Source organism: Staphylococcus sp. 11262D007BW, from assembly GCF_053547815.1.
This window is the reverse complement of the sequence record NZ_JBPWPJ010000001.1, coordinates 922,747-980,417: the sequence shown is the minus strand read 5'-3', so window position 1 is coordinate 980,417 and position 57,671 is coordinate 922,747. Positions and strand designations below refer to the sequence as shown.

General features: G+C 33.2%; 60 protein-coding genes, 1 pseudogene and 1 riboswitch (2 of these 62 only partly in view). Of the genes and pseudogenes, 53 read left to right on the top strand and 8 right to left on the bottom strand.

The window, feature by feature from the left end; genetic code table 11:
* From dnaG to ACEE93_RS04750, 4 genes are all read left to right on the top strand, one after another.
* A protein-coding gene (gene dnaG / locus ACEE93_RS04765; protein ID WP_449155586.1) for a DNA primase crosses the window boundary here: on the top strand, positions 1–1,346 show its 3' portion. The gene continues 439 nt to the left of window position 1, outside the view; only the last 1,346 of its 1,785 coding nucleotides appear in the window; the start codon falls outside the window, past its left edge; it ends in the stop codon at positions 1,344–1,346.
* A gap of 17 nt (positions 1,347–1,363) precedes the next feature.
* Positions 1,364–2,473: an RNA polymerase sigma factor RpoD gene (gene rpoD, locus ACEE93_RS04760; protein ID WP_449156423.1), complete on the top strand. Its 1,110-nt coding sequence runs from the start codon at positions 1,364–1,366 to the stop codon at positions 2,471–2,473.
* Between the two features lie 98 nt (positions 2,474–2,571).
* Positions 2,572–3,252: a tRNA (adenine(22)-N(1))-methyltransferase gene (locus ACEE93_RS04755; RefSeq protein ID WP_449155584.1), complete on the top strand. Its 681-nt coding sequence runs from the start codon at positions 2,572–2,574 to the stop codon at positions 3,250–3,252.
* Entirely contained in the window at positions 3,249–4,340 is a 1,092-nt protein-coding gene (locus ACEE93_RS04750; RefSeq protein WP_449155583.1) for a Nif3-like dinuclear metal center hexameric protein, read from the top strand. The genes ACEE93_RS04755 and ACEE93_RS04750 overlap by 4 nt, the downstream gene beginning before the upstream one ends.
* A gap of 65 nt (positions 4,341–4,405) precedes the next feature.
* On the opposite strand, the gene ACEE93_RS04745 is transcribed toward ACEE93_RS04750, so the two are convergent.
* The gene (locus tag ACEE93_RS04745; RefSeq protein WP_449156422.1) at positions 4,406–5,374 is read right to left on the bottom strand and encodes a 4-hydroxy-3-methylbut-2-enyl diphosphate reductase; all 969 of its coding nucleotides are present in this window, start codon (positions 5,372–5,374) and stop codon (positions 4,406–4,408) included.
* A 217-nt stretch (positions 5,375–5,591) separates the two neighbouring features.
* Here ACEE93_RS04745 and ACEE93_RS04740 point away from each other — a divergent pair, with 217 nt between their 5' ends.
* The 5 genes from ACEE93_RS04740 (at position 5,592) to ACEE93_RS04720 (ending at position 10,267) form a co-directional block, all read left to right on the top strand.
* A complete protein-coding gene (locus ACEE93_RS04740; protein WP_449156421.1) occupies positions 5,592–6,929 on the top strand; it encodes a DEAD/DEAH box helicase in 1,338 nt (445 codons plus the stop codon).
* Between the two features lie 11 nt (positions 6,930–6,940).
* Positions 6,941–7,831, top strand: coding sequence for a deoxyribonuclease IV (locus tag ACEE93_RS04735; protein WP_449155580.1), 891 nt, complete (start codon positions 6,941–6,943; stop codon positions 7,829–7,831).
* Positions 7,832–8,242: 411 nt separating this feature from the next.
* Complete coding sequence (locus ACEE93_RS04730) at positions 8,243–9,013, top strand: metal ABC transporter ATP-binding protein (protein ID WP_449155579.1); 771 nt, start codon at positions 8,243–8,245, stop codon at positions 9,011–9,013.
* Entirely contained in the window at positions 9,010–9,870 is an 861-nt protein-coding gene (locus ACEE93_RS04725; protein ID WP_449155578.1) for a metal ABC transporter permease, read from the top strand. The genes ACEE93_RS04730 and ACEE93_RS04725 overlap by 4 nt, the downstream gene beginning before the upstream one ends.
* Positions 9,860–10,267 (top strand): Fur family transcriptional regulator, encoded by a 408-nt coding sequence (locus ACEE93_RS04720; protein ID WP_449155577.1) that lies wholly within the window; start codon positions 9,860–9,862, stop codon positions 10,265–10,267. The genes ACEE93_RS04725 and ACEE93_RS04720 overlap by 11 nt, the downstream gene beginning before the upstream one ends.
* A gap of 124 nt (positions 10,268–10,391) precedes the next feature.
* On the opposite strand, the gene ispG is transcribed toward ACEE93_RS04720, so the two are convergent.
* On the bottom strand, positions 10,392–11,492 hold the full coding sequence (gene ispG / locus ACEE93_RS04715) for a flavodoxin-dependent (E)-4-hydroxy-3-methylbut-2-enyl-diphosphate synthase (RefSeq protein ID WP_449155576.1): 1,101 nt from the start codon (positions 11,490–11,492) through the stop codon (positions 10,392–10,394).
* A gap of 279 nt (positions 11,493–11,771) precedes the next feature.
* On the opposite strand from ispG, the gene ACEE93_RS04710 reads away from it, so the two are divergent.
* The 23 genes and pseudogenes from ACEE93_RS04710 to gcvPB all read left to right on the top strand — a co-directional run bounded on the left by ACEE93_RS04710 (position 11,772) and on the right by gcvPB (position 32,153).
* Positions 11,772–12,371 (top strand): superoxide dismutase, encoded by a 600-nt coding sequence (locus ACEE93_RS04710; protein WP_449155575.1) that lies wholly within the window; start codon positions 11,772–11,774, stop codon positions 12,369–12,371.
* Positions 12,372–12,620: 249 nt separating this feature from the next.
* Entirely contained in the window at positions 12,621–14,657 is a 2,037-nt protein-coding gene (locus ACEE93_RS04705) for a peptidoglycan D,D-transpeptidase FtsI family protein (RefSeq protein ID WP_449155574.1), read from the top strand.
* Positions 14,658–14,939: 282 nt separating this feature from the next.
* Positions 14,940–15,899 (top strand): PstS family phosphate ABC transporter substrate-binding protein, encoded by a 960-nt coding sequence (locus tag ACEE93_RS04700; RefSeq protein WP_449155573.1) that lies wholly within the window; start codon positions 14,940–14,942, stop codon positions 15,897–15,899.
* Positions 15,900–16,055: 156 nt separating this feature from the next.
* A complete protein-coding gene (gene pstC, locus ACEE93_RS04695) occupies positions 16,056–16,979 on the top strand; it encodes a phosphate ABC transporter permease subunit PstC (RefSeq protein ID WP_449155572.1) in 924 nt (307 codons plus the stop codon).
* Between the two features lies 1 nt (position 16,980).
* On the top strand, positions 16,981–17,862 hold the full coding sequence (pstA, locus tag ACEE93_RS04690; protein ID WP_449155571.1) for a phosphate ABC transporter permease PstA: 882 nt from the start codon (positions 16,981–16,983) through the stop codon (positions 17,860–17,862).
* Positions 17,863–17,887: 25 nt separating this feature from the next.
* Complete coding sequence (gene pstB, locus ACEE93_RS04685; protein ID WP_449155570.1) at positions 17,888–18,748, top strand: phosphate ABC transporter ATP-binding protein PstB; 861 nt, start codon at positions 17,888–17,890, stop codon at positions 18,746–18,748.
* Position 18,749: 1 nt separating this feature from the next.
* Positions 18,750–19,400 carry a phosphate signaling complex protein PhoU gene (phoU, locus tag ACEE93_RS04680; protein ID WP_449155569.1) on the top strand — a complete coding sequence of 217 codons (651 nt, stop codon included), beginning with the start codon at positions 18,750–18,752 and terminating at the stop codon, positions 19,398–19,400.
* A gap of 69 nt (positions 19,401–19,469) precedes the next feature.
* On the top strand, positions 19,470–19,619 hold the full coding sequence (gene rpmG / locus ACEE93_RS04675; RefSeq protein ID WP_449155568.1) for a 50S ribosomal protein L33: 150 nt from the start codon (positions 19,470–19,472) through the stop codon (positions 19,617–19,619).
* 138 nt (positions 19,620–19,757) lie between these two features.
* Positions 19,758–20,297 (top strand): 5-formyltetrahydrofolate cyclo-ligase, encoded by a 540-nt coding sequence (locus ACEE93_RS04670; protein WP_449155567.1) that lies wholly within the window; start codon positions 19,758–19,760, stop codon positions 20,295–20,297.
* Between the two features lie 14 nt (positions 20,298–20,311).
* Positions 20,312–21,751, top strand: coding sequence for a rhomboid family intramembrane serine protease (locus tag ACEE93_RS04665; RefSeq protein WP_449155566.1), 1,440 nt, complete (start codon positions 20,312–20,314; stop codon positions 21,749–21,751).
* A 2-nt stretch (positions 21,752–21,753) separates the two neighbouring features.
* On the top strand, positions 21,754–21,957 hold the full coding sequence (locus ACEE93_RS04660; RefSeq protein WP_449155565.1) for a YqgQ family protein: 204 nt from the start codon (positions 21,754–21,756) through the stop codon (positions 21,955–21,957).
* Positions 21,954–22,934 (top strand): ROK family glucokinase, encoded by a 981-nt coding sequence (locus ACEE93_RS04655; protein WP_449155564.1) that lies wholly within the window; start codon positions 21,954–21,956, stop codon positions 22,932–22,934. The genes ACEE93_RS04660 and ACEE93_RS04655 overlap by 4 nt, the downstream gene beginning before the upstream one ends.
* Before the next feature lie 6 nt (positions 22,935–22,940).
* The gene (locus ACEE93_RS04650; protein ID WP_449155563.1) at positions 22,941–23,252 is read left to right on the top strand and encodes an MTH1187 family thiamine-binding protein; all 312 of its coding nucleotides are present in this window, start codon (positions 22,941–22,943) and stop codon (positions 23,250–23,252) included.
* A 25-nt stretch (positions 23,253–23,277) separates the two neighbouring features.
* Entirely contained in the window at positions 23,278–23,901 is a 624-nt protein-coding gene (locus ACEE93_RS04645; protein ID WP_449155562.1) for an MBL fold metallo-hydrolase, read from the top strand.
* 54 nt (positions 23,902–23,955) lie between these two features.
* A pseudogene (gene comGA, locus ACEE93_RS04640) lies at positions 23,956–24,930 on the top strand (competence type IV pilus ATPase ComGA).
* Positions 24,931–24,970: 40 nt separating this feature from the next.
* Positions 24,971–25,966 (top strand): competence type IV pilus assembly protein ComGB, encoded by a 996-nt coding sequence (gene comGB, locus ACEE93_RS04635; protein WP_449156420.1) that lies wholly within the window; start codon positions 24,971–24,973, stop codon positions 25,964–25,966.
* An 11-nt stretch (positions 25,967–25,977) separates the two neighbouring features.
* Entirely contained in the window at positions 25,978–26,298 is a 321-nt protein-coding gene (comGC, locus tag ACEE93_RS04630) for a competence type IV pilus major pilin ComGC (protein WP_449155560.1), read from the top strand.
* Positions 26,288–26,722 carry a competence type IV pilus minor pilin ComGD gene (comGD, locus tag ACEE93_RS04625; protein WP_449156419.1) on the top strand — a complete coding sequence of 145 codons (435 nt, stop codon included), beginning with the start codon at positions 26,288–26,290 and terminating at the stop codon, positions 26,720–26,722. Before comGC ends, comGD begins: the two co-directional genes overlap by 11 nt.
* Positions 26,723–26,914: 192 nt before the next feature.
* On the top strand, positions 26,915–27,400 hold the full coding sequence (locus ACEE93_RS04620) for a competence type IV pilus minor pilin ComGF (protein ID WP_449155558.1): 486 nt from the start codon (positions 26,915–26,917) through the stop codon (positions 27,398–27,400).
* Positions 27,401–27,561: 161 nt separating this feature from the next.
* Complete coding sequence (locus tag ACEE93_RS04615) at positions 27,562–28,083, top strand: shikimate kinase (RefSeq protein ID WP_449155557.1); 522 nt, start codon at positions 27,562–27,564, stop codon at positions 28,081–28,083.
* Positions 28,070–28,158, top strand: a riboswitch (glycine riboswitch). It overlaps the preceding gene by 14 nt.
* A 78-nt stretch (positions 28,159–28,236) precedes the next feature.
* Positions 28,237–29,328 (top strand): glycine cleavage system aminomethyltransferase GcvT, encoded by a 1,092-nt coding sequence (gcvT, locus tag ACEE93_RS04610; RefSeq protein WP_449156418.1) that lies wholly within the window; start codon positions 28,237–28,239, stop codon positions 29,326–29,328.
* Between the two features lie 13 nt (positions 29,329–29,341).
* Positions 29,342–30,688: an aminomethyl-transferring glycine dehydrogenase subunit GcvPA gene (gcvPA, locus tag ACEE93_RS04605; RefSeq protein WP_449155555.1), complete on the top strand. Its 1,347-nt coding sequence runs from the start codon at positions 29,342–29,344 to the stop codon at positions 30,686–30,688.
* Positions 30,681–32,153: an aminomethyl-transferring glycine dehydrogenase subunit GcvPB gene (gene gcvPB, locus ACEE93_RS04600; RefSeq protein WP_449155554.1), complete on the top strand. Its 1,473-nt coding sequence runs from the start codon at positions 30,681–30,683 to the stop codon at positions 32,151–32,153. The genes gcvPA and gcvPB overlap by 8 nt, the downstream gene beginning before the upstream one ends.
* Positions 32,154–32,275: 122 nt before the next feature.
* Here gcvPB and ACEE93_RS04595 read toward each other — a convergent pair whose 3' ends face one another.
* Positions 32,276–32,662, bottom strand: a complete 387-nt coding sequence (locus ACEE93_RS04595) for a rhodanese-like domain-containing protein (RefSeq protein ID WP_449155553.1) — start codon at positions 32,660–32,662, stop codon at positions 32,276–32,278.
* A gap of 132 nt (positions 32,663–32,794) precedes the next feature.
* Here ACEE93_RS04595 and ACEE93_RS04590 point away from each other — a divergent pair, with 132 nt between their 5' ends.
* The gene (locus tag ACEE93_RS04590) at positions 32,795–33,625 is read left to right on the top strand and encodes a lipoate--protein ligase family protein (RefSeq protein ID WP_449155552.1); all 831 of its coding nucleotides are present in this window, start codon (positions 32,795–32,797) and stop codon (positions 33,623–33,625) included.
* A gap of 59 nt (positions 33,626–33,684) precedes the next feature.
* Here the strand turns inward: ACEE93_RS04590 and ACEE93_RS04585 are convergent, their stop codons facing one another.
* Positions 33,685–33,909: an SA1362 family protein gene (locus ACEE93_RS04585; RefSeq protein ID WP_449155551.1), complete on the bottom strand. Its 225-nt coding sequence runs from the start codon at positions 33,907–33,909 to the stop codon at positions 33,685–33,687.
* 15 nt (positions 33,910–33,924) lie between these two features.
* Complete coding sequence (locus ACEE93_RS04580) at positions 33,925–34,533, bottom strand: hypothetical protein (RefSeq protein WP_449155550.1); 609 nt, start codon at positions 34,531–34,533, stop codon at positions 33,925–33,927.
* 92 nt (positions 34,534–34,625) lie between these two features.
* Here ACEE93_RS04580 and ACEE93_RS04575 point away from each other — a divergent pair, with 92 nt between their 5' ends.
* From ACEE93_RS04575 to ACEE93_RS04490, 18 genes are all read left to right on the top strand, one after another.
* On the top strand, positions 34,626–35,696 hold the full coding sequence (locus ACEE93_RS04575; protein ID WP_449155549.1) for a M24 family metallopeptidase: 1,071 nt from the start codon (positions 34,626–34,628) through the stop codon (positions 35,694–35,696).
* 19 nt (positions 35,697–35,715) lie between these two features.
* Positions 35,716–36,273 (top strand): elongation factor P, encoded by a 558-nt coding sequence (efp, locus tag ACEE93_RS04570; RefSeq protein ID WP_449156417.1) that lies wholly within the window; start codon positions 35,716–35,718, stop codon positions 36,271–36,273.
* A gap of 200 nt (positions 36,274–36,473) precedes the next feature.
* Positions 36,474–36,932: an acetyl-CoA carboxylase biotin carboxyl carrier protein gene (accB, locus tag ACEE93_RS04565; protein WP_449155547.1), complete on the top strand. Its 459-nt coding sequence runs from the start codon at positions 36,474–36,476 to the stop codon at positions 36,930–36,932.
* Position 36,933: 1 nt separating this feature from the next.
* Positions 36,934–38,292 carry an acetyl-CoA carboxylase biotin carboxylase subunit gene (gene accC, locus ACEE93_RS04560; RefSeq protein ID WP_449155546.1) on the top strand — a complete coding sequence of 453 codons (1,359 nt, stop codon included), beginning with the start codon at positions 36,934–36,936 and terminating at the stop codon, positions 38,290–38,292.
* A gap of 17 nt (positions 38,293–38,309) precedes the next feature.
* The gene (locus ACEE93_RS04555; RefSeq protein ID WP_449155545.1) at positions 38,310–38,675 is read left to right on the top strand and encodes an Asp23/Gls24 family envelope stress response protein; all 366 of its coding nucleotides are present in this window, start codon (positions 38,310–38,312) and stop codon (positions 38,673–38,675) included.
* A 29-nt stretch (positions 38,676–38,704) separates the two neighbouring features.
* Entirely contained in the window at positions 38,705–39,097 is a 393-nt protein-coding gene (gene nusB, locus ACEE93_RS04550) for a transcription antitermination factor NusB (RefSeq protein ID WP_449155544.1), read from the top strand.
* 8 nt (positions 39,098–39,105) lie between these two features.
* Entirely contained in the window at positions 39,106–40,446 is a 1,341-nt protein-coding gene (gene xseA / locus ACEE93_RS04545; RefSeq protein WP_449155543.1) for an exodeoxyribonuclease VII large subunit, read from the top strand.
* On the top strand, positions 40,436–40,660 hold the full coding sequence (locus tag ACEE93_RS04540; RefSeq protein WP_449155542.1) for an exodeoxyribonuclease VII small subunit: 225 nt from the start codon (positions 40,436–40,438) through the stop codon (positions 40,658–40,660). The genes xseA and ACEE93_RS04540 overlap by 11 nt, the downstream gene beginning before the upstream one ends.
* Positions 40,641–41,525 carry a polyprenyl synthetase family protein gene (locus ACEE93_RS04535; protein WP_449155541.1) on the top strand — a complete coding sequence of 295 codons (885 nt, stop codon included), beginning with the start codon at positions 40,641–40,643 and terminating at the stop codon, positions 41,523–41,525. The genes ACEE93_RS04540 and ACEE93_RS04535 overlap by 20 nt, the downstream gene beginning before the upstream one ends.
* Positions 41,526–41,591: 66 nt before the next feature.
* Positions 41,592–43,463, top strand: coding sequence for a 1-deoxy-D-xylulose-5-phosphate synthase (gene dxs, locus ACEE93_RS04530; RefSeq protein ID WP_449155540.1), 1,872 nt, complete (start codon positions 41,592–41,594; stop codon positions 43,461–43,463).
* A 205-nt stretch (positions 43,464–43,668) separates the two neighbouring features.
* Positions 43,669–44,121, top strand: coding sequence for a transcriptional regulator AhrC/ArgR (gene ahrC / locus ACEE93_RS04525; protein WP_449155539.1), 453 nt, complete (start codon positions 43,669–43,671; stop codon positions 44,119–44,121).
* 13 nt (positions 44,122–44,134) lie between these two features.
* A complete protein-coding gene (gene recN, locus ACEE93_RS04520; protein WP_449155538.1) occupies positions 44,135–45,811 on the top strand; it encodes a DNA repair protein RecN in 1,677 nt (558 codons plus the stop codon).
* A 212-nt stretch (positions 45,812–46,023) separates the two neighbouring features.
* Entirely contained in the window at positions 46,024–47,445 is a 1,422-nt protein-coding gene (gene lpdA, locus ACEE93_RS04515; protein ID WP_449156416.1) for a dihydrolipoyl dehydrogenase, read from the top strand.
* 16 nt (positions 47,446–47,461) lie between these two features.
* Complete coding sequence (locus ACEE93_RS04510) at positions 47,462–48,460, top strand: thiamine pyrophosphate-dependent dehydrogenase E1 component subunit alpha (RefSeq protein WP_449155536.1); 999 nt, start codon at positions 47,462–47,464, stop codon at positions 48,458–48,460.
* On the top strand, positions 48,453–49,436 hold the full coding sequence (locus tag ACEE93_RS04505) for an alpha-ketoacid dehydrogenase subunit beta (protein WP_449155535.1): 984 nt from the start codon (positions 48,453–48,455) through the stop codon (positions 49,434–49,436). Before ACEE93_RS04510 ends, ACEE93_RS04505 begins: the two co-directional genes overlap by 8 nt.
* Before the next feature lie 12 nt (positions 49,437–49,448).
* Positions 49,449–50,693, top strand: a complete 1,245-nt coding sequence (locus ACEE93_RS04500) for a dihydrolipoamide acetyltransferase family protein (protein WP_449155534.1) — start codon at positions 49,449–49,451, stop codon at positions 50,691–50,693.
* 81 nt (positions 50,694–50,774) lie between these two features.
* On the top strand, positions 50,775–51,212 hold the full coding sequence (gene brxB / locus ACEE93_RS04495; protein WP_449155533.1) for a bacilliredoxin BrxB: 438 nt from the start codon (positions 50,775–50,777) through the stop codon (positions 51,210–51,212).
* Between the two features lie 12 nt (positions 51,213–51,224).
* Positions 51,225–52,220: an aromatic acid exporter family protein gene (locus ACEE93_RS04490; RefSeq protein WP_449156415.1), complete on the top strand. Its 996-nt coding sequence runs from the start codon at positions 51,225–51,227 to the stop codon at positions 52,218–52,220.
* Positions 52,221–52,298: 78 nt separating this feature from the next.
* On the opposite strand, the gene prli42 is transcribed toward ACEE93_RS04490, so the two are convergent.
* Positions 52,299–52,430, bottom strand: a complete 132-nt coding sequence (prli42, locus tag ACEE93_RS04485) for a stressosome-associated protein Prli42 (RefSeq protein WP_449156414.1) — start codon at positions 52,428–52,430, stop codon at positions 52,299–52,301.
* A 241-nt stretch (positions 52,431–52,671) separates the two neighbouring features.
* Between prli42 and ACEE93_RS04480 the strand changes: the two genes are divergently transcribed.
* Positions 52,672–53,784 (top strand): M20/M25/M40 family metallo-hydrolase, encoded by a 1,113-nt coding sequence (locus ACEE93_RS04480; RefSeq protein ID WP_449156413.1) that lies wholly within the window; start codon positions 52,672–52,674, stop codon positions 53,782–53,784.
* A 91-nt stretch (positions 53,785–53,875) separates the two neighbouring features.
* Positions 53,876–55,279 (top strand): NADP-dependent phosphogluconate dehydrogenase, encoded by a 1,404-nt coding sequence (gndA, locus tag ACEE93_RS04475; protein ID WP_449155529.1) that lies wholly within the window; start codon positions 53,876–53,878, stop codon positions 55,277–55,279.
* A gap of 70 nt (positions 55,280–55,349) precedes the next feature.
* On the opposite strand, the gene ACEE93_RS04470 is transcribed toward gndA, so the two are convergent.
* Both ACEE93_RS04470 and zwf read right to left on the bottom strand, forming a co-directional pair.
* On the bottom strand, positions 55,350–56,207 hold the full coding sequence (locus ACEE93_RS04470) for an effector binding domain-containing protein (RefSeq protein ID WP_449155528.1): 858 nt from the start codon (positions 56,205–56,207) through the stop codon (positions 55,350–55,352).
* Between the two features lie 186 nt (positions 56,208–56,393).
* Positions 56,394–57,671, bottom strand: partial view of a glucose-6-phosphate dehydrogenase gene (gene zwf, locus ACEE93_RS04465; RefSeq protein ID WP_449155527.1) — the 3' portion only. 207 nt of this gene lie beyond the right edge of the window; only the last 1,278 of its 1,485 coding nucleotides appear in the window; its start codon lies beyond the right edge, outside the window; the stop codon is at positions 56,394–56,396.

The following is a 57,671-nucleotide window of genomic DNA, read 5'->3' as shown; positions in this document are numbered from 1 at the left end:
CTGATAAGATGATTGAGCAAAGAAAAATTGGTTTTGCTCCAGATTCTTCTCATTTTGCGACAGACTTTATGCAAAAAAAGGGCTTTGATTTACATCTTGGATATGAAGCCGGTATATTATCAAGAAATGAAGTAGAATTTAATTATTATGATCGGTTTAGAAATAGAATTATTTTTCCATTAAATAATGCTCAAGGGAGAGTAGTAGGGTATTCTGGGCGTACCTATACGAATCAAGAACCGAAATATTTAAATTCCCCAGAAACACCTATCTTCCAAAAACGAAAATTATTATACAATCTTGATAATGCTCGTAAAGCTATACGACAAAATGATGAAGTTATTTTGCTTGAAGGGTTTATGGACGTGATTAAAGTCGCTAATTGCGGTGTTCATAATGTGGTCGCCACGATGGGAACACAACTATCCGATGAACATATCACGTATCTCAGAAAATTATGTAGTCATGTTACTTTGTTGTTTGACGGTGATTTTGCCGGTCATGAAGCTACTTTAAAAATTGGCCAAATGCTATTAAAACAGCAATTTAATGTGTTTGTTGTTCAATTACCAAAAGAAATGGATCCTGATGAGTTTATTGAGCAATATGGGGCAGAACAATTCCAAGCATTTTTAAATAAAGATAAAAAGTCTTTTGTATCCTATAAATTAAATTATTACAAAAATGAAATCCAAAATAATGATTTATCTTATGAAAAACATTATAAAAGCTTTCTATCTGATGCATCGTTAATTCAATCTGACATCATTAAAAATAAGGTGTTTAACGATGCTTCTGAATTGTTTAAAGTAAGCGTAGATCGTCTAATTAAAGAAGTAGAACAATTAAATCCTAATATAAAAAAACAATCAAAAAACTATAATCAACCCTCCATTGCATCATATGTGACAAATAAAAATGAAAAAGCAGAATGTGCTCTATTAAAGCATTTTCTTAATGAAAAAGATATTTTCGATAAATTTTATAATGATATTGAAGATACAGACTTTACAAATGAGTATTTTAAACGTATATTTAATATTTTACGAGAGTATTTTTCAGAGCATGAATCATTTTTAATGAGTGATTTTATGTCATATATTGAAGAGGACGATTTAAAGGAAGTATTAATGTTCTTAGATGAATATCCTCTTAATCATGAACCGTTTGAATACGAAATTGAGGATTATATTTCAACTATGACTGAACATCGTCATTCAGACTCAATTGAATCTCTCTATGAAAAATTAAAAGAAGCTACGAGAATTGGAGATATTGAATCCCAAAAATACTATTTAGAAATGATTGTCAATAAAAAAAGACGGAAATTGAAGAGTCAAGATTAATTTCGGGAGGCCTTTTTATGTCAGATAACCAGGTAAAAGTAATAAAAAAAGAAACCATAGATCCGACACTCACATTAGAAGATGTGAAAAAGCAACTTATTGAAAAAGGGAAAAAGGAAGGTCATCTTAGTCACGAGGAAGTTGCTGATAAATTACAAAACTTCGATATGGATTCAGATCAAATGGATGAATTCTTCGATATGATTAATGATAATGACATCCAATTAGTGAATGAAAAGGATAGTAATGATACGGATGATAAATTAAATCCGAATGATTTGAGTGCCCCACCAGGAGTTAAAATCAATGACCCAGTACGTATGTATTTAAAAGAAATTGGGCGTGTAGACTTATTAAGTGCGCAAGAAGAGATTGAATTAGCCAAACGTATTGAACAAGGTGATGAAGTGGCTAAGTCAAGATTAGCAGAAGCTAACTTGCGTCTTGTTGTTAGTATTGCTAAACGTTACGTAGGACGAGGCATGTTATTTTTAGATTTAATCCAAGAAGGTAATATGGGATTAATCAAAGCTGTAGAAAAATTCGACTTTAGTAAAGGATTTAAGTTTTCTACTTACGCAACTTGGTGGATTAGACAAGCGATTACGCGTGCGATAGCTGACCAATCTCGAACAATTCGTATACCAGTGCATATGGTTGAAACGATTAATAAATTAATTCGTGTGCAACGTCAATTACTACAAGATTTAGGGCGCGATCCAGCACCAGAAGAAATCGGTGAAGAAATGGATTTACCACCTGAAAAGGTACGCGAAATTTTAAAAATTGCCCAAGAACCTGTTTCATTAGAAACACCAATTGGTGAAGAAGACGACAGTCATCTTGGTGATTTTATTGAAGACCAAGAAGCTCAAAGTCCGTCAGATCATGCAGCGTATGAATTATTAAAAGAGCAACTTGAAGACGTATTAGATACATTAACTGATCGTGAAGAAAATGTATTACGTTTACGCTTTGGATTAGATGACGGGCGTACACGTACATTAGAAGAAGTAGGCAAGGTTTTCGGTGTGACACGTGAAAGAATCCGTCAAATCGAAGCAAAAGCTTTACGTAAGTTAAGACATCCAAGTAGAAGTAAACGATTAAAAGATTTTATGGACTAAATAAAGGAAGTTAGGACAAACTTGCAAGTAATCGCTTTTTAGGTTTTAAATTGCATGATATGTTGTCCTAACTCTTTTTGCATTATGAGGAGATTACAATGATACCAATTAATAAACGGTTAAAAGAGGTTAGTAAATACATTAAAGGAGAAACGTTGTTAGATGTAGGTTCAGACCATGCTTATCTGCCTATTTATTGTTTAAATCAACAAACCATTCAATCGGCTATTGCCGGTGAAATTATTAAAGGACCATACAACGCTGCGGTTAAAAACGTAGCACTATACAATTATACTGATCAAATTGATGTGCGTTTTGGTAGTGGATTAACGATTTTAAATCCTGATGATTACGTTGATACAGTGGCTATATGTGGTATGGGCGGCCCATTAATTACCAAAATATTAAAAGAAGGTTTTTCTTATTTAAATAATCAACCCCGTTTTGTTTTGCAATCAAACATCCAATCTGAACCGATTCGACAATTTTTACAAGCGCATCATTATCGCATTATTGATGAAACTCTGGTTAAAGATCGTCAACATATTTATGAAATTATTGTAGCTGAACCGGGCGAAATGACTTTATCGCAAAAATCCTTACGTTTTGGTCCGTTTTTAGTACAAAATCAAAATGCATTATTTAGAGAAAAATGGGAAAGAGAATATGATGCATTAGAGGCGATTAGACAGCAGTTGAACCCAACATTTCATAGTGATAGGTATGAAGAAATTAGCAATAAACAATCTGAGATAAAAGAGGTGTTAAGTGAGTTATGAATATAAAACAATTCTTATCAATACTAGATGCCAATGTGCCATTTAATTCTGCAGAATCTTGGGATAATGTTGGTCTGTTAATTGGTGATGAATCAAGCGAAGTTGATGGTGTGTTAACAGCTCTGGATTGTACAGCAGAAGTTGTCGAAGAAGCCATTGATAAAAAATGCAATACAATCGTTGCCCATCATCCGTTAATTTTTAAAGGAGTAAAATCAATCGTTAATGATGGCGCTTATGGAAAAGTATTATATCAACTAATTCAAAATAATATTAATTTAATAGCACTTCATACAAATCTTGACAATCATCCTAATGGTGTCAATGCGATGTTAGCGGATCGAATGGGTCTAAATCATATAGAACTTTTAAATCAAACTAAAGAAACGTATTATAAAGTACAGGTTTATATTCCTAAAGACAATGCTAAGGAATTAAAAGATGCTTTATCTGATCATCAAATTGCGAAAGAAGACGACTATGAATATTGCTTTTTCAATACTCAAGGGGATGGCCAATTTAAACCAGTGGATCACGCGAATCCAACAATTGGTACACTTAATCAGATTGAAACAGTTGAGGAAGTAAAAGTAGAATTTATGATTCATGCTTCTCAAATGAAAGAAGTGACTAAATTGATTCATCAATACCATCCTTATGAAGTACCTGTATTTGATATCATTCCAATGGAGCGCTTATTAAATAGAGGATTAGGGATGATAGGAGATTTGGATGACACATGTTCTGTCGAGGATTTTGTGAAACATGTAAAATCCAATTTGAATATTGACAGTGTTAAATATACTGGATTTAAGGATGCTACGATTAAAAAAGTAGCTATCATCGGAGGCGCTGGTATCGGCTTTGAATATCTTGCTAAACGTATGGGAGCAGATATTTTTATTACTGGAGATATTAAACATCACGAAGCATTAGATGCTAAAACAAACGGCGTTAACTTATTAGATATTAGTCACTATGGTGAGTATGTTGTAAAAGATGGACTTGTTACATTATTGCATGATTGGGTAGGCGATATCGAAGTGTATGCGTCTCAAGTTGATACAGATCCATTTCATTATATGTAAGGATAAAAATAAGCCTAGGAGTATGAACTGTTTCTCCTAGGCTTAAATTTTTATTATTAAGATGATTATTCCATAATTTTTACGGGTTTTGCTTTCTTAATTTTAGGAAGTATTTTTTCTACAGGTACGTTAGATTCTATTTTAAATGTTTCTGGGTTAGATGGATCATAATTTTTTAAGAAATTAATAACCTCTTTTACAATTGGCGTTGGTGTTGAAGCTCCGGCGGTAACAGCAACTGTTTCCACACCTTCAAGCCAAGATAAATCAAGTTGTGTGATATCAGCAATACGATGAGATGTGGTATGAGCGATATCAGTTGAAACTTGCGCCAGACGGTTAGAGTTATTACTTTTTGGATCTCCAACGACAATTAATAAATCAGCTCCATCTGCTTGTTCAGCAACAGCTTCCTGTCTTACTTGTGTCGCCTGACAGATTTCTTTATGTTGTTCAATATGAGGATATTTTTCTTGTAAATCTTCCATTAAATGCATGACATCCCACTGAGACATTGTTGTTTGGTTCGTTACAATGAGTGGATATTGAATTAAATCGTCTGGTAAAGCACTCACGTCATCTTTTGTTTCAACTAAATGAACGACATCGGGTGCTACACCAACTGCGCCTTCTGGTTCTGGATGTCCCTTTTTCCCAATGTAAATGACATGATAACCTTCAGATCTTTTTTGTCTAATAAGTTCATGAGTATTTTCAACATCGGGACAAGTCGCATCAATGCATGTTAATCCTTTTTCTTTAGCACGTTTTTTTACTTGAGGTGAAACCCCATGTGCTGTAAAAATAACTGTTCCTTCATCGATTTGATCTAATATTTCTAATCTATTTGGTCCATCTAAAGTAATGATACCATCAGTTTTGAAAGCATCAGTGACATGTTTATTATGCACAATCATACCTAATATATAAATTGGACGTGGTAAATTGGGGTCTAAAGATGCATTGCGTGCAATAACCATCGCATCTACTACTCCGTAACAATAACCACGAGGTGTTATTTTAATAATTTCCATATATTCACGTACCTCCTTCAATAGCTCATTATATCAATTTGACACAGGCTTTTAAATCAATAAACAACAATTAAAATGTTAAAGAATTTTGTTATAATGAAGGGTAGAAAAAGTGATTTACAACTAAATGATAAGACCCATTTAAATCGAAAATCAGTATTGCATTCCAATTCGAATCCTTTATAATATAGAGATGAATTTTAAGGAGGCCCCAAATATGGCACAACACCCATTTGAACAATATCGTTTTGATTCGGAGATGATTGAAGCAATCAAAGCGCTTAATTTTAAAAAACCAACAGAAATACAACAACGTGTGATTCCAAAAATGATGAAACGGACAAATATTATTGGACAATCACAAACTGGGACTGGTAAATCCCATGCGTTTTTACTACCATTATTTCAACAAATAGATGCTAATATTGAGGAACCTCAAGCAATTATAGTAGCGCCAACGAGAGAACTAGCATCACAACTTCATCAAGCAGCTCTACAATTAAATGAATATAAAAAGAATGTTAAAGTGAGTTTATTTATAGGTGGTACAGATTTTGAAAAAGATGTTCAAAAAACAACTTTTCAACCTCAATTAATCATTGGCACACCAACACGTATTAATGATCTTGCAAAAAAAGGGGCATTGCATGTTCATTTAGCACATTATTTAGTGATTGATGAAGCAGACCTGATGATCGACTTAGGATTAATAGAAGAGGTAGACCAAATCGCAGCAAAACTTGATAAAACAGCAAATATGGCAGTATTTAGCGCTACAATTCCACAATCTTTACATTCATTTTTAAATAAATACTTGGAGCAGCCTGAGTTTATTCAGATTGATCATGCCTCAATGAATAAGAAGAGTATTGAATTTTATCTGGTTCCTACCAAAGGGGTCGATAAAGTTGAAAAAACTAAAAAGCTGATTGATATCCTTAATCCATATTTAGGTATCATCTTTTGTAATAGTCGAGAAAGTGCGAATGATCTTGCAGAGCATTTATTGGAATCGGGCATTCAATTTGGTATGATCCATGGCGGTTTAAGTCCGAGAGAACGTAAACAACAAATGAAACGTATTCGTAATTTAGATTATCAATACGTGATCGCAAGTGATCTTGCTTCTCGTGGTATTGATATTGAAGGCGTGAGTCATGTTATCAATTTTGAAGTACCTAATGACATTAATTTCTTTACACATCGTGTAGGAAGAACAGGTCGAGGAAATTACAAAGGTGTGGCAATTACTTTATTTACACCTGATGAGGAAGGATTAATTCGACAAATAGAAGAAAAAGGTTATCATTTTGATACCGTAGACATCAAAGATGGGGAATTAAAACCTGTCAAATCACATAATTCTAGAAATTTAAGAAAAAAACAGGATGATCACATTACGCAAAAAGTAAAACACAAAGTTAGAAGAAAATCGAAAAATAAAGTGAAACCTGGATATAAAAAGAAATATAAACAAGAAGTTGAACAACTAAAACGTCAAGAAAAACGTCAACATCGCCGTAAACAAAATCGTTTAAACAAAAATAAAAAGTGAGGGAATGAATTATGTTAATCGGATCGCACGTTTCAATGAAAGGTAAAAAAATGCTAGAAGGTTCAGCAGAAGAAGCACACAGTTATGGTGCCTCTACATTTATGATTTATACAGGTGCGCCACAAAATACACGCAGAAAAGCAATAGAAGATTTAAATATAGAAGCAGGACATAAAGCAATGGAAAACTATGGGCTAAGTAATATTGTGGTCCATGCTCCATATATTATTAATATTGCAAATACAAAAAAACCAGAAGTCTTCGAATTAGGTGTCGATTTCTTACAAAATGAAATTGAACGCACAGAAGCAATAGGTGCAAAAGATATTGTGTTACATCCTGGTGCTCATGTTGGTGCTGGTGTAGACAAGGGTATCGACCGTATTATCGAAGGCTTAAATGAAGTCCTCACAAATCAAAATGATGTACGTATTGCTTTAGAAACAATGGCAGGTAAAGGATCAGAAATTGGACGTACATTTGAGGAGTTAGCACGAATTATTGATGGTGTACATCATAACGAGAGATTATCAATATGTATGGATACATGTCATATTCATGATGGCGGCTATGATATTGTGAATGATTTCGATGGCGTATTAAATGAATTTGATAAAATTATCGGTGTGGACCGTATTAAAGTGCTGCATGTGAATGATAGTAAAAATGAAAGAGCTGCACATAAAGATAGACACGAAAATATTGGTTTTGGGCATATTGGATTTGATACTTTAAGCTCTATTGTCCATCATCCTCAATTTAAAGATATTCCTAAAATATTAGAAACACCATATGTAGGGGAAGACAAGAAAAACAAAAAACCACCGTATCAACATGAAATACAATCATTAATTAACAATCAGTTTGATCCAAACATGAAATCAAATATTATGTCTAATTAATTTAAGAAATTAGGGCAACATCGTTTATGTGAGATTAGAAAATAATACATTTAGACAAATGAGGTTGGGATAAAAGCGTTCAGTATTTGAGCAGAAGCGAACGAAGTAAAGAACGACTTGGTTTAGTTAGTCGTTCTTACAAATGTGTCAAAGCACATTTGATCATTTACAATACGTCAAATTTTGGCGAATCGTGAACTTTTTGCCGAAAATCCTGCTTTTAGGACACCGTTAATCGGTTTTTCAGAGCATTATTACTTTATGTCTCAGCCCCTTGCTAATTCCAAGCTATGATGTATTATTTTCAAGCATAATCGTTGATGCTCTTTTTTATTAAAGAAATATCATTCGTAAACATTACTATTTACAATATAAGCCAAGAATTGTATAGTATTGAAATGAGGTGAGTTGATGGCACAGCCAATATTTGAATTAAAAAATATCGACTTTTTTTATAATCATAAAAAAGTACTTGAAAATATAAATATTAAAATTAACAAAGGGGAATTTCTAGCAATTGTTGGTCCCAATGGGGCTGGAAAATCGACCATACTTAAACTGATGTTAGGTCTATTAAATATTCAAAATGGTGAAATTTTAGTTGAAGGGGAAACGTTCAATAAAAAAACATCTTCAGATAAAATTAGCTATGTATCACAAAAAGCAGCATCGGTAACAGCAGGTTTTCCAGCTACTGTTAAAGAAGTAGTCATTAGTGGTTTAACACGTAAAAAAAGTTTATTACGGTGGTTTAATCATAATGATGAAGATAAAGTCGATGCAGTATTAAAACGATTAAATATCCTTAATTTAAAAAATAGAAATATCGCTTCACTATCAGGTGGCCAACAACAACGTGTATTAATTGCGCGCGCACTCGTATCTAATCCTTCTGTCTTAATTTTAGATGAGCCTACAAATGGTATTGATGCAAAACATGTAGGAGAGTTTTATCAGACCTTATCACATCTTAAAAATGAAGGTGTAACCATTATTCTTGTAACACATGATATTGGGGTAGTAGCTGATACTGCAACAAAGGTAGCTTGTTTAAATAAGCATCTTCATTTCCACGGGACAACTACAGAGTTTAAATCTCTAGATGAGGTAGAAATTTCAAAAATTTATGGTCATCCAATTAAATTTGTTGATCATAAACATGATAGGGAATGTTGTTTATGATAGATGCTTTGTTGAATTTTGAATTTATCAGATACTCGTTTATTAGTGGATTATTAATCGGTCTTATTGCGCCGCTTATTGGCACATTTATTGTTGTACGAAGGCTATCATTAATTGCTGATGCGCTGAGTCACGTTACACTTGGTGGCATATCTTTTGGTATGTTTTTAATATCATTTTCACCATTATTTGCTACGCTCAATCCAATTTGGACAGGTATTATTTTTTCGATTATTGGTGCGTTACTCATTGAAAAATTACGTACTTCTTATCAGCATTATCAAGAAATCGCGATTCCTATTATTATGAGCGCTGGTATCGGGTTAAGTGCCATTTTTATTTCTTTAGCAGATGGTTTTAATCAAGAAATTGTGGGATTACTCTTTGGTTCAATTAGTGCTGTTTCGGTAAGTGATCTTATTACAATTATTATTATTGCGGTTTTAGTCATACTATTTATTATGCTTTTCTATAAGGAATTATTTACGTTATCTTTTGATGCTGAGTATAGTAAAGTCATTGGCGTGCCAAAATGGATTCAATTTTTATTTATTGTTGTTGTTGCATTAGTTATTTCTGCTTCAATGCGTGTAATAGGTATTTTATTAGTAAGTGCATTAATTACATTGCCTGTCGCAATTGCGATGCGTTGGACAAAAGGATTTAAACAATTCATCATGATTAGTATTTTAATAGGAGAATTTGCAGTTATCGCAGGTTTAATTACCGCCTTTTATATGGATATTTCTCCAGGCGGTGTCATTGTCGTTATTTTAGTAATTTTGTTATGTCTCACACTTTTCTATCAAAAAATGATGGCAGGAAAGTTCAAAGGAGTCGATAAAAATGAAAACTGATGAAGCCATAAAAATTTTAAAACAAAATGGTCATAAATACACAGATAAACGCAAAGATATGATTAATATTTTTATTAATGAAGATAAGTATATCAATGCTAAAAAAGTACAAAATGAAATGAATGATCATTATCCAGGTATTTCGTTTGATACAATCTACCGCAATCTTCACCTATTTAAGACGTTAGGTATTATAGAAGGCACAGAAATGGACGGAGAGATGAAGTTCCGTATTGCGTGTACGGCACACCATCATCATCATTTTATTTGCAAAGCATGTGGGGATACGAAGGTTATTGAAATGTGTCCAATGCCTGAAATTCAACGTCAATTGCCTAATGTGGATATTGAGACGCATAAATTAGAAGTTTACGGTATTTGTGAAAACTGTAAATAATAAAAAACACCCTCTTAACGACGGTTTGTGATGTGCACCCCATAAAGTTAGATTTTTTAGTCCAACTTTTGGGGTGCACATCATTTGTAAGAAACCTGTTAAGAGGGTGTTTTAATTACTAAAATTATTTTGTTTCTTGTGTTTGATTACTTTCCCATTCTGCAGCAAGTTTATCAATTTCTATTTTTAGTTCGTCTACCATTGTTTCTTCAGGTACTTTTCTAACAGTTTTACCTTTCATAAATAGCAATCCTTCGCCTCGAGCACCAGCAATACCAATGTCTGCTTCACGTGCCTCACCAGGTCCATTAACAGCACAACCTAAAACAGCAACTTTTAATGGTACTTGTAACTTTTCGATATACTCTTCAACTTCATTAGCAATTGAAATTAAATCAATTTCGATACGACCACAAGTAGGGCAAGCAATTAATGTTGCAGCATTACTTGCTAAACCAAATGTTTTAAGTAAAGACTTTGCAACCTTAACTTCTTCTACTGGATCAGCAGATAATGAGATACGGCATGTGTTCCCAATACCTTGAGCTAAAATAGCACCTAATCCAGCTGAAGATTTAACAGTACCATTAAATAAAGTACCACTTTCAGTAATTCCTAAGTGTAATGGATAATCAAATGCTTGAGCAGCTTTTGTATATGCTTCAATAGCAAGATTTACATCACTTGCTTTTAATGAAACGATAATATCATGGAAGTCTAACTCTTCAAGAATTTTGATATGATGTAAAGCACTCTCAACCATACCGTCAGCAGTAGGGTAGCCATATTTTTTTAGAATATGTTTTTCAAGTGAACCTGCATTGACACCGATTCGGATAGGAATACCTTTTTCTTTACATGCTTCTACTACTGCTTCTACTTTTTCACGACGTCCGATATTACCTGGATTAATACGAATTTTATCAGCACCGTTTTCGATCGCGATTAATGCAAGTTTATAATTAAAATGAATATCCACAACTAAAGGAATATTGATTTGTGCTTTTATATCTTTAATTGCGTGTGCGTCTTCTTCGTTCGGACATGCAACACGCACAATCTGACAGCCTGCTTCTTCTAATCTTTTGATTTCAGCAACTGTAGCTTCAACATCATGAGTTTTTGTCGTTGTCATACTTTGGATAACAACTTCATCAGCGCCACCAATTGTTAAATTGCCCACCTTAACGGGACGCGTATTTTTACGATGTGTCATTTCAGCCATGTTATAGACTCCTTTATTACATAATTTATATTGAAAATGCATATTTGACCAACTAATGCTTCAATGATAGTTTTCATTATACAATAAGATCCAATCATAATTCAAAATAATGTGATTTAGCGGTTTATATGTTTAAAAACTTAAAAACGAGATATATAAATAATAGAAATAAAACTTACTGTGGCATATTCAATATTGCTTGTTAAGCATATCTATTGTTTATGCTGACACAAAGTTGTTACAATTAGGATGAATCAAATATTAGGAGGATGATTAATTATGGCTTTTGAATTACCTAAATTACCTTATGAATATGATGCATTAGAACCTTATATTGATAAAGAAACAATGGAACTTCATCACAGCAAGCATCATAACACTTATGTAACAAAATTAAATTCAGCTGTAGAAGGTTCAGATTTAGAAAATAAATCATTAGAAGACCTTATTGCTAATGTTGATAGCTTACCAGAAGATAAGAAAACAGCAGTACGCAATAATGGTGGCGGTCACTTAAACCACTCATTATTCTGGACTTTATTAACTCCTAACTCTGAAGAAAAAGGCGAAGTTGTTGATAAAATCGCTGAAAAATGGGGCTCATTAGATGAATTCAAAAAAGAATTTGCTGATGCAGCTGCAGCTCGTTTTGGTTCAGGTTGGGCTTGGTTAGTTGTTAACAATGGCGAATTAGAAATTGTAACAACACCTAACCAAGATAATCCAATTTCTGAAGGTAAAACACCAATCTTAGGATTAGACGTTTGGGAACATGCTTATTATTTAAAATATCAAAACAAACGTCCTGATTATATCGCAGCATTCTGGAATATCGTAAATTGGGAAAAAGTAGACGAATTATATAAAGCAGCAAAATAATTCAACTTACTTTGCTCAACACACAGGTTCAGTAAGAACCTGTGTGTTTTTTCTTTAATCAAATTCAATACCATACATAGCGATAGCAGTTAAACATTTGACTCTTTTGGAACTTAAATACCAATCACATTGTTTATCCTCAGTATCTTTATTCAAATTCTATTGATACTCTGGTAAAATGTTAGCTAAAATGTGAGATTTAATATATTATTTTATACAGACAATCTATTTGAATAGAGGTAGGTATCATTGCTAAAGCGTCTGAAAAATAAAACAAATGATGAAAAGATGCGCTTTTTAATGAATAAGCGTGTCAACTTTTTATTTGCAATTATTATTCTAATTTTTATTATTATCGTCTTGAGGCTTGGTTACCTCCAAATTGCACAAGGTGCTAATTATACACAAATGATTAGAGATAGTGAAAATGTCACTGTTAATGAATCAGTTCCAAGAGGACGAATATTAGACCGAAATGGTAAAGTCATCGTAGATAATGCATCGAAAAAAGCAATTACATATACAAGAGGAAGAACAACGAATCAAGAAGAAATTCTTAATACGGCTAAGAAATTATCTAAGCTCATAGATATGGATACTGATAAAATTACAGAAAGAGATCAAAAAGACTTTTGGATTCAAAAAAACCCTAAAAAAGTTGAACAACTTATGAAAGATGAACAAAAGTTATATGAAAATGGGGATCTATCCCAAGAAGATTATGATCAACAATTACAAGATAAGATTACGAAAAAAGACTTAGCACAACTCTCCGACGAAGATATGCAAGTACTCGCTATTTATCGTGAAATGATGCAAGGTTCTACTTTAAGTCCAAGAACAATAAAAAATGAAGACGTCACAGATAAAGAATACGCTGCAGTTTCGCAACAACTTTCTGAACTACCAGGCATCAATACAACCATGGACTGGGATAGAACGTATCCATATGGAAGTACCTTACGCGGTATACTTGGTGATGTGTCAACAACAGAAGAAGGGTTACCTAAAGAATTAACTAAAAGATATTTATCACAAGGTTACTCTCGAAATGATCGAGTAGGAAAAAGTTATCTAGAACTTCAATATGAAAATATATTACGTGGTAAAAAGAAAGAAATGCGTTATACCACAGATAAGTCTGGTGCAATTATTGATTCGGAAGTAGTGAATGAAGGTTCACGTGGTGATGATTTAGTATTAACCATCGATATAGACCTTCAGGAAAAAGCAGAATCTTATTTAGAAAAACAAATTTCAAAATTGCGTTCAGAAGGTGCGAAAGACATGGATTCAGCGCTGATGGTTGTTCAAGATCCGAATAATGGTGATATTCTTGCTATGGTCGGAAAACAAATTGATAAGGACGGCTCATTAACTGATTATGATATCGGTACTTTCACGTCACAATATGCAGTAGGGTCTTCAGTTAAAGGCGGTGTGCTTTTAACTGGATATCAAAATAATGCGATTAACGTCGGTGATGAAATGGTAGATGAACCACTTACGTTTAATGGTGGTTTAACAAAACGCTCTTACTTTAACCAAGATGATAGTATACGCATCGATGATAAAGAAGCATTAATGCATTCGTCTAACGTCTATATGTTTAAAACAGCGTTAAAAATTGCTGGTTTAGATTTTACACAAGGTATGAATTTACCTACAGATGTTACAGAACCTGGTCAAAAATTACGAAAAGGCTTAAGTCAAGTTGGTTTAGGTGTTAAAACAGGGATCGATTTACCAAATGAGGTTAGTGGTCAGATTGAACCGTTGACTGATAATCCAGGTAGTTATCTAGATTTAGCTATTGGACAATACGATACGTATTCACCATTACAACTATCACAATATGTATCTACAATTGCTAATGACGGTTATCGTATTCAACCACATTTAGGTAAAGAAGTGCGAAAAGCTACGAATGAAGATGATTTAGGTCCAGTTAAACACACAATAAAAGGGAAAGTCTTAAACCGTGTAAATAATACCGAAGAGGAAATCAATCAAGTTCAAAAAGGATTTGAAATGGTCTTTAATGAAGTTGATGGTACAGGTTATGCAAGTTTCCATGACACTGATGTTAAATCTGCTGGTAAAACTGGTACAGCTGAAGTATTCCAAGATGGCGAACCACGTGTTAATGCCACATATATAGGCTATGCCCCAGTGGATGACCCGCAATTATCATTTTCAATTGTTTACTCTAACCAACCCGTTCCTGAACCATGGTTAAATGGTGGCGATTTAGGTAGAGATGTTCTAAATTATTATTTTAAATAACTAAAACCCTTTATGTAGAATGGTTACAGAGACTGGGACACCGTTAATCGGTTTTCCAGAGCATTAGCGCTTTATGTCTCAGCCCCAACCCATTCATACATAAAGGGTTTTTCTTTTACATAAGTATTTACTTAGTCATCAAAATCATGTTTTTTATTAAAAAAAGCAGTCTCAAACAGAATTAACATAAACTTTACATTAGCTTTATTGGGTTTTTACAAAAGATTTGTATTCTAAGAGTGTAATCAATAGTTAGTCATTATATTTTAGGAGGATGTTTCAATGAAAAAATGGCAATTAGTTGGATCGACAGTCGTAGGTGCTTCATTATTATTAGGAGCATGTGGTGGTGCGGCACAGGAATCTAATAATGGAGATGAGAATGGAGCACAAGATACAAATGTTGAAGGTACAGTAAAAGGGAATGGTTCTTCGACTGTAGCGCCAATCATTGAAAAATTAAACGAAGATTTTTCTTCACAATATAACAACGTCACTTTAGAAAATGTTACATCAGGAACTGGCGACGGATTTAAACAATTTATCGCAGGAAGTACGGATTTCTCAAATGCCTCACGTCCAATTAAAGACGAAGAAAAACAACAATTAGAAGATAAAAATATAGATTATACAGAATTTGAGGTTGCTCAAGATGGTTTAACCGTTGCTATTAATAAAGAAAACGATTTTGTTGATGAATTAACTTTAGACGACTTAAAAAGTATTTATTCAGGTGAAGCCACAAAATGGTCAGATGTAAATTCAGATTGGCCAGATGAAGAGATTCAAGCATTTTCACCTGACCAATCACATGGTACATATGACTTTTTTACTGAAGAAGTAATGGGAGACGGTGAAATCAAAGCTGAAAAGAACCAAAATACAGACGTTATTGTTAGTTCAGTAAAAGATAATAAAGAAGGTATTGGTTTCTTTGCTTATAACTTCTTTAAAGAAAATGAAGATGATTTAAAAGCAGTCAAAATCGTTGATGATAAGGATAAAGCGATTGAACCTACGGAAGATTCAATCCAAGATGGTTCTTATCCATTAAGTCGCCCTTTATATATCTATGCAAACAATCAAAAATTAAAAGATAACGATGCATTTGCTGAATTTATGAAATTTGCTTTAAACGATAAAGGTGAAGCTGCATCTGCAGTAGATTACGTCGCATTACCTGAAGACAAATATCAAGAGCAATTAGATAAACTTAACAAAATCACAGGCGATGAAAAATAACATTAATTCAATAGCTAATATAAAGGAACATTAAAATGTGTTATAGGGGTGAGACATTACGATGTCATAACCCCTATATCCATTTATTGGTAACTAAATTAAAATAAACATCATTTCAGATAAAACATACTCTTTTAGTGTAAAGGAGCAAACGATATGAGTTCTCAAAACAATATTCGTGAGATGATTCGAAAAAATGATTCTGGATCTTCTCTAAGTAATAAACTAATGCCGATTATTCTTTTCTGTATAGCGATTATTTCTGTATTAACAACTATCGGCATTGTCATTACCTTATTAACTGAAACAATTACATTTTTTACAAGAGTTTCATTCAGCGATTTCTTTTTAGAAACTGAATGGAATCCATTTTCTTCAGACCCTAAGTACGGTATTTGGGCGCTAATCGTAGGAACCTTAAAAATTACTATTATCGCTACGATTTTTGCAGTACCAATTGGAATAGGCGCTGCAATTTATTTAAGTGAATTTGCCTCTAAACGTTTCAAAAAAGTGGTTAAACCAATTCTTGAAATTTTGGCCGGGATTCCAACTATTGTCTATGGGTTCTTTGCATTAACGTTTGTAACACCAATTTTAAGAGCGATTTTTCCTGCCATTTCAAATTTTAATGCTTTAAGTCCTGGTTTAGTCGTAGGTGTAATGATTATTCCAATGATTGCAAGTATGAGTGAAGATGCAATGTCTTCTGTACCTAATAAAATTAGAGAAGGTGCATTAGGTTTAGGTTCTACAAAATTAGAAATGATTTTTAAGGTTATTATTCCTGCAGCAACTTCTGGCATTATGGCATCGATTGTGTTAGCAATCTCAAGAGCGATTGGCGAAACGATGATTGTATCATTAGCAGCTGGTTCTAGCCCTTCATTTGATTTTAGTTTAACGGAATCAATACAAACAATGACTGCATATATCGTTCAAGTCTCACAAGGGGATGCAACAAATGGTTCAGATCTTTACTACAGTATTTATGCAGTAGGTTTTACTTTATTTATCTTTACACTCATTATGAATTTCATTTCACAATGGATTACTAAACGTTTCAGAGAGGAGTATTAATATGGGATTAATTGATCAATCAGCTGTAGAACAAAAGCTCTCTGGCCGCGCTACAAAAAATAAAGTATTTAAAGGTATCTTTTTCGCTTGTACTTTAATTGGCCTTATCGTGTTGGTCATTTTATTAATCGATATTTTAAGAAAAGGGATACCTGTGATGGGGACAGAATTTTTCACAAATTTCTCTTCTTCATCAGCAAGTTCTTCAGGTGTTAAAGGCGCTTTAATTGGTACGTTATGGCTAATGGTCACGTTAATACCTATTGCTTTAGTACTAGGAGTAGGGAGTGCCATTTATTTAGAAGAATATGCGAAAGACAATGCTATTACAAAGCTGATTAAGGTAAATATTTCAAATTTAGCTTCAGTGCCATCTATTGTATACGGTTTATTAGGTGCAACCATTTTTGTAGCTTTATTGAAATTAGGCAATTCAGTCTTAGCCGCTGCACTCACTTTATCGTTATTAATTTTACCTGTCATTATTGTCGCCAGCCAAGAAGCTTTACGTTCCGTACCCAATTCAGTTAAAGAAGCTTCTTATGGTTTAGGTGCAAATAAATGGCAAACGATTAAAAATATCGTCTTACCAGCTGCAATACCAGGTATTGTAACCGGAGTTATTTTAGCAATATCAAGAGCAATTGGTGAAACAGCACCACTTGTAGCAATTGGTATTCCGACTATTTTATTACGAACACCTAATAGTATTTTAGATTCTTTCCAAACATTACCGCTTCAAATTTACGATTGGGCAAGAAAACCGGGTATGGACTTTGAAGCTTTATCTTCAGGCGCCATCATTGTCCTATTAATTATTCTATTAATTTTAAACAGTATCGCAATTTTTATACGTAATAAATATTCAAATAATGCAAGATAGATATTATTGAAATGGAGTTTTTAATATGTTGAATACTAAAACAAGAAATACAGACGCACAAACAACTGACAATACATTTGTCGCAACATCACAAGCGCAACAAGACAAAGACACTATAAGTGATGCACAAAGACGCATCGTATATTCTACACAAAATCTTGATTTATGGTATGGAGAGCAACATTCTTTAAAAAATGTTAATTTAGACATTCTAGAAAATAACGTAACAGCTATCATTGGACCTTCTGGATCTGGAAAATCAACTTATGTTAAAACCCTTAACCGTATGGTAGAACTAGTTCCAAGTGTTAAAACATCAGGAAAAATCTTTTATAGAGACCAAAACATATTTGATAAAAAGTATTCTGTTGAAAAATTACGTACAAATGTGGGAATGGTCTTCCAACAACCTAACCCGTTTCCAAAATCAATTTACGATAATATTACTTATGGTCCGAAAATTCATGGTATAAAAGACAAAAAAACATTGGATGAAATTGTCGAAAAATCATTAAAAGGCGCTGCAATTTGGGACGAATTGAAAGACAGATTAGATCAAAATGCGTATGGGTTATCAGGAGGTCAACAACAAAGGGTTTGTATCGCACGATGCTTGGCTATTGAACCGGACGTTATTTTAATGGATGAACCTACCTCAGCACTTGATCCTATTTCAACATTACGTGTTGAAGAACTCGTTCAAGATTTGAAAAAAGAATATTCGATTATTATTGTGACACACAATATGCAACAAGCTGCACGTGTATCTGATAAGACTGCATTCTTTTTAAATGGTTATGTTAATGAATACAATGATACAGATAAAATCTTCTCCAATCCGAGCGATAAACAAACAGAAGATTATATCTCTGGAAGATTCGGTTAAGATGACAATTATACGTAAAAGATACGAAGATGAATTAAATGACTTATTTCATGATTTACGTCATTTAGGTCTTCGTGTCTATTTTAGTATCCGTAGATCAATCAAGGTTTTAACTGATTCCGATATCAAACATGCAAGACAAATCATTAAACATGACCAATCCATTAATCAATTAGAAAAAAAGATCAACGATAAAGTCATCAGTTTAATTACACGCCAACAACCCATTGCAAAAGATTTAAGATTCATGATTGCTTCACTAAAAATCGCAAATGAATTTAAACGAATGGGTGATAATGCAGCCAATATTGCAAAAATAAGAACACGCGCACGTTTTACAGATCATTATATTGTAATGCGACTTGAAACGATGGGTAAATTAGCACTTCTAATGTTAAAAGATCTACAAAACGCCACTTTAGAAAATGATTTAGAGCTTATTATAGAAATCATTGAAAGAGATGTGGACATAGACGATTTATATAAAGATATCGTCAATACAACTTATTTAATTGATAATGATCCATTTGTCGCAGGTCAAGCGCATCTTGTTGCTCGATATCTAGAGCGAATAGGGGATCATATTGTCAATGTCGCTGAACACGTTTACTTTTATCTATCTGGCGCGTTGTATGAATCCTATGAAAAATAATCCTTTCATATTTCCTTTGAAGATGATATGATAATAAAGTCGTATTTATAGAGGAATAGGAGGATAAGTATGAGAGTTAATATTACACTTGCTTGCACAGAATGTGGAGACCGTAATTATATTTCTACAAAAAATAAAAGAAATAATCCAGAACGTGTTGAAATGAAAAAATTCTGTTCACGCGAAAACAAACACACGTTACATCGTGAAACAAAATAATATGATTTAATCTTGGACTAGAACAAATTTAAATGTTCTAGTCATTTTTGTTTTGATAGACATATTACTTCTTTCCATGACAGTCACCGTTAATCACGGTATAATAAGAGTAGTATTTTGGAAAAGGAGCATCTTTTTATGGATAAGAAAGAAATACGTAAGACGACACTACATAAAATGAAATCCCTAGATGAATCTTCAAAAAAACAGGCAGACCATTATTTAAAAGAACAACTTTTAAATCATTCAAAGTATCAGTCAGCACAGTCGATTGGTCTTGTTTTATCAATGCCTCATGAAGTAAATACAGATGCTATTATTGAACAAGCATTAAAAGATGATAAAAAAGTATTTGTACCTTCAACGCAATATCAAACTAAAACAATGAACTTTCAACAAATTTATAGTTTAGATCAAGTAGAAATAGATTCCAAAGGGATACGATATGTAAACGATGATACTCCTATTAATAACGAATTAGACTTAGTTATTGTGCCAGGTGTTGCATTTAATGATGAAGGGTATCGTGTTGGCTATGGAGGAGGCTATTTTGACCGCTATTTATCAACATATCGCCCTCAATCAATCAGTTTGATTTATGATTTGCAATTGTTATCTTCTATTCCTGTCGAAACATATGATTATCCTGTTCAAGAATTAATAATTGCTAATACATAAATATGGAGGGAAAGATGATAGCTAAAAAACAATTTTGGAAAACTGCATATTTGTGGATACGTTATTTTAATTATAGCTTTTACAAATATGATCATAACAAAGAAGAAATTTGGTTATTTAACCGAAAATCTGGTCGTTTAGCACTATTTAAATATGGTACTTTAACGACCCAAGCTTTAGATTTTGAAAAAGACAAACTTCAAGAAAATCACGATCAAATAAAACAATCGCTTGATTTAGATATTAAACAGTATGACATTTATATTTTTACAGACAAAGCATTTAATGAAACCACATATCAATATACACAACCTGTTCGAATAAAGTTTCACTGTATTCAGTCTAATAGTGCACTTTATAATTTAACGAATCATGTGTTAGTAAAGCGACTGATTGGGCAAGATGACAAAAAGACAACGACATATTATCAAAAACGTGTAACGAATCAAAATATCATTGAAACATCAATGTATCGGTTTACACCAGTCACTTATGCTTTAATTCTAATTAACATTCTAATATGGCTCTTTGTTGCGTTATTTACTAATGCCCGCTCAGACATCGATATTATTAATTTAGGTGCGCTGTCACATTTTAATTTTGTACAAGGTGAATGGTATCGTCTTGTAACATCTATGTTTTTACATTTTGATTTTGAACATATCTTGTTTAATATGTTATCACTCTACATCTTTGGAAAATTGGTTGAAGCAATTATTGGTCATTGGCAAATGCTCGTAGTTTATTTACTATCTGGTATATTAGGCAATGTGATTTCTCTTGTTTTCATGACTTCTAGTTTCTCGGTAGGCGCAAGTGGCGCTATATTTGGATTATTAGGTGCACTTGTAACACTGATGATATTGAGTAGACGCTTTACACGTAAAATGTTAGTTCAAGTGCTTATTGCAGTAATTATAATGGCAGTCATTACATTATTAATTCGTAACGTGAATATAGTAGCCCATCTTGCTGGTATTTTATCTGGAATGTTCATTGTATTCTTAGGTTATTTACACAAATATAACCGCAAATATTTCATTATCTTTGGTATTTTAGGGCTATTCATTCTCGGACTTTGTATTACTAAAATTTATCTGACAAAAACTGATAATATATATAACAATATCATTCAACAAGAGATGAATCGAGACAATTATAATGATGCAAAACATATGATTTCTAATACGATGAAACATAATTACGCAGATGATCAAACTTATGTGTTGTCAGGTATGGTGATTGCTGCACAAGATTCAAAAGCTGAGGCTATTAATGAATGGGAATCAGGATTACGACAATTTCCTAACTCTGCACATCTTAATTATATTTTAGCGCTTTCAGAACGTTCCTTAGGTGATGATGATAAAGCAAAAAAATATATCGATAAGGCTTATAAAGCAGATTCTGCTAATCTCAATATTAAAAATCTAAAAAATGAATTGGATGATTAAAATTGCAAACCGAATTAAATACTTTTTATGATGTTTTACAGCTTTTAAAAAAATACGGCTATATCATTTATTTAGATAAAGAAGAAGATAGGCTAGTGATGATAGAAACAGAGATAGAAAATTTATATCAACACGAACTACTGACTAGAGATCAATATGTACAGTCAAAGTTATTAATAAATCAAAGAAGGATGACACTCAAATGAAAAATGAAGTAATACTAGCTTGTGATGTTGGCGGAACAACATGTAAATTAGGTATATTTGACAGTGCTCTAAATATCATAGAGAAATGGGTAATCGAAACTGATATCACGGATACATCAGGACGTGTCATTTTACAGCAAATTGTAGAATCTCTTAATGCTAAATTGAAGGCTTTAGCTATTTCTGAAGAAGATGTATTAGGACTTGGATTAGGTATCCCTGGACCAATTAATTTTGAAGAGGGTTCTATTCATGGTGCGGTAAACCTAAATTGGCCGTATAAAGTTTATGTTAAGTCAATTTTAGAAGAGTTTGTTAATTATCCTATTGTAGTTGATAATGATGCGAATGTTGCAGCTTTAGGTGAAAAGTTTAAAGGTGCCGGAAAAGGCTCACAGGATGTCGTAGCGATTACCCTTGGGACTGGTTTAGGCGGAGGCATTATTTCGAATGATAAAATCGTTCATGGCCATAACGGTTCTGGTGCAGAATTAGGGCATATTCGTGTTGACTTCGACCAGAGATTTAATTGTAATTGTGGCAAGTCAGGATGTGTTGAAACAGTTGCTTCTGCGACTGGGGTAACGAACCTGGTTTACTTTTATTATCCTAAATTAACATTTAAATCATCTATATTAGAGTTGATAAAAAATAAGACAGTAACAGCGAAAGATGTATTCGATGCAGCTAAAGCAGGTGACCAATTCTGCATCTTTATTACAGAGCGTGTCGCACATTATATTGCATACCTTGCAAGTATGGTAAGCGTTACAACAAACCCGGAATATATTATACTGGGTGGTGGCATGTCTAATGCAGGAGATATTTTGATAGAAAATATTAAAACAGAGTATTATCATTTCACATTCACACCAGCTCAAGAAAATACTAAAATTGTGAAAGCAGAATTAGGAAATGATGCCGGTATCGTAGGCGCTGCAGGACTCATTAAAACTTATATTGAGGAAAAGGAGTAATTTAACATGGCAATTGTAGATGTTGTAGTAATCCCAGTTGGAACAGAAGGACCTAGCGTTAGTCAATATATCGCAGAAATTCAGACTAAATTGGAAGAATTTAAACAACAAGGTAAAATTGATTATCAATTGACGCCAATGAACACTTTGATTGAAGGTGATTTATCCGATTTATTAGAAGTAGTTCAAGCAATTCATGAATTACCATTCAATAAAGGTTTAGATCGTGTATGTACAAATCTTAGAATTGATGATCGTAGAGACAAATCAAGAAAAATGAATGATAAATTAACATCTGTTCAGAAACATTTAAAATAATTTAAGTGATTGTCGGAGGTTGTTTATGAAAATTTCTTGCTTAACATTAGGACCAGTAAGTACTAATACGTACTTTGTCGAAAATGAAGATGAAGTTTTGATTATTGATCCCGCTGCAGAAGCAGAAGTCATTATTCAGCACATTAAGGAAATTGACAAACCTGTTGCAGCCATTTTATTAACACATGCGCATTTCGACCATATTGGTGCTTTAGATGAGTTAATGTCTTATTATGAAGTCGAAGTATACATGTATCATGAAGAAGTTGATTTCTTAGATTCACCAGAAAAAAATGGATCACTTAAATTTAAAGAATTTGGTATTCCTACTGTCGAAAGTCAGGCTACACCAAAATTATTAGATGAAGGAGAACATGAAATGAGTTCTTTTCATTTTCAAGTGATGCATACACCAGGGCATTCTCCAGGTAGCTTAACTTATGTATTTAAGGATTTTGCTATTGTAGGCGATACGTTATTTAATAATGGTATTGGTAGAACAGATTTATATCGTGGAGATTACGAAACATTAATTGATTCAATTCAAGACAAGCTTTTCACATTAAATGAAACAATGCCACTTTATCCTGGTCATGGACCATCAACGACAGTTGAAGATGAACAAATGAATCCATTTATTTTTGGTTAAATAACAAGTAATTTGATCACCCCTTACGTGTTATAAAGTAAGGGGTGAATTTTTATGCAATTATTACTTGATAATGTTTTACAATATGCCATTCAACAACATGCTTCGGATATCCACTTTATACCTTCTCATAGTCAAGTAGAAGTTAAATTACGCATTCGAGATGAGTTAACATGCTATGATACGTTAAATCTTAATACTTATCAAAAGATTTTAACGTTATAAAAATTTCAAGCTGGACTAGACGTATCATCTCGCCATAAAGCACAAAGTGGGCGCTATATTTATGAATTTAAATCTCTTTATTTTTTAAGAGTGTCCACTTTGCCTTTAAACTTAGGTACTGAAAGTTGTGTAATACGCATAACACCACAATACTTTCAAAGTACTGCTAATGATGCAACTAAGGACATTAAACAATTAATGACCAAAAAACAAGGTCTCATTTTGTTTAGTGGACCGACTGGAGCAGGCAAAAGTACTTTGATGTATCAAATGGTCTTGTATGCTAAAGAAAAATTAAACCTTAATATTATAACGATTGAAGACCCTGTAGAACAAATACTAAACGGGGTCACCCAAATATCAGTCAATGAGAAAGCAGATATTACGTATGGCACATCATTAAAAGCTATTTTACGCTGTGATCCTGATGTGATTCTTATTGGTGAAATAAGAGATAAGAAGATTGCTAAAGAAGTGATTCAAGCGAGTTTAAGTGGTCATTTAGTTTTATCAACGATTCATGCTACTGATTGTAGTGGAGTAATTTTAAGGCTGTTAGAGATGGGCATTACTGAACAAGACCTTCTACAAGCAGTCAACCTCATTGTAAATCAACGTTTAATCACAACGAAGTCTTATCATCGAGAACTGATATATGAGACTATGAATAATACTGAAATTCAATATTTTTTAAATCATGATTATACACCTTCTCAGCATTTTAAAAGCTTAGGTGAAAAATTATCAAATCTAGAGAAAAACGGGGTTATAGATGAAGAAATTGTACACAAATATAAAAAATAACAGGACTAAAAGACAAATCTTAAAAAGTCATTTAATTATAATGGAAAGACTACAACCATTATTACTTCATGGTTTTACATTTGTAGAAGCAATGTCTTTTATATTTGAACAAATCGAACTTAAAGATAAAAATTATGAAAAGCAATTTTATGCATTATTAAATAGTGGAGCGAATTGCTATGAAGTATTTAAATTTCTATATTACCCAAGAACCATCCTCATGCAAATTTTCTTTGCCGAAAAGTATGGAACACTCACTGAAACTTTAAATACTTGCTATGACTATTACTATAACAATCGTAAGTTAAAACGAAAATTAATAAAGACCATTCAATATCCTATTGTATTATTCATTATTTTTTTACTACTAATTATGACTTTAAATATTACTGTGATGCCTCAATTTGACTACATGTATCAATCAATGGATTTAAAAACATCTTATTTGCAGTTAAGTATAAAAACTTTTATAACACATTTTCCCACTATATTTTTTATTATTTTTTTCATCATACTTTTGACAATTGAAGGGGTGAAAAGATGGCTGATCAAACGGCCTATGACTACACAATTGCATTTTATCACTTCCATTCCTTTCTTAAATAAATATGCAAGGCTACTTTTTACTTATCAAGTTGTGAATCAATTTACGTTATTTTTTAAAAACGGTATTCCTATGAATGATATCGTCATGATTTATGTGAATCAACATGAAAGTCATTTTTTAAATTTTATAGGTCAAACTCTCCTCAAAAATATGAAGGAAGGTGAAACATTTCCAACTATTTTACAAAAACTAAAGTGCTTTGATTCGAACTTTATAAAATACATTAAGCAAGGGGAACAAAGGGATAAACTAGATATTGAACTAAGTGTTTATAGTAAATTTTTAATTGATCATATTGAATCACATACACTGCGTCAAATTAACTTTATCCAACCTATTATGTTCTCCTTTATGGGTATTTTAATTATTCTTGTTTATCTTGTGATGATGTTACCAATTTTTGAAATGATCCAAACAATACAAAGTTAGGAGCTGAAGATATGAAACAAATATCAAAATATATTAAAAAGAAAAACGCTTTTACACTTATAGAAATGCTACTCGTATTATTAATTATTAGTGTATTATTAATTTTAATCATTCCAAATGTCGCAAAACAATCCGAGCATATCCAAAAAACAGGATGCAACGCGCAATTAAAAATAGTAGACAGTCAGATTGAAGCATATACGTTAAAATTTAACACTAAGCCAACCACTATTGATGATTTGGTTCGAGAAGGCTATCTTAAAGAAAATCAGAAAAAGTGTAAATCTGGACAAGCCATTATTATACGAGGTGGAGAAGCTGTTGCAAGTTAAAGGAGGTTTTACATTAATCGAAATGCTCATCGTAATATCAATAATCACGTTGATACTTGGTTTGTCTTTTATTAAACCTCCAAAGCTTTTTACAGAATATCAAATTAAACTGCAAGCTGCATTATTAACGAGTAAATTAGATTTTTATCAGGCAGAAGCTATTAAAAACAAATCAGATATATTACTTGTTTTTCGAAAAAAACAAAATGATATCAAAGTTGTGATGTTAAACCAAACTAAACCCCAATATATCCCACTAACCCCCTTGAAATTAAATAGTCATTCAAACTTAGATAATATTAAATTTGACCGGAATGGCAATATCAATAAATTTGGTACTTTGAAATTTAATTATTTAAACGAAAAATTTTCACTTATTTATCATATTGAACAGGGGAGGTACAGACTATCTTTTTCAAAATGAACGACGGTTTTACTTATATTGAAGCATTATTCTCATTATTTATTATAAGTATCTTAAGTTTATCGATGCTTTATTCATTAGAAGTTACACAACAAACTTATAACAATGCGCTTAGAGATTTAGAAGTTAGAAGAACACTGTTTAATATTATAAGCGTCTCTACTCCTCATGAAAGGACTACGATACAATCCTATGAAATTAAGCCAGAAAAGAACCGAATTTGTATCAAGAATCTTAAGACCACTTACAACTATTGTCAAAAACGTTAAAGGTTTTACGATGATCGAAACGCTCCTTAGTTTATTTATTCAAGTAATGATTATTATGTTAGTGCCTTTATTAATTCATAATCTGCGTAACTATAATGATATTATATATGATGACCATTCATTTCAAATTGAATTAATGATTAAAGATGTAGCTTACCATTTTCATCATACACCTATCGCAAACGTTCATATTCATCAAAATCGCATCGATATGGTTCAAAAAAATGAAACATTAAACTTTAAACTTGTTAATAATAAATTGATTAAATCTATCAATAACAAAGGAAACATAACGTTGTGTAATAACGTTAAATCGGTTAGTTACAAAATATTACAATCTAATCATTTAATCATGCATCTAACTTATTTGAAGGGAGATAAATGGCATGCCAAAGAGATTATTATCTAATTCCGGTTTTACGCTTCCCATTGTTTTTATGATTTTTAGTACTTATACTTTATTTATATCCTTTTATCTTATAATCTACGTTTCAAAATTAGAAACTATAAATGATTTAACGGATTATTATACAAATGAAATTTCAATCTTGTTAAAAGAAGGTGAACATAATGACTAATCGATATCCACTTATTTTCATTGGTTTTATGGGTGCTGGAAAGTCCTTTATAGGAGAACATTTTGCTAAGCAACATCATTTAAGTTTTATTGATTTAGACAATTATATAAGTTGGAGAGAAGATCGTTCGATTCCGAAGATCTTTCAAGAAGAAGGTGAATCCGTTTTTCGAGAACTTGAATTAAAATATTTAAAAGAAGTTGCAAATCACTATCAAGTTATAGCAACTGGTGGTGGCATTGTAGAAACAGAGGCTTCTAGAGAATATCTAAATGCATTAAATCAAAGGATTATTTGGTTAGATGCACCATTTGACACTTTATATGAGCGGGTTAAAGATGATCCAAATCGACCAAATGCAAAAGATAAAGATTATGACACTGTAAAACGCTTGTATTTAGGGCGTATTTCACGATATAATGAAATCGCATTCATTAGGTTAGATACAAATCAACAGTTATCACAGTTACTTAATGAACTTAATAAAATAATCTTTGCGAATGAACAATATTAGAGAGAATGGAGTAACCATCGCCGAAGGAGCAAGTTTTAAAACGAATCTCTCAGGCAAAAGGATAATATTGGGACGCAATCCTGAAGGGATGACAACAGGGTAGTATGATAACAGTACACCCTGTTTTTCTATTTTTAACTAGGAGGGTATATTATGGTTCAAGATTTAAAGAAAACACCATTATATCAACGCTTTGTTGATGCTGGATCTAAAATAGTTGAATTTGGTGGCTGGGCAATGCCAGTTCAATTTTCTAGTATTAAAGAGGAACACAATGCCGTGCGTACTAATGTCGGTTTATTTGATGTTAGTCACATGGGTGAAATCCTTATTCAAGGTGAAGAGGCTAAAGATTTAGTACAATATGTACTCTCAAATGATGCAAATTTATTAACAGATGATAAAGCGCTTTATACAGCTTTATGTAATGAAAAAGGTGGCGTAATTGATGACTTAGTAGTTTATAAGTTAAAAGATGACGAATACTTACTTGTTGTCAATGCAGCTAATACTGAAAAAGATTTTGAATGGATTAAACAAAACAATAAATCTTTCAATGCCACAGTTAAAAACATTTCAGATGAATATGGTCAACTTGCAGTTCAAGGTCCGAAAGCACGTGACATTATTCAAGCTAACACTGACATTGATGTAAGCGAATTATCAATGTTCCAATTTGTGAAAAATGCTAAAGTGTTTGGCAAAGATGTTATTTTATCTCAATCTGGTTATACAGGTGAAGATGGATTTGAAATTTATTGTAAAACCGAAGATGTTGTTGACTTATGGGATGCATTAGTTGATGAAGGCGTAACACTTTGTGGTCTTGGTGCACGCGATACTTTACGACTTGAAGCTGGTTTACCACTTCATGGTCAAGATTTAACAGAAGACATTACACCATATGACGGTGGAATTGCTTTTGCTGCTAAACCATTAATAGATGAAGATTTCATTGGTAAAGAAGTCTTAAAAGAACAAAAAGAAAATGGTTCACCTAGACGTACAGTTGGTTTACGTATGATTGAAAAAGGTATTCCAAGAACTGGTTATACTATTTTAGATTTAGATGGTAATGAAATCGGAGAAGTGACTTCTGGTACACAATCACCATCAACTGGTAATTCAATTGGTTTAGGTATTATTAAACGTGATACGTTTGAAATGGGTAAAGAGGTTCTTATCCAAGTAAGAAAACGTCAAGTTAAAGCACAAATTGTTAAGAAAAATCAAATTGAAAAATAAAGGGGTGTAGACATTGAGTCATCGTTATATTCCATTAACCGACCAAGATGAAAAGGAAATGTTAAGCACAATCGGAGTTGAATCAATTGGTGATTTATACGGAGATGTGCCTAAAAACATTTTATTAGATAGAGATTTAAACATTGCTGATGCAGAACCAGAAACGCAATTATTAAAGCGTTTAAGCAAAGTTGCAAGCAAAAATATTACTAAAGAGACACATACAAGCTTTTTAGGTGCAGGCGTTTATGATCATTATGCACCAGCTGTAGTAGATTCGTTAATTTCAAGATCAGAATTTTATACAGCTTACACACCATATCAACCTGAGATTTCACAAGGTGAATTACAAGCTATCTTTGAATTCCAAACTATGATTTGTGAACTAACAGGTATGGATGTCGCTAACTCTTCAATGTACGATGGTATGACAAGTTTTGCTGAAGCATGTTTATTAGCATGGGGCAAAACGAAAAAGAAAAAAATCGTAGTATCTAAAGGTGTTCATTATCAAGCACTTCAAGTACTTCACACTTATTCTAAAATCCGTGATCAATACGAAGTAGTAGAAGTCGATTTAGATGGTACTATTACAGATTTAGATAAATTAAAAGAAGCTGTAGATGATGATACTGCAGCTGTAGCAGTTCAATATCCAAACTTCTTTGGTTCTATTGAGGACTTAGAAGAAATTCAATCATTTATTGAGGATAAAAAAGCATTATTTATCGTATATGCTAATCCACTATCTTTAGGATTACTTACACCACCTGGTGAATTTGGTGCTGACATTGTCGTAGGAGACACTCAAGTATTTGGTATTCCTTCACAATTTGGCGGACCTCATTGTGGTTATTTCGCAACAACTAAAAAATTAATGAGAAAAGTACCAGGTCGTTTAGTAGGTCAAACTCAAGATGATGATGGTAATCGCGGCTTTGTTTTAACATTACAAGCACGTGAACAACATATCCGTCGTGAAACAGCAACTTCAAATATTTGTTCAAACCAAGCATTAAATGCGCTTGCATCATCTATCGCAATGGCAGCGTTAGGTAAGCAAGGTTTACAAGATATCGCAGAACAAAACTTCGAAAATGCTAATTATGCTAAGGAACAATTTAAATCAGCAGGTTTTGAAGTTTATGATGATGTATCATACAACGAATTTGTTGTAAAATTCAATAAACCAGTTGAAGAAATTAACAAGCAATTACTCGATGAAGATATCATTGGTGGATTCGATTTAAGTGTTGTTGATGAATCATTCGATCAACATATGCTTGTAGCTGTTACAGAATTACGAACTAAAGATGAGATCGATACATTTGTTAAGAAAGCAGGTGAGCTTAATGGTTAGTAAATCAAGTCCATTAATCTTTGAACGTTCAAAAGCAGGTCGATTTGCATACTCTTTACCACCTAAAGAAATTAACAACAATGCTGCTGAAAAATTATTAGACAAAAAATTTATTCGTAAAAACAAAGCAGAATTCCCAGAAGTTGCAGAGTTAGATCTTATTAGACACTACACAGAGTTGTCTAATAAAAACTTCGGTGTAGATACTGGTTTTTATCCATTAGGTTCATGTACAATGAAATACAATCCTAAAATCAACGAAAAAGTTGCTAGAATTGGTGGCTTTGCAGAATCTCATCCATTACAAGATGAAGATCAAGTTCAAGGTTCTTTAGAGATTGTTCATAGCTTACAAGAAGAATTAAAAGAAATTACTGGTATGGATGAAATTTCATTACAACCTGCAGCCGGTGCTCACGGTGAATGGACGGCACTTATGATTTTCAAAGAATATCATCTAAATAATGGTGATACTCAACGTGATGAGGTTATTGTGCCCGACTCAGCTCACGGTACGAACCCAGCATCTGCTGCCTTTGCTGGATTTAAAGCAGTTACAGTTAAATCAAATGAAAAAGGCGAAGTAGATATTGATCACTTAAAAGAATTAGTAGGCGATAAAACAGCCGCAATCATGTTAACAAACCCAAATACTTTAGGTATCTTTGAAACAAATATCATGGAAATTAGAGATATCGTTCATGAAGCTGGAGGCTTACTATATTATGATGGCGCTAACTTAAACGCTATTATGGACAAAGTACGCCCTGGTGATATGGGATTTGACGCTGTTCATTTAAACTTGCATAAAACGTTTACAGGCCCTCACGGTGGTGGTGGTCCAGGTTCTGGTCCAATCGGTGTTAAGAAAGAATTACGCGATTATCTACCAAAACCACTTGTAGTTAAAGAAGGCGATCGCTTTAAATATGATAACGATATTAAGCATTCTATCGGCCGCGTAAAACCATTCTATGGTAACTTTGGTATTTACTTACGTGCATACACTTATATTAGAACAATGGGTTACAAAGGCCTTAAGGAAGTTTCAGAAGCAGCTGTATTAAATGCTAACTACATTAAAGCGCGCTTAAAAGAAAAATTTGAAATTCCATTTGATCAATTCTGTAAACATGAGTTTGTATTAAGTGGTTCTAAACAGAAAAAACTAGGTGTACGTACTTTAGATATGGCTAAACGTCTTCTTGATTTCGATGTACATCCACCAACTGTTTACTTCCCATTAATCGTGGATGAAGGTATGATGATTGAGCCAACTGAAACTGAATCTAAAGAAACGTTAGATCATTTCGTTGATTCATTATTACAAATCGCTAAAGAGGCGGAAGAAGATCCAGATAAAGTATTGGAAGCACCACATACAACAATTATTGACCGCTTAGATGAAACAACAGCAGCACGTAAACCAATATTAAAATTTGAAGAATTAAAATCTGAAAAATAAACTAAACAAACCCGAACTCTTTTTAAGAGTTCGGGTTTACTCTATAAAAAAAGACTTAACTAAGATGGGACATGTGTTAATTATTAGTGTGTCCCAACTCATGTAAGTCTACATTGTAAAAGCTATTTTTTTGATTTAATTTTACCTGTCCATTTTTTATATCCGCCTTTAAGCATATATAAATTAGTATAGCCTTTTTTCTTTAATAATCTAGCTGCTCTATAACTAACGATACCATTTGCATCAACAAGATAGATAGGTTGGTCCTTTCTTAATCCATGGTAACGTTGACGAAACATAGTCATTGGAATATTTCGTGCGCCATTAATATGACCATAATCATAATCCGCTTTTTCTCTTAAATCAATAACTTGCGCTTTACGTATACCTTCTTGAAATTGTTGTTGATTTAATTCATTAACAGATTTTTTATTTAAGATGAATTGGATAACCATCCAAATAATGATGGCAACTAGAATAATTAAAGCAATGATTAATGAAGTACTCATCTTGCATCCTCCCTAATTTCCCGATATTATTATTATAAAGCCGAAATGATTATTTATCAAAATTTTTATGCTATCGATGCACACATTAATTGATAATCATTAAATTTGTTATTTTGTCTGGGGGACTTAGATATGACTGAAACATGGCATTTTATACATACAGGTCGCGGCAATCCATATTATAATATGGCATTAGATGAAGCACTACTTAATTTTGTCTCAAGAGGGGAAATTGACCCTGTTGTTCGCTTTTACACATGGGATCCGCCAACGTTATCGATAGGGTATTTCCAACGCTTAACTAAAGAAATCGATATCGAACAAGTTGAAAAGAAAGGGTATGGCCTCGTACGTAGACAAACTGGAGGTAGAGGTGTATTACATGATAAGGAATTAACATATAGCGTCATTGTACCTGAATCTCACCCTGAAATGCCAAAAACGGTTACTGAAGCGTATCGTATTATTTCGAACGGGCTTTTAGAAGGGTTTAAATTATTAGGTTTTGATGCTAAATTTTCAATTCCTCGTTCAAAAGAAGAACGTGAAAAACTGAAACAACCAAGAAGTTCAGTTTGTTTCGACGCGCCAAGTTGGTACGAATTAGTCGTAGAAGGTAAAAAGATTGCAGGAAGCGCTCAAACACGTCAAAAAGGTGTTATTTTACAACACGGTTCTATTCTTCAATCTGTAGATATTGATGACCTTTTTGATATGTTTATCTTTAAAAATGATCGATTAAAAGCCAAAATGAAAGAAGCTTTTGTCGATAAAGCTGTTGCAATTAATGATCTAACGGAACGAAATGTATCATTACAAGAAATGGAAGATGCCTTTAAAGAAGGGTTTAAAAAAGGATTGGACATTGAATTTAAACCATTAGAATTAACAGAAAGTCAACTTGAAGAAGTGAAAGAACTTGAAGAGAAGTATCGTTCTGAGGAATATTTATATCGTAAATAATTGTTTTTAATTTTGAAAAGACCATCCAATGACTGGATGGCCTTTTTCTTTATATATGATTAACGGCGTCGTTTAAATTTATTTTTCCATACAGCTTTTTTATATTTTCTTTGATCTGGTGTTAAGAAAAAGAAGAAATAAATAGCATAAATAATGGCTATAATGACAATTAATGTAATAATGGTTTTTGTAATACTAAATAAAAGTACATCTAAATTAAAAACCAATCCGATAAGAGCCACTATTATTACGACACCAAATAAAATTTTTTGTAAGCTAGACATTCTGAAAGCTCCTTTTTATTGATCTTGCTCATCCTCGTTATCGGTCTTAATGTCAATATTTGTAAGTGCATTTCGACCTTCTTTAATGGTTTCTTTGTCTTTCTTTTCATAACCTTGTTTTATTTTATCAAAAGCTTTTGAAACGGTCTCTTGTGTTTTCTTGATATCATTATGCTGACTTTTAATATCTGAAGACTTTTTAACTACTGCTTCATCGATATCTTCTTCATATGATTCTTTTGCCGTATCATGTTGATCGATTAATTGATCCAATTGTTCAATAATATCATCCTTTTTCTTATTTTTAACAATATCTGAATCGATATCAAGGTAGCCTTGAATGATATCATCAAGATTTTGGTAATATTTAGAAGAAGCATCCCAATAAGATGCTTTTTTCTGGTTCGTTTGTGCTTGTTTGGTATCTTTTTTATCAATATTTAATGAATCAAGTTGTTGTTGTTTTTGATTAATATCATTTTTTAATTCTTGGTTTTCTAATCGTATTTCATGATTCTTATCACTTAAATCTGTGCTTTTTTCTTCTAGGGGTAACAAATTCTGACTACCGCAACTAGCCAGTAAAAATGAACCACTCAAACATATTGCTATTAATTTTTTCATAAAAATCTCCTGAATCTCAAATGGTTTTAATGATATATGATTATATTTTAATGTATCATATAAATAAGTACAAACATATGGGAGGTTTTTTTATGGAAAATCGAATTAAAGCAATTCGAGATGTGATGACTAACAAACATCTTGATGCAATCATTGTATTAAGTGACTATAATCGACGTTATCTTTCAGGCTTTACTGGCACAAGTGGCGCATTATTGATTACAACAGATGAATCGATGTTATTAACTGATTTTAGATACATTGATCAGGCTAATGAACAAGCGCCGCTATTTAATATTATTAAACAAGAACGTTCGATTTATGATGATTTGGTTCAACTTATTAAAGATCATCATTTACAAAACATTGGTTTTGAGGGTCATTTAGTCTCATATGACTCATTTTTAAAATTAAATAGAGGACGTCATGATTTAATTTCAATTGGTGATGAGATTGAAAAGATTCGCCAAAATAAAGATGATGAAGAAATTCGCTTAATTCAAAAAGCGGCAGATATTGTTGATGAGGCGTATGACTATATTTTAACAGTTGTTAAGCCAGGTATGACAGAAAAAGAAGTTAAGGCCTATTTGGAAAGTAAAATGTTGCATTTAGGTGCTGAAGATACATCATTTGATACTATTGTAGCTTCAGGTGCAAGAGGTGCTTTACCACATGGCGTTGCTTCAGATAAAGTCATCGAGAAAGGAGATATGGTAACGCTCGATTTTGGTGCTTATTACAAAGGATATGCGTCTGATATTACGCGTACGTTTGCTGTAGGTCAACCTAGCGATAAAATGATAGAAATTTATAACATCGTATTAAATGCGCAACAAACAGCACTTGATACGATTAAACCAGGCATGTCAGGTAAAGAAATTGATCAGGTAGCACGTCAAATCATTGAAGAAGCAGGATATGGACGTTATTTCGGTCATTCTTTAGGTCATGGTATCGGTTTAGATGTTCATGAACAACCTATGTTATCACCTAGATCGCAACAATCCCTAGAATTAAACCAATGTGTTACACTAGAACCAGGTATTTATGTAGAGGGCGTTGGGGGCGTTAGAATTGAAGATGACGTCTTAATTACAAAAAATGGTTGTCAGCGCTTTACTAATTCTTCAAAAGACCTTATTATTTTAGAAGTAGAGTGATACTTGAGGAGGAAGCTTAATGATTTCTGTTAACGATTTTAAAACAGGTTTAACAATTTCAGTAGATAACGGTATTTGGAAAGTAATTGAATTCCAACATGTAAAACCAGGTAAAGGTTCTGCTTTCGTACGTTCTAAATTACGTAACTTAAGAACTGGTGCAATTCAAGAAAAAACCTTCCGTGCTGGTGAAAAAGTTGAACAAGCAATGATTGAAAATCGACGTATGCAATATTTATATGCAGACGGTGATAATCACATTTTCATGGATAATGAAACATTCGAACAAATTGAACTTGAAACTTCTTATATTGAACATGAATTACAATTTTTAAAAGCAAACATGGATGTACAAATTCAAATGTATGAAGGCGAAATCATCGGTGTTGAATTACCAAAAACAGTTGAACTTGCAGTCACTGAAACTGAACCAGGTATAAAAGGTGATACGGCTACAGGTGCTACAAAATCAGCTACAGTTGAAACAGGTTATACACTTAATGTACCTCTATTCGTTAACGAAGGAAATACACTAGTGATCAATACGGCAGATGGTAGTTACGTATCAAGAGCTTAATTGTAAAATAAACAGTCGAGTGAATACCAACTCGACTGTTTTTCTTTGGAATCATTTATTAAATGCTTTTTTCTCACTTAAAAAAATTATAAAATAAATCAGAGCGAACTCTAATTCTAAATGAAGTATTGCTTGAATTGACTTATTTCGTAAAGTAAAATAGTAAGATAGAATAATACAACTACAAGGGAGAAACAATTATGAAGTTTAATGAAATTAAGGAGTTAATCGACATACTTGATAACTCTAACTTAACTGAAATAAATATTGAAAATAAAGATTCGATTATCAATTTAAAAAAAGAAAAAGAAGTTGTAACATCACAAATCCCTTTGGCACCACATTCTTCAGCTCCAACTCCTAACATCGAGGCACCTTCTGATGCAACAACTCAAAACACTGAACAATCATCAGAAGATCAAGACTTGCAGACTATTACTGCACCAATGGTAGGGACATTTTATAAATCTCCTTCACCAGAAGAAAGTGCCTTTGTTAAAGAGGGAGATAGCGTTTCTCCTGACACAACTGTATGTATCCTCGAGGCGATGAAGTTGTTCAATGAAATTCAAGCTGAAGTCTCAGGTGAAATTGTAGAAGTCCTAGTAGAAGATGGACAAATGGTTGAGTATGGCCAAGCTCTATTTAAGGTGAAATAAAATGAAAAAAGTTCTAATAGCCAATAGAGGAGAAATTGCAGTACGTATTATACGTGCATGCCATGAATTAGGATTACAAACAGTTGCTATTTATTCAGAAGGTGATAAAGATGCCTTACATACTCAATTGGCCGATGAAGCATACTGTGTAGGTCCTAAACTCTCTAAAGATTCATATTTAAATATACCTAATATTTTATCTATTGCTACATCCACGGGTTGTGATGGTATTCACCCTGGCTACGGATTCTTAGCAGAAAATGGAGATTTTGCTGAATTATGTGAAGCCGTACAGATTAAATTTATTGGTCCTAGTTATAAATCGATTCAAAAAATGGGTATTAAAGATGTTGCGAAAGAAGAGATGATTCGCGCGAACGTACCAGTTGTACCTGGTAGCGACGGTTTAGTTAGCTCAATCGATGATGCAATTGAAACTGCAAATTCAATCGGGTACCCAGTCATTATAAAAGCGACTGCTGGCGGTGGCGGAAAAGGTATTCGTATTGCTAGAAATGAAAAAGAATTAATTAACGGCTATAAAATGACGCAACAAGAAGCTGAAACAGCGTTTGGTAATGGCGGCCTATATTTAGAAAAGTTTATCGAAAACTTTAGACACATCGAAATTCAAGTTATGGGTGATGAACAAGGTAATGTGATTCATCTTGGTGAACGTGACTGTACAATTCAACGACGCATGCAAAAATTGGTTGAAGAATCACCATCGCCAATTATGACAAGTTCACTACGTCAAGAAATGGGTGACGCTGCCATTAGAGCAGCAAAAGCTGTCGGTTACTATAATGCAGGCACAATTGAATTTATTTACGATTTAAATGACAATCAATACTACTTCATGGAAATGAATACACGTATTCAAGTTGAACATCCTGTGACAGAAATGGTAACTGGGGTAGACTTAGTTAAATTACAACTTAAAGTTGCAATGGGTGAACCTCTTCCATATACACAGGAAGATATCACAGTAAATGGACATGCGATCGAATTTCGTATTAATGCTGAAAATCCAAACCAAAACTTTATGCCATCACCTGGTAAAATAACACAATATTTAACACCAGGCGGCTTTGGTGTGCGTATTGATTCAGCTTGCTATACAAATTATTCAATTCCACCTTATTACGATTCTATGGTTGCTAAATTGATTGTTCATCAACCTACGCGTGATGAAGCGATACAAGTAGGCTTACGTGCCTTAAGTGAGTTCGTTGTATTAGGTATTTATACAACAATTCCGTTCCATATTAATTTATTGCATCATCCAGTATTCCAAAAAGGACTTTTTAGCACAAAGTTTTTAGAAAAACATGATATTATGAATAATGAAGAAGAATAAAATGGAGGTGCTTAATGATGGTTAAATCAATTGAAAATTATAAATCAAATTTAGGTACTGTTGAAATTGTACCAGAAGTTATTTCTATCATTGCGAGCATTGCCACATCAGAAGTTAAGGGTGTTTATGGCTTGTTTTCTGATTTGAAAAATTCCACATTAGAACGCTTAGGTCGTAAAAATTTAAGTAAAGGAATCAAAGTTGAAACAGTTAATAATGAAATTATTATTAATGTTTATTGTTCACTTAAATATGGCGTTAAAATATCAGAAACTGCACAAAATATCCAAGAATCTATATTTAACGCTATTAAAACAATGACTGCCATTACACCAAAACAAATTAATGTACACATTTCACATATTGAAATGGGAGCATCTTAACATTAGCAATCAAAGAATGGAGTAGATTTATGAGTAGAAAAGTTTCAAGAAGTCAAGCATTTCAAACCTTATTCCAATTAGAAATGGAAAATTCAGATCTATCAATTGAAGAAGCAATTGGATTTATAAAGGATGATTATCCAGATCTTGATTTTGATTTTATTTATTGGCTTGTAAATGGAGTTAAAGATCATGAACAAGTATTAGATAAAGAGATTAGTCAACATTTAAAAGGGTGGACGGTTCCTCGTCTATTAAAATCAGATCGGATTATTTTACGTATGGCAACTTTTGAGATACTTAATAGTGATACTCCAAGTAAAGTCGTTATCAATGAAGCAGTCGAACTCACAAAACAATATAGTGATGACAATCATTATCGTTTTGTAAATGGTATTCTAAGCCACATTAAAAAAGATTGAGTGATGTTATGGAAAAATATTTAACTGTCTCAGCCTTAACTAAATACATTAAATATAAATTTGATAAAGATCCTCATTTGCAATCTGTTTTACTTAAAGGGGAAATCTCAAATTTTAAAAAACATAGCAGTGGTCATCTTTATTTTGCGATTAAAGACCAAAATAGTGTCATTAATGCAATGATGTTTAAAGGCCAAGCATCAAAACTTGATTTTGTACCTAAAGAAGGAGATCAAGTTTTAATTGAAGCACGTGTATCCGTCTATGAACCGCGTGGAAATTATCAAATTTACGTCAATCGTATGGAACTCGATGGTATTGGTAATTTATATCAAAAATTTGAAAAACTAAAATTACAACTTTCAAAAGAAGGCTATTTTGACGAAAGTCACAAAAAAACTTTACCTAAATATCCAATGCATATTGCTATATTAACAGCGCAAACAGGTGCAGCGATACGTGATATTCATAATACACTTAATAGCCGTTTTCCATTAGCTAAACAACATAAAATAAGTACATTAGTACAAGGGAAAAATGCGAAAGAAGATATCATCGAAAAGTTAAAGTATGCTGACTCATTAGACGTTGATTTAATCATCCTTGGCCGTGGTGGGGGATCTATTGAAGATTTGTGGAATTTTAATGAAGAAGATGTGGTGAAAGCAATCTATCATTGCCAAACACCTGTTATATCAGCAGTAGGTCATGAAACGGATACCACACTTAGTGATTATGTAGCAGATGTACGTGCAGCAACACCTACGCAAGCCGCTATGTTAGCAACGCCTGATCAACAAGATATATTGTCAACGTTACATCAAACTAACAGATATTTAACGAGACATATTACTCAAAAATTACAATATGTGCGTCAACAACTTTCACACCTTCAAAATCATTATAAATTTAAACAACCTACAATATTATATGAACAACAAGTACAAAGACGTGATGAGTTAGAACGATCTTTACACCAATTAATGCAAAATAAAATTGAAAAAAATCAACAACAACTCACTTTAATTAAACAACAAATTGGTTATAAACATTTTTTAGAACAAATTCAACATCAACAACGTGAGTTAGTACAAAAACGCGAGTCGTTACATGGATTAATGCAATTATTTATGAAAAATGCCAAACAAACATTGCATCATTATATAACATCTCTCAACCATTTGAGTCCATCTCAAACAATGCTTAGAGGATATTCTATTATTCATAAAGATAAACATGTAACCACAAGTAGTAAAGATTTAAATGTTGGTGATGAAATTGATATCTCTATGAAGGACGGAATTGTTGAGGCAACGATAAAAAATATTAGGGGGCGTAGTGATGACTGAAACGAAATCATTTGAAGAAATGATGAAAGAACTAGAACAAATCGTTCAACAGCTAGATAACGAACAAATTTCTTTAGATGAAGCACTCAAATTATATCAACAAGGTATTACGTTATCAAAATCTTGCGAATCGACTTTAAAAGAGGCAGAAAAGAAAGTTAACGAAATAATCCAAAAAGAGGCAGATGAAAGCGATGAATCAGAGTCTGAATAAAATATTAGAGACTTTTAATCAATCTTTAAAACATGCCGTTGAACCTTCACCATTAAACACTCAATTAGAAGACAGTATGTATTATTCCCTTAGTGCAGGTGGGAAAAGAATACGTCCGTTACTTCTATTATCGACGCTTAAGATGTTACAACATAAAGCCGACTATGAAAATGGTATCAATACTGCCCTAGCCCTTGAAATGATTCATACTTATTCTTTAATTCATGATGATTTACCTGCAATGGATAATGATGATTTAAGAAGAGGTAAGCCAACTAATCACAAAGTTTACGGTGAATGGCTAGCTATTTTAGCAGGAGATGCATTATTAACTAAAGCTTTTGAAACGATTGCCAATGATGATGATTTATCTCCGTCTACAAAAGTTGAATTGATCCAATCATTGAGTCAAGCCAGTGGTAATATAGGTATGGTAGGCGGGCAAACATTAGATATGCAAAGTGAAAATCAATCTATCGACTTGCCTACTTTAGAAAAAATACATACCTATAAAACAGGTGCATTAATACGTTTTGCTATTGAAGCAGCAACGATTATTGCTAAACCGCAGCAATCCATTTCTCATGCACTTATACAATTTGCAGAACATTTAGGTGTTATTTTTCAAATCAAAGATGATCTGTTAGATGTGTATGGCGATGCAAATGTAATGGGAAAACCCGTTGGTAGTGATGTTACTAACCATAAAAGTACGTATGTAAGTTTATTAGGCATAAAGAAAACTGAAGAAGAGCTCAATAATCATGTGCAAAAAGCCAAAAACATTCTGAATCAATTATCAGATGCCTATGATACAGAAGACTTACAAACGTTACTTAAACTTTTCTATCAACGACAAAATTGAAATGCTTATTTAGTTTCTATATAAAGTGTTATAATCAGAACGATACACAAATTAAGGGTGATAAAGATGGATATAACAAAAATACAAAATCCTTCATTCTTAAAAAAACTTTCCACTTCTGAACTTGAACAATTAAGTGAAGACGTCAGAAAGTTTTTAATTGAAACGTGTGCTATTACAGGTGGACATATTGGTGCAAACTTAGGTGTAGTAGAGTTGACTATCGCCTTACACAAACATTTTAACAGTCCAACCGATAAGATTATTTGGGATGTAGGTCATCAAAGCTATATTCATAAGATTTTGACTGGTCGTAGTACACACTTCGATACTTTAAGACAATACAAAGGATTATGTGGTTTCCCAAAACATAAAGAATCTGAACACGATGTTTGGGAAGCAGGCCATAGCTCTACTTCCTTGTCTGCAGCAATGGGAATGGCTAAGGCACGTGATATTCTAAATGACAATTATCACGTAGTTCCAGTGATAGGAGATGGTGCACTAACGGGTGGTATGGCACTTGAAGCATTAAATAATATTGGTCATGATCGCACAAATATGACTATTATTCTAAACGACAATGAAATGAGTATTGCTCCAAATGTTGGTGCAATGCATAATATGTTGGGTAGAATTAGAATGAACCAAGGCTACAATCGCCTTAAAGATGATGCTGAAAGTGTATTAAATAAATTACCAGGTGGTCACCGTTTACGTGAATCAGCGGATCGTATTAAAGATAGCTTAAAATACTTAGTTGTAGATGGTGCCTTTTTTGAAGAATTAGGCATACGCTACATCGGACCAGTTGACGGTCATAATTTTGAAGAACTTGAAAATGCTTTAACTGCCGCAGATTCAATCAATAAACCAGTACTCATTCACGTGGTTACTAAAAAAGGAAAAGGATACCACCCTGCAGAAAATGACAAAATTGGGACTTGGCATGGTTTAGGGCCATATAAACTCGAAACAGGTGAACAAATTAAAGGTCAGGCAAAAGGCCCATCTTGGAGTCAATTAATGAGTGATGAAGTCCTCTCTTATGCCAAACAAGATAAAAGAGTTGTAGCAATAACGCCAGCTATGCCAGTTGGATCTAAATTAACGAAGTTCCAAGCTGAATTACCTGAGCAGTTTTTTGATGTAGGAATAGCTGAACAACATGCAGTCACGATGGCAGCAGGTCTTGCTACTCAAGGTATGAAACCATATGTAGCCATTTATTCTACATTTTTACAACGTGCTTATGATCAACTTTTACATGATGTCGATCGTCAAAATTTAAATGTTATTTTTGGTGTAGATCGTTCAGGTTTAGTTGGTGCTGATGGAGAAACGCATCAAGGTATATATGACGTTGGATTTTTAACGCAATTTCCAAATATGACAGTAGTTATGCCTAAAGATGAAAATGAAGCAAAAGATTTCATCTATACAGCAATGACTGCACACGAAGGTCCAATTGCAATTCGTTACCCAAGAGGAAATGGTTTAGGCGTTGAAGAAAGAGAAGAACGTCAAGTTTTACCACTAGGAAAATGGGAAGTCATCACTGAAGGTAAAGATATCACTATGATTAGTTTTGGACCAACTGTTGAGACAATTAAAGAAGTGGCTGAACTTCTAAAACCAGAAGGGATAGAGGCTACAATCATTAATGCCCGATATATCAAACCGATGGATGAGGCACTGCTTGCACGCCTTGGTCAAGAGAATACACCAATACTGACTGTAGAAGAAGGTATGTTAAATGGTGGCCTAGGTAGTCAAATTGCAAATTATATTACAGACAACGGTTACTCAAATCGTGTTAAACGCTTAGGTATTGATAATCAATACATTGAACACGGTGATGTTAATGCTATTTTAGACGATTTAGGTCTATCAGCTGAACAAATTAAAAAAACTGTTCAATCATTTTTACAACAGTAACCTCTTTTGTAAATGTTATCTCAATGTGGGTTTGGACGAGTATTTAGAATATGTATCTTTATAAGATGACATAGATGTAGCTAAATACAGTCTAAACCTACTTTTTTAATGATAAAAATTATCATTTCTATTAGTAACCTTATTAGGTTAACGCGCTTATCTATGGTAAAATTATTGTATAAAAATTCGTTATGGGGTGTTCATTATGCCTAAAAAATCTGTTAGACATATAAAAATCAGAGAAATTATATCTAATGAACAAATTGAAACACAAGACGACTTAGTGCGTCGACTAAATGACTATGATATGAATGTGACCCAAGCTACTGTTTCAAGAGATATTAAAGAACTACAATTAATTAAAGTACCCGCATCAAGTGGTCAGTATATTTATAGCCTTCCTAATGATCGACGTTATCATCCTCTTGAAAAATTAGGGCGCTATTTAATGGACTCCTTCGTTAAAATCGACGGGACTAATAATTTACTCGTTTTAAAAACGTTACCTGGTAACGCACAATCTATTGGGGCAATTTTAGACCAAATCGATTGGGAAGAAGTATTAGGTACCATTTGTGGTGATGATACTTGTTTAATTATCTGTACAAATGAGGAGACAGCAAGTACGATTAAAGCACGAATTTTCAATATGTTGTAAAGGTGCGATGTATATGTTACAAAGTTTATCGATCAAACAATTTGCCATCATCGAATCTTTAGATATTCAATTTTCTGATGGATTAACGGTGTTAAGTGGAGAAACCGGCGCAGGTAAATCTATAATCATAGATGCTATTGGTCAGTTAATAGGGATGCGTGCGTCTTCTGATTTTGTGCGTCATGGCGCTAAAAAAGCTATAATAGAAGGTATTTTTGATATTGATCATGCTAAAGAAGCTATAGACATATTATTGCAACTAGGTATAGATATTAATGAGGACTTTTTAATTGTTAAACGCGAAATATTTAATTCTGGTAAAAGTATATGTAGAATTAACAACCAAACTTTAACGTTGCAAGATTTAAGACGTGTCATGCAGGAGCTTTTAGATATTCATGGTCAACATGAAACTCAGTCATTATTAAAGCAAAAATATCACATAAAATTATTGGATAAATATTCAGATGGTGCATATCAAACTGAATTAGAGCAATATCGACAAACTTTTGATTTATTACAAGAAAAATTAGCTGAATTGAAAGCATTAGAATCAGCTGATCAAGCATTATTACAAAGGTTGGATTTACTTAAATTTCAATTTGATGAATTAAAAGAGGCACAACTTAAAGAAGATGAAGTTGAAGCACTTCAATTAGAAATTAAACGCATTCAGAATTCTGAAAGTTTGAGTGTAGCATTAAATGCAGCTTATGTGACTTTAACCGACGAACATGCTATTCCTGATCGATTATATGAACTAAGCACTCAATTACAAGCTATTGATGATATTCTGCCTGATAAATATAGTAATTTAAAAGAAGAAGTCGACCAGTTTTATTACACGCTTGAAGATGCTAAACATCAAATTTATGAAGAAATGAATCAAAATGACTTTGATGAACAGTATTTAAATGAACTTGAAACAAGAATGAATTTATTAAATAACTTAAAACGTAAATATGGAAAAGATATTTCTGAACTTATTGTTTATCAAGGTAAAATTGCAGAAGAAATTAATAAAATCGAAAATTATGAAGAGAGCACCTCACAATTAAGGCAAGATATAGAGTCGCTTACTTCAAAAGTAAAAGAGGCAGGCAGTCAATTATCACAAAAAAGAAGAAAGGTTGCTCACTCATTACGAGAACATATTGTTTCAGAAATTCAAAACTTGCAAATGAAAGATGCAAATTTAGAAATTTCTTTCAAACCCTATGATACACCTCAAAAAGATGGTTTAGAACAAGTAGAATTTTTAATCAGTCCGAACAAAGGTGAACCTTTAAAAAGTCTTAACAAAATTGCTAGTGGTGGGGAATTGTCTCGTATCATGTTAGCACTTAAAAGTATATTTGTTAAATCGAGAGGGCAAACTGCGATTTTATTTGATGAAGTAGACTCGGGTGTATCAGGTCAAGCTGCTCAAAAAATGGCAGAAAAAATGAAACAGATTGCTCAAGTCATTCAAGTTATTTGTATCTCACATCTTCCTCAAGTCGCTTCAATGAGCGATCATCACTTATATATATCTAAAGAAGAGTTTAATGATCGGACTGTTACTCAAGTGACTGAACTTCACGATGAGGCACGTATTGAAGAAGTAGCGAGAATGATTTCTGGAGCACAGATGACAGATTTAACAAAAGAAAATGCTAAAGAAATGATTCAACAAAATCAAGCTTTATAAAATCAAACATTTCTTTATTTTGATGCTGAAACCTAAAGTATTAATATTCTAGATAATAAGGGGACGGCATCTAATTCATAATGAGTTAAACTCCACGTTATGATTTAAAAGACGTTAAATTGAACGTGGAGTTTAACTTATTGCTTACATAATATATTGAATTATCGTCGTAAAATAGACATTACATGATTTAACTGAAGGAGATAAGTAGTATGACACAAAAGAAGTACGATTTAGTCGTGTTAGGTGGCGGTATTGCCGGTTATTCAGCAGCCATTCGTGCCCGCCAGTTAGGGAAAACGGTCGCTATTGTAGAAGCACATAAGATCGGTGGTACTTGTCTACATCGAGGTTGTATTCCCACTAAGTCTTTCTTAAAATCAGCTGAAGTGTATCACACAATTAAAAATGCTGGTGAATTCGGATTTTCTGTTGATAATGTTCAGATTAATTTAAAAGATGTTATTGCACGAAAAAATAACATTGTTGATACAATGTTTAAAGGTTTATCTACGTTAATTCAACATTCTAAAATTGATGTTTATCATGGTGTCGGCCGTTTAATGGGAAGTTCTATCTTTTCACCGCAAAACGGTACGGTATCAGTCGAACTTGAAAATGACGAATCAGTGCTCTTAACCAATGACTATGTATTAATTACCACTGGTTCAAAACCCGCTTCATTACCATTTTTATCATTTAATCATTCCCGTATTTTAGATAGTACAGATCTATTAGCAATGGAAACACTACCAGATTCTATCGCCATCATAGGTGGTGGGGTCATTGGTGTCGAATTTGCAACTTATTTAAATGAATTCGGCGTAAATGTTTCAATATTTGAAGCCTCAAAGCGTCTTTTAATACAAGAGGATGCTAAAGTAAGTGAAAAAATAGAAAAAGCACTTTCTCAAAAAGGGATTAACATATACACAAATGTTCAACTTAATGAGAAAAATACGATCACTAGTAATGATGACATTACAATCAAATTAGATAATGAGACACATACATTTAACTGTGCGCTACTTGCCATTGGTAGAACACCAAATGTAGATAATATTGGCTTAAACAATACTAAAGTACAATTATCGTCTAGAAACTTCATTGAAATAGACTCATATATGTGTACTGCTGAAACACATATTTATGCTGCAGGGGATGTTGTTGGTGGACTTCAACTTGCCCACGTAGGCGCTAAAGAAGGCATCATTGCAGTAGAACACATGTTTAACCAAGACCCTTTACCAATTGACTATAAACAGATGCCTAGATGTATTTACACATACCCTGAAATTGCATCAATCGGTCTAAGTGAAACAGAAGCTAAATCGCAAAACATTAATTATAAGCAAATTACATCCACATTCAAAGCTAATGGTAAAGCACTCATTGAATCTCACTCAGATGAAACGATGTTTGCAAAACTACTTTTCGATCGAGACACAGATACGTTTATCGGTGGTACATTAATAGGGCCTCATGCAACAGAAATGATCAATGAGCTAAGCGTGTTACATTTTATGGATGGTTCAGCGATGGAATTAGGTACGACTACTCATGCGCATCCTTCTACGTCAGAATTAATGATGGAAATCGGATTAAAACACCATAATCAGTCGATTCATATATAAAAAAGGAGTCTTTAGAATGGAAGATTATAAAGAAGCTAATCTTGAAATTGAAGATGTTAAAACAATGTATAAAGCAATGAATTTAGGACGCCAACTTGACGAAAGAATGTGGCTTTTAAACAGAGCTGGTAAAATCCCTTTCGTTATTAGTTGTCAAGGCCAAGAAGCCACACAAGTTGGAACGGCATTTGCCCTTGAAAAAGGGGATATTACGGCACCATATTATCGTGATTTAGCATTAGTGACATACTTAGGTATGACCCCATTAGAAACAATGCTATCTGCGTTTGGTAAACGAGATGATATTAGTTCTGGTGGTAAACAAATGCCTTCACATTTCAGCAAAAAAGAAATCGGAATTATGTCTCAAGGCTCCTCAGTTTCAACACAGATTTTACATGCGGTGGGCGCCTCATTATCATTGAAAATGGATCAAAAAGCACAAGTTGCATTAACTACGCTTGGAGAAGGAAGTTCCAACCAGGGTGACTTTCATGAAGGTTTAAACTTCGCAAGTGTTCATAAACTTCCCTTTATTTGTTTGATTGAAAACAACAAATATGCGATTTCTGTGCCAACTTCTTTACAATATGCAGCGAATCAGTTATCAGACCGCGCTCAAGGATACGGTATGTTTGGTGAAACAGTAGATGGTAACGATCCAATTGCCGTGTATAAAGTGATTAAAAAAGCGAGAGAACGTGCGTTAAATGGAGAGGGACCTTCACTCATTGAAGCCGTGTGTACACGCCTCACAGCACATTCTTCTGATGATGATGATGGTTATAGAACTACAGAAGAAAAAAGTGATGATAAAGCAAATGATTGTAATATACAATTTAAGAATTATATGTTAGCACATCAAATTGCTGATGAAGCCTGGTTTGAAAAAGTAGAGAAAGAAAATAAAGATATTGTGAATTCAGCCACGAAAGAAGCTGAATTAGCTCCATATCCGGATGTATCTGAAACATATGAACATGTCTATGAGCAAGGAGGCCCTTTTAATGGTTAAACAATCATATTTAGAAGCAATTAATGATGCATTAAATTTAGCGTTAGCACAGGATAACTCGACATTTTTACTTGGTGAAGATATCGGGAAAAAGGGCGGTGTTTTTGGTGTCACAAAAGGCCTACAAGAAACATACGGTATGCATCGTGTGATAGATACGCCACTAGCAGAATCTAATATTGTTGGAACAGCAATTGGCGCTAGTATGATGGGTAAAAGAGCCATTGCAGAAATTCAATTTGCGGAGTATATTCTACCAGCTACCAATCAAATCATGAGTGAAGCTGCAAAAATGCGATATCGCTCAAATAATGATTGGCATGCACCGATTACTATTCGCGCGCCTTTCGGTGGAGGTATCCATGGTGCGTTGTATCATTCACAAAGTATTGAAAGTGTGTTTACATCAACACCTGGATTAATTGTAGTCATTCCTTCAACACCCTATGATGCGAAAGGATTACTTTTATCATCAATTGAATCTAATGATCCAGTGTTATATTTTGAACATAAAAAAGCTTATCGTCTTTTAAAAGAGGACATACCCGAATCTTACTACACTGTACCTCTAGGTAAAGCAGATGTAAAAAGAGAAGGTGACGATATTACGGTATTTACATACGGTTTAGCTGTAAATTATTGTGTACAAGCTGCAGATTTATTAGAAGAAGAAGATATTAGCGTAGAAGTAGTTGATTTACGTACGATTTATCCACTTGATCAATTTACTATTATTGAAAGAGCGAAACATACAGGTAAATGTTTGCTTGTCACTGAAGACAATTTAGAAGGTAGTGTGATGTCTGAAGTAGCTGCTATTATAGCGGAACATTGTTTATTTGATTTAGATGCACCTATTATGAGATTAGCTGGTCCTAATGTGCCTTCTATGCCATTTTCTCCACCACTTGAGGAAGAATTTATGATTAATCCAGATAAAATTCAAGATAAAATGCGTGAACTTGCATTATTTTAAGGAGGATTTCTGATGTACATTAAAATGCCAAAACTCGGAGAAAGTGTTCATGAAGGGACGCTTGATCAATGGTTTATTAAAGAGGGAGATACGGTAGCTGAATATGATCCATTATGTGAGGTCATTACTGATAAAGTAACGGCTGAAGTGCCCTCTACTTATGACGGTAAAATAACAAAATTATTGGTTGAACCAGGTCAAACAATTCAAGTAGGAGAGCCTATCTGTGAAATTGAAGCTAATGGCAATGACCTTGTTGAAACGCCAACTTCAAATGAACCAGATCAACAATCGAAAAGTGCGAATCAACAAGATCATATTCAAACGCAAGTATCTTCTACTCAATTATCTAAAAATAATGGACGATATTCACCAGTTGTACTCAAATTAGCATCTCAAAATAATGTTGACTTATCACAAGTAACAGGAACTGGTTTTGAGGGACGTGTGACTAAAAAAGATATTTTAAAATGGATCACTTCATCTCAATCTCAGGAAAATGAGCCATCAACTCAAACGGATACATCTCAAACCAATCATCCTTCCCCTCAAATGACACGTCAAGATTCATTACCAATTGATGGTGTACGTCGTCAAATTGCACAAAAAATGAAACAAAGTGTACAAGAAATTCCGCATGCTTGGATGGCAATTGAAGTGGATGCAACAGAAATGAGTAAGACACGCAATCATTACAAAAATCAATTTAAACAACAAGAAGGCTATAATCTAACATTCTTTGCCTTTTTTATAAAAGCAGTTGCAGAAACACTAAAAAATCACCCATTATTAAATAGTACGTGGCATGAGAATGAAATCATTGTACATTCTGATATTAATATTTCAATTGCAGTCGCGCACGATCAACATTTATTTGTACCAGTTATTCATAATGCTGATGAGAAATCAATCAAAGGTATCGCCAAAGAAATTCATTTACTTGCCAATAAAGCTAAAAATAATCAACTTACACAAAAAGATATGCAAGGTGGTACGTTTACTGTAAACAACACTGGTTCATTTGGTTCAGTGAGTTCGATGGGGATAATCAATCATCCTCAAGCTGCTATTTTACAAGTTGAATCCATCGTTAAACGTCCAGTAGTGATCGATGATATGATTGCCATTCGAGATATGGTGAATTTATGTCTTTCAATTGACCACCGTATTTTAGATGGTTTAGCAGCAGGGCAATTTATGCAAGAAATAAAACAACGCATTGAAAGTTATACATTGAGTCAAACTTCTGTATATTAAATGACATTAAAACTTGAAATATTGAATTGCAGAAGGTCATTTAGTAAAATGAAAGCAACTGAAATCATGGAGGAATGAGTTATGGATTTAAATTTTGATTTATATATGAATGATGTTGTAAAACAAGCACGTAAAGACATGGATAATGCAGGTTACGAATCTTTAACTACTGAAGAAGAAGTAGACCAAGTATTCCAACAAGATGGCACAACACTCGTAATGATCAACTCAGTGTGTGGTTGTGCAGGTGGTATTGCACGTCCTGCAGCAACACATGCTTTACATTATGATGTTTTACCTGATCGATTAGTCACTGTATTTGCTGGTCAAGATAAAGAGGCAACTCAACGTGCACGTGATTATTTCGAAGGATATGCACCATCAAGTCCATCGTTTGCCTTAATGAAAGATGGTAAAATCACACAAATGATTGAACGTCATCAAATTGAAGGTCACGATATCATGGATGTTATTACTCAATTACAAAACTTATTCGATAAATATTGTGAAGAAAAGTAAAGGAGATACCGGATGTTTCGTTTAAATCCTTATCGTATTGGATTTAGAACAATTAAAACAGCGGTAGGTATGGCACTCGGCGTAATGATTACAAAATTCTTAGGACTAGATAATTATGCGTCTAGTGCCATTTTAGTTGTTTTATGTATAAAAGATACGAAAGTTAACTCTTTAACGGCTATTATTTCAAGATTTATCTCTTGTCTTATCGCTATTGGATTAGGTTCACTCATTTTTTCATTATTAGGCCAATCTGCTATCGTACTTGGCATTATTGTTTTATTTTTTATCCCATTAACGGTCATGATAGGTATGCAAGAAGGTGTAGTTACTAGTATTGTTATTTTACTACATATCTTTAATGCTGAAGTGATAGATTTAAATCTAATGATTAATGAAGTGTTATTACTTATCGTCGGTTTATCTATTGCCGTATTAATGAACAGTATTATGCCTAATCTGGATAATGTATTAGAACGTTACAAAGAAGAAATAGAAAACTATATTCAAAACGTGTTTCTGACATTCAGCGAAAATTGTAAAACGCATCCTCAACACTCATCCGTTTCATTTACACCATTAATGAATAAAATACAAGAAGCCAAATCTGTAGCTTTTAGAGATGTCAAAAACCATTTTGTACGTAACGAAAATAGCTACTATCATTATTTTGATATGCGAGAAGATCAACTTGAAATTCTCAAGCATATACAATTTCATATTCAACATATGTATACTACAGATGACATCAATCAAGATATAGCATACTTATTTGAAGAAATGGCTGAGAATGTTAATGAAAATAACTATACAGCTCTGAGATTACATACGTTATATCAAATTCGTTTAAAAATTGATGAACAACCTTTACCCAAAACCAAAGAAGCGTTGTATACTCGTGCAAATATTATACAAATTTTATACGATACGGAAGAGTACCTCGCTATTAAATCTAAATTTGGCTCTTTAAAAATGCACCATGAAATAGCGAATACTCAAAAACCCTGATAGAGGCTTTAAGTCAATCCTCCATCAGGGTTTCTTGTTAAATTTTCATTGTTTCACTATTAAGCATAATCATTAGTCTTATGTAGACATAAGTGGTGCTACTCCTGTTAAAATCAGTGATGCAATAATTGCAAGTAACATAATAATTAATAGGACTTTGCGCACTTTTTTATTTAACATAGCAATAATACCTCCGCATTTTATCAGCAAATACTTCTATAATAGTGTAAATTATATCATGTCATCATGACGTTGTATATTTTAATATGTCATTGAGTTTGATATTTTCATTAAATGAAACACAATCCATTTTCAAATGATACACTATTCATTTTATACCCTTAATCTCATTCTGCATAACAACTTCTTTAATCTTGTATAAATCTCAATAGTTTTCTTTTATAGTCATTTTCGTTAAACTTAAATCACTATCAGAACAAAGGGTGAAACGATGATGAATAACGAAAGATTAATACAAACATTTTTAGAATTGGTTCAAATTGATTCAGAAACTGGTAATGAAGGGCAGATCCAAACATTTTTAAAAGATCAATTTCAGAAGTTAGGTTTAGACGTTAAAGAGGATAATGCACAACACACTACAGGTTTTGGGGCTAACAATTTAATTTGTACTTTGCCAGCGACCGAAGAAGGACATGACAAAATTTACTTCACAAGCCACATGGACACGGTAAAACCAGGCGAAAATGTTAAACCGCAAATAAAAGATGATGGTTATATTTATTCTGATGGACAAACGATTCTAGGTGCAGACGATAAAGCAGGCTTGGCTGTGATATTAGAAGTTTTACAAACGATACAAAGTGAAAAATTACCGCATGGACAATTACAGTTTATTATTACTGTTGGCGAAGAATCTGGTCTTGTAGGAGCTAAAGCACTACAATCAGAAATGCTTGAGGCCGATTATGGTTATGCGATTGATTCAGCAGTACCAGTAGGTGACATAACAGTAGGCGCACCCTATCAGATGAAAATCGATGCCAAGATTTACGGCAAAAATGCCCATGCAGGCACACCTGAAAATGGAGTCAGTGCAATTAAGATTGCTTCACACGCTATACAACAAATGAAGTTAGGAAGAATAGATGATGAGACCACTGCGAATATTGGCCGTTTTGAGGGTGGTGGCCCGACTAATGTCGTAACAGATTTGGTAACCATTTGGGCAGAAGCACGTTCTCATTCTAAAGATAAAATCGAAGCTCAAGTTCAACATATGAAGGAAACTTTTATCAATACAGCCCATTCATATGGAACGTCAGCAGATGTTGAAACGTCATTATCTTACCCAGGATTTTTAGTTGAAAAAGATGCTACGGTAATACAAAACGCTGTAAAAGCAGCACAACATATTGGTTTAAATTCAAACCTTGGTATTGGCGGTGGGGGTTCTGACGGTAATATCATTAACGGCCTTGGTATCCCTACTGTTATTTTAGGAGTAGGCTATGAAAACATTCATACCACAGAAGAACGCATTGCTAAACAATCATTGATTAAGTTGTCAGAATTTGTCCTTTCAATTATTAAAACAGTATAAAATAGACTAATCGTCTAATCATTTTTTTATCAAATGAAGTCAGCAATATGGTACAATATAGCCGTAATTTATAATAAGCGAGGTTAATAATATGACACAACAAATCGGTGTAGTAGGACTTGCCGTAATGGGAAAAAATCTAGCATGGAATATAGAATCACGTGGATATAGTGTTTCAGTATATAATCGTTCATCTGAAAAAGTCGATACTATGATTAAAGAATCTGAAGGCAAAAATATTGTGCCTACTTATTCATTAGAAGAATTTGTTAACTCTCTAGAAAAACCAAGAAAAATTTTATTAATGGTTAAAGCAGGTGAAGCAACAGATAAAACAATTGATTCACTACTTCCATTACTAGACCATGATGATATTTTAATCGATGGTGGTAATACAAATTACCAAGATACAATTCGTCGAAATAAAGCATTAGCTGAAAGTGGTATTAACTTTATCGGTACAGGTGTATCCGGCGGTGAGATTGGTGCTTTAACTGGTCCTTCTATGATGCCAGGCGGGCAAAAAGAAGCTTACGAAAAAGTCGCTGACATTTTTGAAGCGATTTCCGCTAAAGCTGAAGATGGTCAACCTTGTGTGACTTATATTGGACCAAATGGGGCAGGTCATTACGTTAAAATGGTACACAATGGTATCGAGTATGCTGATATGCAACTGATTGCAGAAAGTTATACTTTAATGAAAGACTTACTTAAAATGTCTCATGAAGAAATTTCTGAAACGTTCAAAGAATGGAACGCTGGTGAATTAGAAAGTTACCTAATTGAAATTACTGGTGATATCTTTACAAAACTAGATGAAGATGGTACACCACTTGTTGAAAAGATTATGGATAAAGCAGGGCAAAAAGGTACAGGTAAATGGACATCAATTAATGCCTTAGAGCTTGGCGCACCTTTAACAATAATTACTGAATCAGTATTTGGACGCTTTATTTCTTCATTAAAAGAACAACGTGTTAAAGCATCTCAATATTTAAACGGACCTAAAGCAACGTTCGAAGGAGACAAAGCAGCTTTCCTTGAAAATATTAGACGTGCTTTATACATGAGTAAAATTTGTTCTTATGCACAAGGTTTTGACCAAATGAAAACAGCGAGTGAGGTTAATGATTGGGGCTTACAATTAGGAGAATTAGCAATGATTTGGCGAGAAGGTTGTATCATTCGTGCACAATTCCTACAAAAAATTAAAGAAGCCTATGATCAAAACGCTTCATTACAAAACCTTTTATTAGATGATTACTTTAAAAATATCGTCACTGACTATCAAACAGCATTACGTGATGTTGTCGCTACAGCTGTGCAAAATGGAGTAGCCGTTCCAGGATTTGCAGCTAGTATCAATTATTATGATAGTTACCGTTCAGAAGATTTACCAGCAAATCTTATTCAAGCACAGCGTGACTACTTTGGTGCGCACACTTATGAACGCAAAGATAAAGAAGGGACTTTCCATACACAATGGAATGAGTAATTCATAATTCATAGACAAAAACACCACAAATTATTTTGTGGTGTTTTTTATGTGATAAATCACTTTATCGTTATATTTCATCGACATTTACAGGTATACAGAGTTGTACTTTGGTATGTGGATCCTCAAACGAAATAGATAAAGGATAAATTTCAATATATAAACGATCATGTTCATATGGTAAAGTAAGTTGTAAACTCGTTTCGATATAATGCCAAGCCTCACTTGTGACAAAATCAATCTCACCTTGTAAGTTAAACACTGCATATTGTTCTTGATTTAAATACCTATCCTCAAATTGAGCAGGGTAGCGTTGAGATGGCACACCTGCAAAGACCTCTAAACCATCTTCTAATGGACAACTAATCACAAACAGGGCATGTGGACTTATATCATTATATTTTGACATTTCATCTAAAGTGCCTGCAACTTTTAAATCCTCTAAAAAATCTGGAATAATAAAGTGATTATCCAATTCAGAAGATGGAATAAATTTTGATGTGCCAATAAGTGAAACATCTCCAACTTCTTCTAATCGATAAGTATAGGGTTTAGCAGTCGATTTCGTTAATTTTAAATAAAGGCGTTCTTGCAAATGAAGTTGATCTTTTTTGATTTTAGCTTGTAATGGTGAGACGTTATGATATTCACTAAAATCATGTGCGAATGTATTTGCGTCGTTATAATTAAATTTTTTGGCCAAATCGATTAAACGACTATTACCATGTATTAAGTCATATGCTGCTAAAGTCATACGTCGTGAATGCCAATATTCTCTAGGAGTTAATCCTAAAATCATGGTGAAAGATTGTTCTAGATGATAGGGGGATATTTCAACATATTCAGATAATATTTGAAAATCAAATGTTTCATATAAATGATCTTCAATATATACAATTGATTGTTGAAGTTTATTAATAACATCCAAAGTGATCTCACTCCTAAAACGATACTAAGATGACATTGTTTAATATCAAACTCTAATTATTCATTATAAAGCAAAAAGTGCTAAGTTACACAATATTTATAGGTAACTTAGCAAATTTTTTAAGCAACTTTATCAATGATATGAATGGATTTTCTTAAATTTGTGTGTTCATTGAACTTTTGTACATTATTGGATATCGTCCCACCATTTAAAACCATCACGACTAAGTAATAAATCACTTTCAAGAGGACCATTTGTACCAGCTTCGTAATTTGGAAAATCTGGTTCAAATTTATCCCATTCATTTTGAATGGCATCTACAAATTTCCAAGTCGCTTTAAGTTCTTCCCAATGTGTAAAGTTGGTCGCATCACCTTTAAGACAATCAAATAAAAGGTTTTCGTATGCATCAACAGTATTCATTTTATCTTGTGCACTCATCGCATATGATAATTGAACTGGTTCAGTTTCGATACCTTGCACATATTTTTTACCGTTGAGATGGATCGAAACACCTTCATTAGGTTGAATATTTATCACTAATAAATTAGAGTCTAAATGTTTATCCTTTTCATAGTATAAATTCATGGGTACTTCTTTGAACTCTACAACCACTTGAATGGATTTACGCTTCATGCGTTTACCCGTTCTAATATAAAAAGGGACGCCAGCCCATCTGAAATTATTAATACATACTTTTCCAGAAACAAATGTGGGTGTATTTGACTCTGGAGAAACTCTATCTTCTTCACGATAAGCTTTAACGGGTTGCTCTTTGATTGTCCCTTTATCATACTGACCACGTACGAAATGATTATGGACATCTTCACCATCTAAAACTTGGAGTGATTTTAACACTTTAACCTTTTCAGAACGAATGTCGTCACTCTCTAAGCTAATAGGGGGCTCCATTGCTAATAAAGCAACCATCTGTAACATATGATTTTGTACCATATCTTTAAGCGCACCACTAGACTCATAGTAACCTCCACGATCTTCTACACCTAATGTTTCGGAAGAAGTCACTTGGATGTTGGAGATATATTTATTATTCCAAAGCGGTTCAAACATGGCATTACTAAAACGTAAAACTTCGATATTTTGTACCATATCTTTCCCTAAATAGTGGTCAATTCTAAAGATTTCTTCTTCTTTGAAAGAACGTCGAATTTGTTGATTGAGTGATTCTGCTGAGGATAAATCACTTCCAAATGGTTTTTCAATGACTAATCTTTTAAAACCTGTTGTATTAGTGAGACCAGATGATTTTAAATAATCTGTAACTACACCAAAAAATTGTGGTGCCATCGCTAAGTAAAATAAGCGATTACCATCTAAAGAAAAAGTTTTATCTAACGCTTCACTTAGTTGTAATAACTTGTAGTAACTTTGCTCATCGTTAACGTCGTGAGGTTGATAAAAAATATGTTGAATAAATTTATCTAAATGTTTTGTATCTTGGAC

Excerpts from the sequence above, each read along its gene's own strand:
- gcvPB (WP_449155554.1), top strand. The coding sequence starts at position 30,681 with ATGGTTAGTAAATCAAGTCCATTAATCTTTGAACGTTCAAAAGCAGGT.
- nusB (WP_449155544.1), top strand. The coding sequence starts at position 38,705 with ATGAGTAGAAAAGTTTCAAGAAGTCAAGCATTTCAAACCTTATTCCAA.
- ACEE93_RS04580 (WP_449155550.1), bottom strand. The coding sequence starts at position 34,533 with ATGAAAAAATTAATAGCAATATGTTTGAGTGGTTCATTTTTACTGGCT.
- comGC (WP_449155560.1), top strand. The coding sequence starts at position 25,978 with ATGAAACAAATATCAAAATATATTAAAAAGAAAAACGCTTTTACACTT.
- ACEE93_RS04700 (WP_449155573.1), top strand. The coding sequence starts at position 14,940 with ATGAAAAAATGGCAATTAGTTGGATCGACAGTCGTAGGTGCTTCATTA.
- ACEE93_RS04585 (WP_449155551.1), bottom strand. The coding sequence starts at position 33,909 with ATGTCTAGCTTACAAAAAATTTTATTTGGTGTCGTAATAATAGTGGCT.
- pstA (WP_449155571.1), top strand. The coding sequence starts at position 16,981 with ATGGGATTAATTGATCAATCAGCTGTAGAACAAAAGCTCTCTGGCCGC.
- phoU (WP_449155569.1), top strand. The coding sequence starts at position 18,750 with ATGACAATTATACGTAAAAGATACGAAGATGAATTAAATGACTTATTT.
- dxs (WP_449155540.1), top strand. The coding sequence starts at position 41,592 with ATGGATATAACAAAAATACAAAATCCTTCATTCTTAAAAAAACTTTCC.
- gcvT (WP_449156418.1), top strand. The coding sequence starts at position 28,237 with ATGGTTCAAGATTTAAAGAAAACACCATTATATCAACGCTTTGTTGAT.
- ACEE93_RS04750 (WP_449155583.1), top strand. The coding sequence starts at position 3,249 with ATGAATATAAAACAATTCTTATCAATACTAGATGCCAATGTGCCATTT.
- ACEE93_RS04720 (WP_449155577.1), top strand. The coding sequence starts at position 9,860 with ATGAAAACTGATGAAGCCATAAAAATTTTAAAACAAAATGGTCATAAA.
- ACEE93_RS04505 (WP_449155535.1), top strand. The coding sequence starts at position 48,453 with ATGGTTAAACAATCATATTTAGAAGCAATTAATGATGCATTAAATTTA.
- rpmG (WP_449155568.1), top strand. The coding sequence starts at position 19,470 with ATGAGAGTTAATATTACACTTGCTTGCACAGAATGTGGAGACCGTAAT.
- ACEE93_RS04740 (WP_449156421.1), top strand. The coding sequence starts at position 5,592 with ATGGCACAACACCCATTTGAACAATATCGTTTTGATTCGGAGATGATT.
- ahrC (WP_449155539.1), top strand. The coding sequence starts at position 43,669 with ATGCCTAAAAAATCTGTTAGACATATAAAAATCAGAGAAATTATATCT.
- lpdA (WP_449156416.1), top strand. The coding sequence starts at position 46,024 with ATGACACAAAAGAAGTACGATTTAGTCGTGTTAGGTGGCGGTATTGCC.
- ACEE93_RS04535 (WP_449155541.1), top strand. The coding sequence starts at position 40,641 with ATGAATCAGAGTCTGAATAAAATATTAGAGACTTTTAATCAATCTTTA.
- ACEE93_RS04645 (WP_449155562.1), top strand. The coding sequence starts at position 23,278 with ATGAAAATTTCTTGCTTAACATTAGGACCAGTAAGTACTAATACGTAC.
- ACEE93_RS04745 (WP_449156422.1), bottom strand. The coding sequence starts at position 5,374 with ATGGAAATTATTAAAATAACACCTCGTGGTTATTGTTACGGAGTAGTA.
- efp (WP_449156417.1), top strand. The coding sequence starts at position 35,716 with ATGATTTCTGTTAACGATTTTAAAACAGGTTTAACAATTTCAGTAGAT.
- ACEE93_RS04555 (WP_449155545.1), top strand. The coding sequence starts at position 38,310 with ATGGTTAAATCAATTGAAAATTATAAATCAAATTTAGGTACTGTTGAA.
- ACEE93_RS04755 (WP_449155584.1), top strand. The coding sequence starts at position 2,572 with ATGATACCAATTAATAAACGGTTAAAAGAGGTTAGTAAATACATTAAA.
- rpoD (WP_449156423.1), top strand. The coding sequence starts at position 1,364 with ATGTCAGATAACCAGGTAAAAGTAATAAAAAAAGAAACCATAGATCCG.
- pstB (WP_449155570.1), top strand. The coding sequence starts at position 17,888 with ATGTTGAATACTAAAACAAGAAATACAGACGCACAAACAACTGACAAT.
- ACEE93_RS04620 (WP_449155558.1), top strand. The coding sequence starts at position 26,915 with ATGAAATTAAGCCAGAAAAGAACCGAATTTGTATCAAGAATCTTAAGA.
- brxB (WP_449155533.1), top strand. The coding sequence starts at position 50,775 with ATGGATTTAAATTTTGATTTATATATGAATGATGTTGTAAAACAAGCA.
- ACEE93_RS04615 (WP_449155557.1), top strand. The coding sequence starts at position 27,562 with ATGACTAATCGATATCCACTTATTTTCATTGGTTTTATGGGTGCTGGA.
- gndA (WP_449155529.1), top strand. The coding sequence starts at position 53,876 with ATGACACAACAAATCGGTGTAGTAGGACTTGCCGTAATGGGAAAAAAT.
- ACEE93_RS04655 (WP_449155564.1), top strand. The coding sequence starts at position 21,954 with ATGAAAAATGAAGTAATACTAGCTTGTGATGTTGGCGGAACAACATGT.
- ACEE93_RS04730 (WP_449155579.1), top strand. The coding sequence starts at position 8,243 with ATGGCACAGCCAATATTTGAATTAAAAAATATCGACTTTTTTTATAAT.
- ACEE93_RS04710 (WP_449155575.1), top strand. The coding sequence starts at position 11,772 with ATGGCTTTTGAATTACCTAAATTACCTTATGAATATGATGCATTAGAA.
- ACEE93_RS04575 (WP_449155549.1), top strand. The coding sequence starts at position 34,626 with ATGGAAAATCGAATTAAAGCAATTCGAGATGTGATGACTAACAAACAT.
- ACEE93_RS04735 (WP_449155580.1), top strand. The coding sequence starts at position 6,941 with ATGTTAATCGGATCGCACGTTTCAATGAAAGGTAAAAAAATGCTAGAA.
- pstC (WP_449155572.1), top strand. The coding sequence starts at position 16,056 with ATGAGTTCTCAAAACAATATTCGTGAGATGATTCGAAAAAATGATTCT.
- ispG (WP_449155576.1), bottom strand. The coding sequence starts at position 11,492 with ATGGCTGAAATGACACATCGTAAAAATACGCGTCCCGTTAAGGTGGGC.
- recN (WP_449155538.1), top strand. The coding sequence starts at position 44,135 with ATGTTACAAAGTTTATCGATCAAACAATTTGCCATCATCGAATCTTTA.
- ACEE93_RS04650 (WP_449155563.1), top strand. The coding sequence starts at position 22,941 with ATGGCAATTGTAGATGTTGTAGTAATCCCAGTTGGAACAGAAGGACCT.
- ACEE93_RS04510 (WP_449155536.1), top strand. The coding sequence starts at position 47,462 with ATGGAAGATTATAAAGAAGCTAATCTTGAAATTGAAGATGTTAAAACA.
- ACEE93_RS04595 (WP_449155553.1), bottom strand. The coding sequence starts at position 32,662 with ATGAGTACTTCATTAATCATTGCTTTAATTATTCTAGTTGCCATCATT.
- xseA (WP_449155543.1), top strand. The coding sequence starts at position 39,106 with ATGGAAAAATATTTAACTGTCTCAGCCTTAACTAAATACATTAAATAT.
- comGB (WP_449156420.1), top strand. The coding sequence starts at position 24,971 with ATGGAAAGACTACAACCATTATTACTTCATGGTTTTACATTTGTAGAA.
- accB (WP_449155547.1), top strand. The coding sequence starts at position 36,474 with ATGAAGTTTAATGAAATTAAGGAGTTAATCGACATACTTGATAACTCT.
- ACEE93_RS04590 (WP_449155552.1), top strand. The coding sequence starts at position 32,795 with ATGACTGAAACATGGCATTTTATACATACAGGTCGCGGCAATCCATAT.
- ACEE93_RS04490 (WP_449156415.1), top strand. The coding sequence starts at position 51,225 with ATGTTTCGTTTAAATCCTTATCGTATTGGATTTAGAACAATTAAAACA.
- accC (WP_449155546.1), top strand. The coding sequence starts at position 36,934 with ATGAAAAAAGTTCTAATAGCCAATAGAGGAGAAATTGCAGTACGTATT.
- ACEE93_RS04480 (WP_449156413.1), top strand. The coding sequence starts at position 52,672 with ATGATGAATAACGAAAGATTAATACAAACATTTTTAGAATTGGTTCAA.
- ACEE93_RS04725 (WP_449155578.1), top strand. The coding sequence starts at position 9,010 with ATGATAGATGCTTTGTTGAATTTTGAATTTATCAGATACTCGTTTATT.
- ACEE93_RS04670 (WP_449155567.1), top strand. The coding sequence starts at position 19,758 with ATGGATAAGAAAGAAATACGTAAGACGACACTACATAAAATGAAATCC.
- ACEE93_RS04665 (WP_449155566.1), top strand. The coding sequence starts at position 20,312 with ATGATAGCTAAAAAACAATTTTGGAAAACTGCATATTTGTGGATACGT.
- ACEE93_RS04500 (WP_449155534.1), top strand. The coding sequence starts at position 49,449 with ATGTACATTAAAATGCCAAAACTCGGAGAAAGTGTTCATGAAGGGACG.